We start from the raw sequence: 57,671 nt of genomic DNA, 5'->3' as shown, positions 1-57,671 counted from the left end.
AGAAATCACAGTTTGATTCCATACGCGCAGTCATGGGCATACATTCAGAGGGATTTGAGTGGTGGCTCACGCCTGGAGAGACGTTTACAGCGCCTGAGGTTGTGCTTACATACAGCCATGATGGACTTGGACAGATGACTAGAAATCTTCATGATTTTTACAGATGCCACATGATAAGGAGCAGATATCTTCACCAGAAGAGACCTGTCCTCATCAACAACTGGGAGGCTACATATTTTGACTTTGATACCGATAAGCTCCTTGCGATAGCAAAGAGTGCGGCAGAACATGGAATAGAGATGCTGGTCATGGATGATGGCTGGTTTGGACATAGAAATGATGATGCCACAAGTCTTGGAGACTGGTTTGTAAATGAAAACAAGATCAAGGGCGGTTTGAAACATCTTGTTGATGAGGTGAATAAGCTGGGGCTGAAATTTGGAATATGGATGGAGCCTGAAATGATTTCCCCTGATTCTGAACTTTACAGAAAGCATCCCGACTGGGCGTTTGCGGTTCCGGAGAGAACGGCTACATTATCGCGAAATCAGTACGTGCTTGATCTCTCGAGAAAAGAAGTTAGAGACTACGTGTATGAATGTGTGCATAACGTGATATCATCCGCAAATATTGAGTATGTTAAGTGGGATATGAACAGACAGCTCACGGATATCGGCAGCGTAGAATTCACCGGAGACAGGCAGGGAGAATTGACTCACAGGTATGTGCTTGGAGTATATGAGCTGCAAGAGCGCCTTGTTAACGATTTCCCAGATCTTTTGCTTGAGAACTGCTCGGGCGGTGGTGCAAGATTTGACCCTGGCATGCTTTACTACAGTCCGCAGATATGGTGCTCCGATGACACGGATGCCATAGAGAGACTTTCTATACAGGAGGGAACGGAACTGATATATCCGCTTTCGACCATGGGCGCCCATGTGTCGGATTGCCCTAATCACACAGTTGGAAGGAGTACACCTTTTATGACCAGGGCACATGTGGCTCTGGCGGGAACATTTGGCTATGAACTCGATATCACAAAAATAAGTGAAGAAGAACGTGCGATGATCCCTGAGCAGGTGTCTATGTATCATAAATATAATGATCTTGTAAGGGAGGGTGATTATTATAGGGTTGCATCGTACAGGGAAAATGGACTGTATGATTGCTGGATGGTTGTTGCAAAGGATAAGAGTGAGGCATTGGTGACTTACGTTCAGGTGCTTGGAAGACCTAACGTACACAGTAGAAAGATAAAACTTTTAGGGCTTGACGTGACTGCTGGTTACAGACTTGACGGAACGGAGAATGTGTATGGGGGAGATCTCCTCATGAATGCCGGAATGCTCATTGAAACTATGCGTGGAGATTATATGAGCAGACTGTATCACTTTGTACTTGACAATAGTTTAACTTAAAAATAAAATAAAAATTAAGTTATTTAACCACGTGAAAAAATAAAGTGAGAAGGACTAGTTATGGCAAAATCAGTAAAATTGGGAGACATAGCTGCCATTGTTGGCGTGAGTACCGTTACGGTCTCAAAGGCACTTTCAGATCAGAAGGGTGTCAGCGAGGAACTCAGAGCACAGATCAAACAGTTGGCAGATGAGATGGGATACCAGTCACCATCTGAGATCAGAAAGAAGACGGCAAAGAAAAAGTATAATATTGGTGTTCTCATTCAAGAGATATACCTTGGAAAGTATCCGTCGTTCTATTGGCAGTTATATCAGGTGCTTAACAAAAAGGCGGTGGCAAGAGGCTGCTTTACTATGCTGGAGTTTGTTTCCAGAGATAGTGTATTGAACGCTGAGATGCCTATGCTCTTGGAGGATGACAAGGTTGATGGAATAGTTGTTGTAGGTTCCATGGGTAAGGAATACCTGGAAAAGCTGGAGAAGACAGCCAAGGTTCCTATAGAGTATGTGGATTACTACGATAATTCGAGACCGATAGACACGGTTATAGCAAACAGTTTCTATGGAAGCTATATGCTGACTAATTATCTGTATGATATGGGACATAGAGATATTGCATATGTTGGCACGATAGGTTCAACGAACAGTATAACTGACAGATATTTGGGCTATATAAAGTCTTTGTTGGAGCATGATATTCCGTTCAGAGAAGACTGGGTTATTCCGGACAGAGATGTGAAGACGGGTCAGTTTGACGAGGAGAACTGTTTTAAACTTCCAAAGAATATGCCTACAGCGTTTGTGTGCAACTGCGATCTTGCGGCAGCTACGCTCATAAAGATACTCAATGCTGCGGGCTACAGAGTTCCTGAGGATGTGTCCGTTGTGGGGTTTGATAATTACATGTATCCTGGAAGCTGCGATATAGGCGTGACCACATACGAGATCAATATGCAGGAGATGGCAGAGAGAACCATGCATAAGATTATAAAAAAGATATCCAACGAAAAATATACTGATGGCATATTTGTCGTGGATGGACGAATCGTGGTAAAGGATAGCGTTGCCAGAATAGAACGATAATGGAACGATAATAAAACTACATATCAATTGTAATGCAAATCGGAAATAGACACCGGTGCAGCCTGCTTGAAAGACAGCGGAGTTGTACCGGTGTCTTTTTTGAACAGATTTATAAAATGGTTTGTGTTCTCGATTCCAACCTGGGATCCGACCTCGTGGACGGACAGATCTGTTGTGAGAAGGAGCCTTTTGGCAGCATCGATCCTGCGACTGTTGAGATAGCGCATAGGTGATTCACCGAAGTGAAATGAAAATTCTCTGCATATCCTGTATCTGCTGATCCTGTAAGTTGCCTCGAGGTCATCAAGCGACATCGGTTCGGCGTAGTTTGTATCCATCTGATTCTTTACCGATAAAAGATAAGAAGGCACACAATCCATCTTCTTGGATGAGTTTTCAATAAATACACATAATTCGGTCAGGATATCATTAAACCATTTGGAAATTCTGAAAATATCGGTGGCAGACAACTCCCCCTGGAGTCTGCTTATCAGTGAAAGATGGCTCCAGAGTACAGAGGCTCCGGCAGAGTCCTTTTTATAATATATGGATTCGGGGAGAAACTCGTGATACAGGCGAAGCGGAGCTCCGAGGATGAATGCCTCGTAGAAACGACACTTGCCGTTCGTGGCGTATGTTATTTCTGATCCTGCCTCAAAAAGCGCGGCTGTATTCTTGGAATATGATGATTTGCTGCTGCCCGATGTTACTGTAAGAGTTCCTTCATATATATAGAAGAAATGGTAGCACGGAATGAAAGAGAAGGTATAACTGCATGAATAAGCAAAAGAAATATCGCCGTTGGCCAGAAGATGAATCAGACCATCGTTAATCATTGATTCTTCATATGTAAAGAACGCACTGTGGAATCTTGCGTTCTCAATATCTTTCTGAATATTGTAACCTGACAGTACAGTGCAGGAAATTAATTCTTTAGCTAACATGCAAACCACCTCCTATCCATAATAATACAATTATTAAACAATCACCACAAGCTAAAAGCGATATAAATTAGTGGCTAATTAGCTAAAAAAACAATAAAATACTAATTAAAGATAAAAATATATAGATAAAATGTCTATATGATATTGAAAAAAAATAATGATAATGGTAAAATTAACGAAAAGTACAAAATACTGTGATTAAAAACAAAATTGAGTGATGACTAAAAAGTAAATTAATGTATACTTAATATAAAGTTAAAAACAAAGAAGGTTTTAAGGAGGACAAAACTATGAAATCAAAGCGTATTGCATGTATCGCAATGGCTGGTCTTATGGCAGCATCACTTGCAGGTTGTGGAGGCTCAGACAGCGATAACAAGGACACAACAGAGGCAACAAAGGCTGCCACAGAGGCAGCAGGAAGTGATTCAGCAGATGACACAACAGCTGATGCTGAGGGAATCAAGTCATATGCAGACATCCAGTTAGGAACAGACTTCACAGATCTTTCAGCGGAGATCAAGTTCTACAACAACAGAACTGATATGGACTCAGATGATTACGGCGGAAAGAACTGGAAGCAGTATCTTGAGGACTTCAACAAGGAGTATCCAAACATCAAGGTTGATGTTATCACAGATACAAACTATGCAGAAGATGCTCTTACACATCTTCAGTCAGGAAACTACGAGACAGTAATGTGTATCCCGGCAGTTGACATGGCAGACCTTTCAACATATTTCATGTCATTTGGCGATTATGATACAATGAGCAGTCTTGTAAATTACTCAAACAGATGGCTGTATCAGGGTCAGGTATATGGTGTACCTCTTACAGCTACAACACAGGGTATCGTATACAACAAGAAGGTATTTGCTGATGCAGGTGTAACAGATGTACCTAAGACACCAGAGGAGTTCATCGCAGCTCTCAAGGCAATCAAGGATAAGAATCCGGATTGTATTCCACTTTACACAAACTATGCAGCAGGCTGGACAATGGGAGCTTGGGATGATTATATCTCGATCACAGCAACAGGCGATGCTACATACAAGAACCAGAAGTTAGCCCATACAAAGGATCCATTCAAGAACTATGGCGACGATACACATGCTTATGCAGTATATAAGATCCTTTACGATGCAGTATCACAGGGACTTACAGAGGATGATTACTCAACAACAGATTGGGAGTCAAGTAAGGGAAAGCTCAACAACGGCGAGATCGGATGTATGGTACTTGGTTCATGGTCATACCCACAGATGGAAGCAGGTGGACCTAACGCAGACGATATAGGATACATTCCTTTCCCTATCTCAGTAAATGGTAAGCAGTACGCTTCATCAGGTGCAGATTACTGCTACGGTATCAACGTAAACGCTTCAGATGATGAGAAGCAGGCAGCTCTTGTATTTGTTAAGTGGATGACAGAGAAGTCAGGATATGCTTACAACGAGGATTCACTTGCACTTGTTCCTGGTTCAGAGTCAAAGATCTCATTCGATGGTGTTGACTTCGTTGCAGACGAGGCAGCTCTTGAGGGCGAGGAGGATTACCTCAACCAGCTCAACTCAGAGTCAGAGCTTAACGTAAGCAATGGTGGTAATGACAAGATCCAGGCCATCATCGAGCATGCTGCAAACGGCGACATGTCATTCGATGATATCATGGCTGAGTGGAACCAGAAGTGGTCAGATGCTCAGGAGTCATTAGGAATCGAAGTTACTGAGAAGTAATAAAGACTCTATTATAACAAGTAAGAATAAGCTACAGACCGGGGGGGGATTGCCCGCCCCGGTTTATTAAAAAAGGCGGTGGAATGAGTATGGCTAACAAAAAACAATCCGGCTTTGGTAAATGGGCATCAAGCAGGAAGGGGCAGCAGGTTATAATATGCGCAGCCTTCGCAATTATCCCATTGCTTTTGCTATTAGTATTTACATATATACCATTCGGAGAGATGGTTAAATTTAGTTTCTACAAGATGAAATATACGACGCCTGTAGAAAAGAGAGAATTCGTAGGATTAGCAAATTATATCGATGTGTTCACAAGAAAAGACTGTTTCGGTGCATTAAAGCTCAGTTTGTATTACATCGTAGGAGCACTTGTACAGTTAGTGCTTGCACTTTTCCTTGCAACTCTTCTGAGTTTCAGAGTAAAAGGTGGTAACCTTTTCAAGGGATTTATTTTCTTCCCTTACCTTATCAGCGGTATCGCTGTAGGTTTCATTTTCAAATTCTTCTTCACAAGAGGATTCGTGTTTGACTCAATCCTTCAGTTGTGTGGATTTAGCTTAGACAACCTTCCATACTGGCTCAAAGACCAGAGTGTCAACAACTGGACACTGGTTTCAACTTCGGTCTGGAGATACCTTGGACAGATGATGGTTCTCTTCATTGGAGCTATCATGTCGGTAGATGCAGAACTTTATGAGGCGGCAGAGCTTGATGGTGCAAATAAATTCCAGCAGTTTAGATATATCATACTGCCAAGTATCAAGACAATCGTTACATTAAATGTAATTTTAGCAATAACAGGATCACTCAGTGCTTTCGAGCAGCCTTTCGTTATCACAACAGGTGCAAACGGAACAGGTACTTACTTCATCATCATGAACAAGATAGCACATACAAGCCAGAAGGTCGGTCTTGCTTCAGCAATGGCCGTTGTACTTCTCCTTATCATACTTATATGTGCTGCGCTTCAGAAGCTGTTCTTTGAGTACATCTTCAAGGATTCAAGCTCAGATGATGAGAGTTATAAGGCAAAGAAGCTTCGCAAGAAACAGGAGAGGGATACCAAGAAATACATGAAGCAGATGGCTGCTTCTGCGAAGGGAGGCAAGTAACATGGCAAGAGGAAAGACAGATGTGCCAAGCATAGCACCAATAAAAGAAAAACGAACCGTTGGATATTATGTAAGAGGTTTCCTCAAGTACTTTGTACTCATATTCTTCTCATTGTGTGCTGTTGTACCTCTTATATCATGTGTTACAACAGCCTTCAAGACAGCAGATGAGTATAAGGCTACTTCAGTAATGAAACTTCCTGAAAGCTTTCTGAACTTCAGCAACTTTGTAAAGGCATTCACGACTGCCAACATGGGACGTGCGTTCATCAATTCAGTCATAGTTATGATATGTGTACTCCTTGTGTCAGTAGTAATAGGAACACAGCTTGCATATGTGCTTAACAGATTCAAGTTCCCGGGAAACGGCTTTATCAGAACACTTTTCCTTGTGGCATCATTGCTTCCTGCAGTTGCTATGCAGGTTACAGTCTACAACATCATGGGTGATCTGAGATTCATAGATCACTTATATGGTTACATCATCATGAGCTGTGGTACAGATGTTATCTCAATCTACATCTTTATACAGTTTATGGAGAACATATCAGTATCTCTTGACGAGTCAGCTATCGTGGATGGTGCATCATACTGGACTATCTACTGGAAGATCATACTTCCACTTCTTAAGCCAGCTATCGTTACAGCTTGTATATTGAAGGGCGTTGTAATCTACAACGAGTACTACGCTGCAAACCTTTACCTCATAAGCCCGGAGATCAAGACAATGGCTATCTCACTCTACAAGTTCGTAGGACCTATGGGAAGTCAGTACAACCTGATCTGTGCAGGTGTTATCATATCGATCATACCGGCACTTATAGTATTCATCTGCTGTCAGAAACAGATTTATAGTGGTATTACACAGGGTGCTGTAAAGGGTTAATAATTTATTAGAAGAAAAGAGTTCATGAATATGAGAAATGAAATTCAAAAAGAATTAATAGATGCTATCATCCCATTCTGGGAGGCCCTGAGGGATGATGAGTACGGCGGATTTTATGGGTATATGGATTACGACCTCAACCTTGATAAAAAGGCTGAGAAGGGTTGTATTCTTAACAGTAGAATTACCTGGTTCTTCGCAAGTGCGTATAAGGCACTCAAGGACCCAAAGCTTCTAGATGAGGCTGCTCATGGATATGAATTTCTGAAAGAATATTGTATAGACAGGGAATATGGCGGAATATATTGGTCCATGAATTACGATGGTTCACCCAAAGATACGACAAAACACACCTACAATCAGGCATTTAGTATATATGCCTTATCCGCCTATTACGAAGCTTCCGGTGATTCGGAAGCTTTGGACCTGGCCCTGCAGCTTTTCCATACAATAGAAGAGAAATGTACTGACGAAGGTGGCTATCTCGAGGCATTTACAAGAGAGTTCAAGCCGGAGTCAAATGATAAGCTTTCTGAGAATGGTGTTCTCGCAGAGAGAACAATGAACACACTGCTCCATGCACTTGAGGCTTACACAGAACTTTATAAGGTATCCAAGGATTCCAAGGTAAAGGAGCGCCTGAAATGGCTGCTCGATGTATTTGCTGATAAGGTATACAATCCGGAGCTTAAGAGACAGGAAGTGTTCTTTGATAAGGATTATAACTCTCTGATCGATCTGTACTCATACGGACATGACATTGAGACATCATGGCTCCTGGATAGGGCGACCGAGGTGCTTGGAGAGGCAGAGTACACAGAGAAGATTACAAAGATAACAGATATCCTTGCAGAGCAGATATATGAGCTTGCTTTCGATGGACATTCAGTTCTGACAGAATGTGAAAAGGGCGTGCCATACACGGTAAGAGTATGGTGGGTTCAGGCGGAATCAATAGTAGGATTTATAAATGCTTATCAAAAGTCGGGTGATAAGAAGTATTACGAGGCTGCCGAGAAGGTGTGGGAGTACATAAAGGAATATTTTATCGACAAGAGATCGGGATCAGAGTGGTTCTGGGATCTGAATGCAGATGGAACACCAAGAGTCGGACGTCCTATAGTTGAGCCATGGAAGTGCCCATACCACAACGGCAGAATGTGCCTTGAGATTATGAGCAGACTCGCTGACGGCAAGTAGATAGCGTTCAATTGCTTTCAAATTATAAGGAGAATGCCTAAATGATGAATGAGAAATATTATGTAGAGCTTGACAAACTGAACAAGCTTCTTGAGAGAAAGAATAAGAAGACAGATTTCTATAATGGAATCTATGACAGATATGAGTACCCTGTACTCACAAGAGAGATGATACCTCTCACATGGAGATATGACTTAAACCCTGAGACAAATCCATACTTCATTGAGCGTCTCGGAGTTAACGCTGTCATGAACTCAGGTGCAATCTACCTGAACGGCAAGTATTATCTTGTCGCAAGAATAGAGGGAAATGACAGAAAGTCATTCTTCGGAGTAGCTGAGAGTGACAACGGTATCGATGGATTCCGTTTCTGGGATTATCCAATCCTTCTGGATGATGTATGTCCTGAGGAAACAAATGTATATGATATGAGACTGACACAGCACGAGGATGGATGGATCTACGGTGTGTTCTGTTCAGAGAGCAAGGATACAACTGTAAATGACCTCTCAGCAGCAGTTGCAGCAGCAGGTATCGTGAGAACAAAGGATTTAAAGCACTGGGAGCGCCTTGACAACCTCAAGACTCTTCGTTCCCCACAGCAGAGAAATGTTGTACTTCACCCTGAATTTGTGGATGGCAAGTACGCATTCTATACACGTCCAATGGATGATTTCATCGAGACAGGAAGCGGCAGCGGAATAGGATTCGGTCTCTGTGATGATATAGAGCATGCGGTTATAGACGAGGAGAAGATGACAAGTCTTCGTAAGTACCACACTATAACAGAGGCAAAGAACGGTGCAGGTGCACCTCCAATAAAGACAGACAAGGGCTGGATCCACATCGCACATGGTGTGAGAAACACAGCTGCCGGTCTTAGATATGTACTCTACGCATTTGCAACAGACCTCAATGATCCTTCAAAGGTTATCGCTGAGCCATCAGGAATGCTTATCGGACCTCGCGGCGAGGAGAGAGTCGGCGATGTATCAAACGTTGTATTCACAAATGGCGCCATCGTAAACGAGAACAACGAGGTGTTCATCTACTACGCATCAAGCGATACAAGAATGCATGTTGCAACAACAACAGTTGACAGACTCATCGATTATGTATTCAACACACCTTCTGATCCGGGAAGAAGCGTTGAGTGTGTAGCACAGAGATGTGAGCTGATCAGGAAGAACCTTGAGTTCCTTAAGAATGCAGACAAGTAAGAAAGTATAATATATGGGCTGCCAGATGAAACAGCACGTTGGTTAGTATGCCCTTTGCCTGTGCAGATACCATATAACGTGATAATAAAATAAAAAATCCGGCTAAGATGCCGGAAGAAAGAGGTACTTATGTCAGAAGTAAAAATGTTCAGCGAGCCTGTGCCAAACGTGCCATGGCAGGACAGACCGGCAAATGACAATCATGACGCTCCAATTTGGAGATATACAGAGAATCCTATAATAGGAAGAAACCCGGCAAAGGGTGTTGCAAGAATATTCAACAGCGCGGTAGTTCCATTTGAGGGAAAATTTGTCGGAGTATTTAGAGGCGAGCAGGTAAATGGAATTCCATACATCTACCTCGGAGAGAGCGAGGATGCTATCCACTGGAATATCAGCGAGGAGAAGATCAAGTTTGTTGATGAGAACGGTGAAGAGTTCATGCCTATATACGCATATGATCCAAGACTTGTAAAGGTAGAGGATACATATTATGCAATCTGGTGCCAGGATTTCTACGGTGCAGCGATAGGCATCGCAAAGTCAAAGGATCTCAAGACATTTGTGAGAATCGAGAACCCATTCCTTCCATTTAACAGAAATGCAGTTCTCTTCCCAAGAAAGATCAACGGTAATTTCGTGATGCTGTCACGCCCAAGTGACAGTGGACACACACCATTTGGTGATATATTCGTAAGTGAGAGCCCAGACATGGTTTACTGGGGTAAGCACAGACATGTCATGGGCAAGAGCAGCGAGTGGTGGGAGTCACTCAAGATTGGCGGCGGTGCAGCCCCTATCGAGACTTCTGAGGGATGGCTGTTATTCTACCATGGAGTAGCGGGAACATGTAACGGTTATGTATACTCGATCGGTGGAGCAATCCTTGATATCGACAACCCATCGATCGTTAAGTATCGTTGTGAGAACTTCCTTCTCACACCGGAAGAGTGGTACGAGGAGCGAGGATTTGTTCCTAATGTATGCTTCCCATGTGCTACTATTCACGACAGCGAGTCTGGAAAGATCGCCATTTACTACGGTGCAGCTGACAGCTATGTTGGCCTTGCATTCACAAAGCTTGATGAGATCGTAGATTATATCAAGTCACACAGTGTGGTAACAACTTCTGATACCGAGATCGGTAGAAGATAGTTAGTTATAGATCGCTATGAGCCCCTACTCATACGCGGCAATTGTATTAATTTTTTCTCATTTCCCAAGGCGGTGCCCGCCGCCTTCGGGGCCCCTCTAAAAAGAAATGTAATGGCAGGGGATTGCCAAAACTTTTAGACTATGACAGCCTGGCAGTAAGCCGGGCTGAATTTGGTTCTGAGAGCTTTGGCAATCATATGACAGATTTTGGATCTAATAAGCCGGGAAAAGGACTCTGATGTATAGAAAAAAGGCAACAGATGCAATAAAATAGCAGTTACATACATTATCATGGAAATGACGAGTGAAGAAGTCATGGTCAGTGTAAAAATGCGATTTCTTCACCGTCTTATATAGAACAGGCAATTGGGGAATGGTGTAATCAGTAACAGGTGTACACCGTACGGATATGCACACAATTGCCGTACGTCAAAAGGAGGAGAATGACAATGAACAAGGAAATACTTTTTTTAAATCCCGTGTTTACGCACAATATCTGGGGCGGTACAAAGCTCAGAGAAGAATACGGATATGATGTTGAGGGTGATGATATAGGCGAGTGCTGGGGAGTTGCGGCACATGAGAATGGCAACTGTACAGTGAAAAATGGCGAGTTTGCAGGTCATACGCTTGCCGACTTATGGGACAGCCACAGAGAGTTGTTTGGCGGCATAGATGGTGTCAGATTCCCACTGCTTATAAAGATAATCGATGCAAAAGATGATCTGAGTATTCAGGTGCATCCGGACGATGCATACGCAGCAGAACATGAGAATGGTTCATTTGGTAAGATGGAGTGCTGGTATATTCTTGACTGCAAGGAAGATTCAACACTTGTAATCGGTCATAATGCAAGGACAAAGGAAGAATTATGTGATATGATCGAAGGTAAGAAATGGAAGGAATTTATCAGAGAAATCCCTGTTAAGAAGGGTGATTTCATTCAGATAGATCCCGGTACAGTACACGCGATCAAAGGCGGAATCACACTTCTTGAGACACAGCAGAACAGTGACATCACATACAGAGTTTATGATTATGACAGACTGAGCAATGGGAAGCCTAGAGATCTGCACGTAAAGCAGAGCATAGACGTTATAACAGTTCCTGCAAAACCGGTTGAGGACAGCATTATAAGTGTAAGGGCAGATAAGGCAAATGAACTCTGTGAGCTTATAAGATGTAAGTATTACACAGTATACAAGCTGGATGTTGAGGGAAAGGCAGAGCTGAATGTGGGCGACAAGCCATTCCTTATCATGTCTGTAACCTCTGGAAGTGGAACAGTGGATGGAAACGCTATAAAGAAGGGTGATCACTTTATCCTGCCAAACGGATACAGCAATCCAGTATTTGAGGGCAATATGGAGATCGTGGCATCCACAGTCAGCAAGTAAGATCCCGCCTTTGGAAGAGAATGTCAAGGGGGATAGTTATGAAGAGAAAGACGATAGGTGTTCTGGTAGGCGGAATCACGGATGATTTTACGAGGCTGCTCTGTCATGGGGTTATAGAGAGAGCAAAGACACTTGATGTCAATATAGTTGTTATTCCGGGTAAGTTCCTTGACCGGGAATACTCAGAAACGTCAGATATATATTATGAATATCAGTACCAGACACTGTTCTCCTATGTTACAAGGGAGAATCTGGACGGCGTTATTGTTGCATCGAGTTGTATTGGCTGCTTTGCAACCAAGGAGCGTATCAGAGAATTTATGAAAAGATATCTGCAGATGCCGTGTGTGATAGTGGCTGCAGATGAGCCGGATCAGATTTGTGTCAGATATGACAATGGAGCAGGCATAAGAGAAGGACTCAATTACATGATTGAGGAACTTGGTTATACAAGAATAGGTATGATAGGCGGTCCGGACTCCAATTATGATGCAAAGGAGAGAAGGAGAACCTACATTGAGGCGCTTGAGGCTCATGGAATAGAGTTTGATCCGGGACTTTATGTGGAGGGCAATCTTACATCGGAATCAAAAGAGGTTTTCAGAGATATTCTGGACAGAAATCCGGACATGCAGGGAGTGTTCTGTGTGAATGATTCCTGTGCATCTGGTTTTTATGAAGAACTTAAGGCGAGGGATATTCTGCCGGGAAGAGATATATCAGTCATGGGTTACGATGATATTGAGTGGGCTACACAGATATATCCGACGCTCTCGACTGTGCGTGCAGACGCGGGAAAACTTGGCTCAGAGGCTGTAAATCTTATGGTCAGGCTCATTGATGGCAAGCAGGTTGAGAGTAAGATACTTCCTACTGAGTTTATCAGAAGAGATTCATTCTGTAAAAAAGGCGGATCAAGAAAACGTAGTAAGAATGTCATTGAGGGATATCTCTCAATGAACCATATGCTCTCAGAGCAGTGGGAAGAGCGGAATAAGACTCAGTTCAAGATGAAAACATTTATCCAGAAGGTTCTGAGTTTTGACAGAGGCAATGACAGGAGTTATGGAGAGATCCTTGGCACCATGGACTGGCTGGACATAGAGAATGCATTTATATTCTTATATAAAGAGCCAATAATACATCTGATCGGTGAGCCATTTGAACTGCCTGACCAGTTATATCTCAAGACTAAGGATCTTAAAGAGAAGGTCAGCAGTGTGATCACTGTGAACCAGAAGGTGTCATCATCAAATCTCTATGATTTTGAGAGCCTCGGTGTGGAAGGAGCTGGAATATATGTACTCTTGCCGCTGTATTCCAACGAAATACTCTATGGAGTTCTTCTGTGTGATCTCACGGAAGGAGTTCTGGTGAATGGGGAGTTTCTTGGAAACCAGGTCTCAGCTGCTGTCAAGATGATCAATCTGCTCAAGACGAACGAGGAGATCATGAAGCGCCTTGAGGAGAGTATGGCGATCCTGCAGAAAAACAACATTATGCTTGACAATCTGTCAAAACAGGATCCCCTTACAGGAATCATGAATAGACGAGGTTTCTTTGACAGATCATTACAGCTGCTCAAGGAATGTGAGGAGCAGAAAAGGACGGCTACGGTATTCTACGCTGATATGAACAGTCTCAAGATTATCAATGACAGATATGGACATGATGAGGGTGATTTCTCTCTTAAGACTATAGGAGATATTCTGATTGAATCTGTAGGCGATAATGGAATCGTAGGCAGAATAGGCGGCGACGAGTATTGCTGTCTTGTACTCGGCCTTAAGGACTCTGACGCTGCAGATGCATTTGCTGAGGAAGTATACAGTTCATTTGAGAAGTTTAATGAGCATTGTGATAAGCCTTATAAAGTGAGTGTATCGCTTGGAAACTGTCAGATCGTAGAATATAACAAGAAAGGCCTTCAGAATGCCATGACTATGGCAGATGAGAAGCTGTATGAGGTGAAGAAGTACAGGAAGAAGGATGTTGTTAAGGTTAAGAATTGATAATTTATATATTAAATAAAAGGTATGATCAGGTTGCGTTGAGTGAAACTTGATCATACCTTTTTTTGTAAAATCTATGCTCCCAGAAAAAATGTCTAAAATGTATAAATACAGAAAAAATATCTAATAATACTTGTGTGATGCATATTGCGCATGGAGGTGTTGTTGAGATGAAAAGAAATGATCATGGATGGAAACTGGTTTCAGATTCCGGCTGCAGTCTGCTCGTGCCGGATGGACCGGATGGACTGGCTGGAATAGATATAGATATAGATCATGCTGAGGTTCCGTTTACAATATCTGTTGATAACACAGATTATATAGACGAACCGGGTATAGATATAGAGAAGATGCTTGAACATATTGCAAATTGCCGGTCAGGCGGAAGAACTAGCTGCCCTTCGCCGCATGCGTGGCTTGAGGCGTGGGGGGATGCGGAAAATGTTATAGCATTTACGTTGTCAGCTGCATTATCGGGAAGTTACAACAGTGCCATAGCTGCAAGACACATGGCGCTTGAGAAGAATCCCGGCAGGAATATTGCGGTGATAAACACATGTGGTGCCGGGGGGCTCCCGGAACAGCTGACAAATATAATATATGAAGGTATTCATGAAGGTGATTCATTTGATGCCATAGTAAGTGCTGCCGACAAAGCAGTGAGGGAGACGCAGGTAATGTTTGCCTTGGGGAGTCTGGACAACCTGATAAAGGCGGGCAGATTAAATAAGCTTGTGGGTTATGCGGCTCATAGATTCAATATATCCGCAATAGGTGTAGCATCACCTGGTGGACGAATTGAACTCAGACACAAATTCAGAGGTATGAAGAAGATATATGGCAAGTTGATAGACACTCTCCGTGAGACGGGATTTGCAGGGGGAGAGCTGGTCATAAGCCACTGTATGAATGAGGATGGAGCAGAGAAACTGGGGCATCTTATCAAGGCTGAATGGCTTGACACGGATGTGAGCGTCGTACCTGCAAGCGGACTGTGCAGCTATTATATGGGAAAAGGCGGGATGATAATAACATATCGTGAGTAGACTGATGTGTAGATAAATCATATAAAATACTTGAAATAGACAAAATAATGGAAAATAATGGAAGGCTGCCGCACCTTCTATTATTTTTTGTGTATTAACCTATTGACATAGTAGGTAAATGGGAATATCCTATTTTTGCGAGTCAGATATTGACTTATTACGCCCAAAAATGGCGGATGAGGGTGATGACTGGAATGACCGTGTATTTGCGGCTGGAATGTGGTCACACTCATATGTAAGGAGGATTTACAGATATGGTGATTTCTTCAAAGGGAGAATATGCCCTGAGGGTCATGGCAGACCTTGCCATAAACCACGACGGCAGATTCATTCCGTTAAAAGAAATAGTTCAGAAAGAGGAACTGTCCCAGAAGTATCTGGAGAGTATAATGCGCATGCTGTCCAAGGCAAATCTGATAGAGGCAGCCAGTGGACATGGTGGCGGCTACAGACTCAAAAAAGCCCCTGAGGAATATACACTGTGGGAGATACTTGAACTCACGGAAGGTGGACTTGCTCCGGTGGCATGCATGAAGAACAGCGCAATGACCTGTGACAGATCCGGACAGTGCTACACTTTGCCGATATGGCAGGGACTGGCGGAGTTGATACAGGATTATTTCCAGGGTAAGACACTGGCGGATATAGCCAGAAATGTGGAATGAGCAGAGTAATTTGATACAAGCAAAAAGATAATTAAAGCGGGACAATTGAATCGCCGGATATAGAAGTGATAAAGCAATTTCCGGGCTTGGTATAAAAGGAGGCAGACTGATGTCAGATAAAAAATTATTGGAAGTTAAGAATTTACATGTTGATGTTGAGGATAAACAGATCCTTCACGGTGTGAACCTGGAGATCGGCAAGGGTGAGACACATGTACTTATGGGACCTAATGGAACCGGAAAGTCAACCCTTGGATATGCACTTATGGGCAATCCTAGATATACAGTCAGAGAGGGCGAGATATGGTTTGATGGTAAGAACATCACAGAAGAGGCTGTCAATGAGCGTGCAAAGGCAGGAATATTCCTCTCATTCCAGAATCCTCTAGAGGTGCCTGGTGTGACACTCAGCTCATTTATAAGAAATGCCCTTGAGCAGAAGACCGGCAAGAGAATCCGTCTCTGGGATTTCAAGAAGGAGCTTGAGAGAACCATGGAGATCCTTCAGATGGATCCATCTTATGCGGAGAGAGACCTGAATGTGGGATTTTCAGGTGGTGAGAAGAAGAAGGCAGAGATACTTCAGCTTCTGATGCTCAAGCCATCACTGGCAATCCTTGACGAGACGGATTCAGGACTTGACGTTGATGCAGTCCGTACAGTATCAGCAGGTATCGAGGAATACCAGAAGAACTGCAAGGGAAGTCTGCTTATCATCACACACAGCACCAAGATCCTTGAGTCACTCACTGTTGACTATACACATGTCATGGTTGAGGGTAAGATCATAGAGACTGGTGACGCATCACTTGTGGACAAAATCAACGAGTCTGGATTTGCAGAGTATGAAAGGATATAGAAGATGAAGGAAAAGACATATGTAGAGGACATAGACAGAAATATATATGACTTCAAGTATGACGACAAAGATGCCTATAAGCTTAAAGCTGGTCTCACACCTGAGATAGTTGAGCAGCTTTCAAAGGAGAAACATGATCCGGCATGGATGCAGAATTTCAGACTTGAGTCTTTACAGATATACAACAATATGCAGGTGCCTGACTGGGGCCCATCCATCGAGGGACTGGATATTGACAATATAGTTACTTACGTAAGACCAAATACCAAGATGAAGGGCAGCTGGGATGAAGTTCCTGAGGATATCAAGGATACATTTGAGAGACTTGGAATCCCTCAGGCTGAGAGAAAATCCCTTGCGGGAGTTGGTGCACAGTACGACTCAGAGCTCGTATATCACAATGTCCGTCAGGAGGTTGCGGACATGGGCGTTGTGTACACTGATATGGAGAGTGCACTCACAGGTGAGTATGCAGACATGGTGCAGAAGCATTTCATGAAGCTTGTCACCCCTCATGATCACAAATTTGCAGCACTTCACGGAGCTGTGTGGTCAGGCGGTTCATTTGTATATGTGCCACCTGGAGTAAAGGTTGAGATCCCACTTCAGTCATACTTCAGACTTAATGCAGCGGGCGCGGGTCAGTTTGAGCACACACTCATCATAGTAGATGAGGGAGCAGACCTCCATTTTATAGAGGGATGTTCGGCACCGAAGTACAATGTGGCGAACCTTCACGCAGGCTGTGTGGAGTTGTTTGTCGGCAAGAACGCAAAGCTCAGATATTCAACCATAGAGAACTGGTCCAAGAACATGTACAACCTGAACACCAAGAGAGCTCGAGTTGAAGAGGGTGGAACCATCGAGTGGGTATCGGGTTCATTTGGATCACATGTGTCATACCTTTACCCGATGAGCGTGCTCAAGGGCAAGGGCGCCAGGATGGAGTTCACCGGAGTTACATTTGCCGGTAAGGGACAGAACCTTGACACAGGAGCGAAGGTAGTTCATGCGGCACCTGACACAAGCTCATATATCAACACAAAGTCTATCTCCAAGGACGGGGGTATAAGCACATTCCGTTCATCAGTTGTAGTGACAAAGGAGGCTGAGGACTCCAAGGCAGCAGTTTCCTGCCAGTCACTTATGCTTGATTCGATATCACGTTCGGACACCATACCGGCCATGGATATCAGAACCAAGAAGGTAAATGTGGGACATGAGGCACAGATAGGAAGCATCAGTGACGAGGCTGTGTTCTACCTGATGTCCAGAGGAATGAGTGAAGAAGACGCGAGAGCATGTATCGTCAGTGGATTTGCAGACAATGTATCGAAGGAGCTGCCGCTTGAGTATGCTCTTGAGATGAACAACCTCATCCGTCTTGAGATGAAGGGCAGCATAGGTTAAGGAGGTGCGGTGACATGGAGAACAATAACGAGATGAAGATCAACAAGCTCCCGGCAAAGACATGGTACTGGCTTCGCATGAACGACACAGCACTTAACTGGAATCCGGACATGGCGGGATGCAGTGTGAAGATAGATGGCGGCAAGGAAGCTGATAAGCAGGCTTCTGATTTCGATGGAATAGAGACTGGTGCGGGAAGAGATGCGGACGTACTCTTCGCACAGCAGGCAGCAGGAAGTGTACTCGTTGCGGACGAGACCAATAAAGGTCAGACAGTGCACGTGCTGATAAATGGAACCGGGGCAAATGGCAGCAGCGGTTATGCTTACGTGCAGGCAGATGCAGGTTCAGACATGACAGTCATAGAGACATTTGGCGAGAATGCGGAGGGTGGCAGCCTGGCATTCCGTACGCGTTTTAATATAGAGAAGGACGCACACATACGTCTTGTACAGATATTTATGCAGGATGAGAACACGACCATACTCAACGACGTGGGAAGTGAGTGTGCGGAGAATGGGCAGCTAGATGTGCTTCAGATATTTATCGGCAAGGGCAATCTGTACAACGGCGTGAGAACTGAGCTCATTGGTAAGCGTGCTTCAACCAACATGGATATAGGTTACCTTGGCCAGAAGAAGCAGGTCATAGATATCAACCTTGTGGTTAACCATATAGGCAAGAAGACCAACTGCAACATACAGGTGGATGGAACACTTAAGGATGCTGCGGAGAAGATATTCAGAGGTTCGATAGATTTCAAGACAGGTTCATCGGATTCGAAGGGCGCTGAGACTGAGAATGTACTGCTGCTCGGCGATGATGTGGTGAACAAGACTATACCGCTTATCCTCTGTGCAGAGGAAAATGTGGAGGGATCACATGGAGCGACCATCGGTGAGCTTGACGAGGATACTTTATTCTACTTCGCGTCAAGGGGAATCGATATGGAGACAGCCGAGGACATGATGACCAAGGGCAAGATGGAGGTCCTCTACCGCAAGATCCAGGACGAGAACACAGAGAAGCTGGTGGAGAAGCAGCTTGCGGAGGTAATGGAATATGACAGACATGAATTATAGAGAGGATTTTCCTCTGTTGAGAAACAATGACACAGCTTATATAGACAATGCGGCCACAGCGCAGAAGCCACAGGTGGTCATAGACGCTGAGAGAGAGTTCTATGAGAAGAGCAATGCGAATCCACTCAGAGGATTCTATCCGCTCAGCCTTGAGGCGACAGAGAAGTATGAGAGTGCCAGAAAGGTAGTCAGGGACTTCATTCACGCTGACTCTGAGAAGGAGATAATCTTCACCAGGAATACCACAGAGAGCCTTAACCTTGTGGCATACAGCTACGCGCTGAATAACCTTAAGGCTGGTGACGAGATAGCAGTCACCATCATGGAGCACCACAGCAACATGCTTCCATGGCAGATGGCGGCCAGAGTCACAGGTGCAACTCTCAGATATCTCGACTGTGAGAAGGATGGAACGCTGACTGACGAGACCATCAATGCGGGAATCAACGAGCACACAAAGCTGCTTGCTGTAGGACATGTGTCAAATGTCCTCGGATGTGTGAATCCGGTAAGAAAGATGGCTGACAGAGCACACAGCTTTGGCGCGGTTGTCGTTGTCGATGGCGCACAGAGTACACCGCATATGGCTATAGATGTGCATGAGCTTGGCGCTGATTTCTTTGCATTCTCAGGCCACAAGCTGATGGGACCTATGGGAATAGGAGTGTTATACGGAAGACAGGAACTGCTTGACGCGATGCCTCCATTCATGTCAGGTGGAGAGATGATAGATTCGGTTTCAAGAGATGGTGCGGTATATGCGGAATTGCCTCACAAGTTTGAGGCCGGTACAGTCAATGCGGCAGGAGCTGCGGGACTTGCGGCTGCGATAGGATACATCAAAGAGGTTGGATTTGACTATATAGAAAAGAGAGAGCTGGAGCTTACGACCCGTGCGATGGAGGGACTTGCAAAGCTTCCTCATGTGCATGTGATCGGCTCAGATAAGCCTGAGAACCACACCGGAATAGTGGCATTCACCATAGACAATGTACACCCACACGATGTCAGCGAGATCATGGCTGCGGATGGAATAGACGTGAGAGCTGGACACCACTGCGCACAGCCGCTGCTCGTCCACCTTGGTGTGTACAATACGACAAGAGCGAGCTTTATGTTCTACAATACGGATGAAGAAGTTGATGCATTTGTGGATAGCGTTGCAAATGTGAGAAGGAGAATGGGATATGCAGAATAATATTCAAAACAGGAATTTTTATAATGAGATCCTTACAGAGCACAATATGAGACCTGAATTCAAATATGATCTTCCTGCAGCAAATGTTGTGCTGGAGGGTGTAAATCCCAACTGCGGTGATGACATCTGGCTTAAACTGAAGGTTGAGAACGGAGTCATCGAGGATGGATCATTCGTGGGAGACGGATGTGCTATATCCCAGGCGTCGGCAGATATAATGCTTGGAATGATCATAGGAAAGACCAAGGAGGAGGCCTTGAAGCTTGGACAGCTCTTTCTTAAGATGATACAGGGTGAGGCGACAGATGAGGAGATAGACCAGCTTGAGGAGGCGTCTGCGCTCAAGGATATCGCACACATGCCGGCAAGGGTAAAATGTGCTGTTCTCGGATGGCACACCCTTGAGGAAGCTTTGAAGAAGATATCATAAGGGGGGATTCCTTATGATATATTCTTTATCTGCATCTTAACTATAGGCATGATATACTTCACTTGAATGTGTGAAAGCGGGCGCCGCTGGTAAGATCTATGTCGTTTGTGACATGAGGTGTACTGGTGGCGCTTTCTTTAAAATAATCCAAAGGGATTGATACATATGAAAAAAATAAATATACAAAAAAGCATAAATAATACGGAGTGTAAATGTAAGGATGTTATAAAAAATGTGCTGTTGATGCTGGTTGTGATAGCCATAGGGGTTGGACTGTGTCTGATAATAAAGACAACATTTACTACAGACATATTGATACCGGCCGTTATGGTGTTTTCGGTATTTTTGATATCGGTGTTTACTGACGGGTATGTATATGGAATACTGGCATCTATAGTCAGTGTGATAATAGTGAATTTTGCATTTACATTTCCGTATTTCAAGATAGATTTCCTTATACCTGAAAATATCACATCGGCGATAATTATGATAGCCATAGCGTTTATCACCTGTGGATTTACAAGCAAGATAAAGTATCAGGAAATGCTCAAGAAAGAGAGTGAGATGGAGAAAATGAGAGCGAACCTGCTCAGGGCGGTATCCCACGATTTCAGGACTCCGCTCACAACTATATATGGTGCGAGCTCGGCCCTCATAGAGAACGGAAGGGAGTTCACGTATGAACAGAGGGAGAAGATGCTCAGGGGAATACAACAGGACTCCCAGTGGCTTTACCGTATGGTTGAGAATCTGTTGTCCATCACCAGACTGGATGGTGATATCAAACTTATAAAGACGCCCATAGCACTGGATGAACTTATAGATTCTGTGCTCATCAAATTTGCAAAGAGATATCCTGATCAGGAGGTGGAAGTCAATCTGCCCGATGAGCTGGTCATCATACCGATGGATGCCATTCTCATAGAACAGGTTATCATAAATATCCTCGAGAATGCAGTACAGCATGCGGAGGGAATGAAGAATCTGGCATTGAATGTGAAATGCGATGGCGACAGGGTTGTGTTTGAGATCCAGGATGATGGCGATGGAATACCGGAGGATAGGTTGAAACACCTGTTTGATGGCAGTCTTTTAGGAGACAGCTCCAATGAGGTGTCCGCGGACTGCAGGCAGAGAAAGAATGCCGGAATAGGTCTGTCGGTATGTGCGACCATCATAAAAGCACATGGCGGAGATATAAGCGCATACAATTCCGTGGAAGGCGGTGCAGTATTCAGATTTACATTGAAGATAGAGGAGGTTACGGATGAGCAATAACAAATATAAAGTCCTGATAATAGAAGATGAGCAGAATATCAATAATCTGCTGGATACTTTAATGCAGGCAAATGGCTATCAGACGATCATAGCCACATCCTGCGGAAGCGGTCTTATGATGTATGCGTCCCACAGACCTGACATAGTGATACTTGATCTGGGACTTCCAGATAAGGATGGAATAGCATTTCTCACGGAGATAAGAAAGACGGATTTCACGCCGGTCATAGTGCTCTCGGCGAGATCTGATGAGAAGGATAAGGTGGAGGCGCTCAACCTGGGGGCAAATGATTATGTGACCAAGCCGTTTGGCTCTGAGGAGCTGGTTGCCAGGGTCAGATCTGCACTCCGCACAGTGCTTTACCAAGCACATGACAGTGAACTGCCGACAGGGAAATTCCAGACTGGGGATTTGCTCATAGACTACGAAGCCAGACGAGTGTTCATAGGGGATGAGGAGATCAAGCTGACTCAGACTGAGTACAACATAGTCGATCTTCTGTCCAGACATCCGGGCAAGATGCTTACATACAGTTTCATCGTAAAAGAGGTATGGGGCTACAATGACATGGGAAGCACCAAGAGACTTCAGGTAAATATGGCGAATATAAGAAAGAAGTTCGGAGTGAAGCCGGGCAAGAAGAGCTTTATCATCAACGAGCTGGGAGTCGGGTACAGGATGTGCGATGACAGCGAAAAACTCATTGATAGTATTTGATTGTAGATTAATAAAATAAAGTCCGCTATACTGATTTTATGAAGTATAGCGGATTTTATTATTAAATCAGGAGGAGTGTTATGAAAGGGTACAGAAAAATCATGAAGGTTGTGGCGGTCATTCTTGCATTTGCACTGATATTTTCAGGTGTGAATGTTCCGGGAACTGCGCTGGCAGCTACAACGGCGGCTACGGCAAAAAACACGGTTGTAAAGAGCATCACTGTGAGCAATCTGCCAGCCGGCACACTTACGCTCAAGGCGGGAAAGTCATTTGCTCTTAAGACAAATGTGGCGGCGAAAGAGCTGAAATTCGTAACCAGCAACAGAAGGATAGCAACCGTGACAACTGCGGGAGTGATCAAAGCAGGAAATGTAAAAAATGGGACAGCTAAGATTACAATGTCGCTGAAGGCTGATCCTAAGGTAAAGAAGGTTATTACGGTAACTGCAGGACGGCCTGTCACGAGTGTAAAGCTTACTAAAAGCAAGCTGACGCTGGTAAAAGGAAAAAGTGCTGTGGTAAAGGCTTCTGTTGGAACAAGCAAGGCAAGCAATAAGAAGGTCGTATGGAAGAGCAGCAATATAAAGGTTGCTAAGGTTAATTCCAGAGGACGGATAACAGCAGCCGGAGGCGGTTCAGCAGTCATCACAGCAGTAGCTGCAGATGGTTCCGGCAAGAAGGCAAGTTGTAAGGTATCAGTCAAGGCGTATGTAACTTCTATAAAGTTCAAAAAGGGCAGCGGTAAGATGTATGTGGGAAAAACAGAACAGTTAAACCCAGTCATTGCACCGGCAGATGCAACAAACAAGAAGTGTACCTGGAAGTCTTCGAATGATAAGGTCGCTATGGTAAGTTCATCCGGACTCGTTGTGGCTGTTGGCGCTGGAACCACAGTGATTACAGCAACAACTACAGACGGAACAAAAAAGACAGTAAAATATAAGCTGACAGTTCTAAATGCTGTGAAGATTGCTTCGGCGCAGGTGGATAACAGGCAGACAATAAATGTTACATTGTCATCTGCACAGAAGCTGACAGCATCAAATTTTGCTGTTAAAGTAAAGACCACATTAAATGGCGGCATATACAACAAGAGCATTCCGATTGAAAATGTGTCTACAGGAGACAATAAAAAATACACGATCAGGTTAAACAAGGAGAACAGGCTTTCATCTTCGGACAGAATATGTGTGTACGTAAGTGGACTTATAGGAACAGGAACCGGTAAGGTGGAGACATATTATTCTGACGGAAAGTATAATAAGACATATTATGAAGCCAGAGCAATTGAGCAGAATGCGAATGTGAATACAGACGTTAATTTATCTGGCAGTGGCTACCTCAAGGTTTCTGTAAAGGACGTTCCGGCTGGAATGAGGTATACAATAGGTGGAATGCGTTCCAACTGTATTACTTTCACAGGGGAAATAACCAAGTCTGGCACATCAGTCACGACAATTACAGCAGTTGATGAGTATGGTAATACAATGACAACTATCGTAACATGGTGTGTATACAACAGCTCCGTGATATCAGCTTATTACAGCCCAAGGTATTATCGCACTCGTGGTGAAAGTGGAGCGGCTGTGCATGTAGCTGCTGATATAAATTCTGTAGCTGGTGGCTCAAGAAATTATATCTATGATATAGTTGGCAATACTTATGGTCTTGATATTTATAGTAATGGTAAATTGGAGGGTTACATCAATAAGGCTGGTACTTATAATATAAAAGTCAGGATAACGGATTCCGATAATGCCGGAGTCAGCACAACTGTAGACTGTGTGATAAATGTTGCACAGGGAATTACAGTATCGGGATATATCAGGGATGTGGCAGGAGAAGTATTGTCAAATGCATATATTATATTTACGAATAGGGACAAATCCACAGAGTATACATATTACTGTTATTCTGATGTAAAAAGAGATGGATCGTATTCTGTAGATATTGTTCCTGGGACATATGATATAGCGATATATTCGGGTTCGGACACAACATACATATATTCACAGCGGTTTACCGGAAACATTTCGGGAAGAAATTATTCGTCGGATGTAAAAAAGATATCCGTTAGATCAAAAAATAACGGATATAATATAGAGAATATCGGCACATGGTATGACGAGGATGGCAACAGCGTTGGAGCTGGTGCATACGTTTATCTGGCGCCTGGTACTTACAGACTTACAGGTCGCGGGGTTGCTTTAGCCGGAACTATAACCGCAACGATAGACCGCAAGACTTCATATGTTGTAGCAGATATTAAGACAGACTATGAGGAGATTGGTGATAGAACCTCTATAAATGCATCAGTGGGAACATACTATAGATTTGTTCCAAAGATGACGGCAGCATACTATATCTATTCAAGTTCTGGATCGGATAATAATCCATATGGACATCTTTATGATGCAGATGGAGAAGTGCTTACAATTAATGATGATGACAAGCAGGAGCATATCAGCACAGGAAATGACCACGATTTCTATATGTCATATAACTGTGAAGCAGGAAAAGTCTACTATATTAATGTTACACGAAACAGCAGTATGGTATATATAACCACAGAGTATCCTGGAAATTAAGAGGATACCCGTACGTCTTTTTATGTGGGTATGAATAATGCTCAATAGCATGTGCGAGATTGACAAGCATAATATATAATTTATAATATATGATATGGTGTATTAAAAGGTAATGTTACATAAAAAAGGAGGAAATTTATGAAAAAAGGGAACAGGTTTATGGCGGTCATTGCGGTGATCCTTGCATTTGCATTGACATTTACAGGTGTCAGCATTCCGGCAAATGCGGCGGTCACATCAACCGTCAAGAGTATCACGGTGAAGAATCTTCCAAGTAATACTCTTACACTCAAGGCGGGGAAAACATTTACACTGAAGACAAATACGACTTCAGGCAATCTGAAATTCTCAACAAGCAATAAAAAGATCGTGACAGTATCTTCTGCAGGCAAGATAAAAGCAGTGAAAAAGGGTAGTGCAAATATCACGATCTCTCTCAAGTCAAATGCGAAGATCAAGAAGGTGGTGAAGGTCACAGTCGGACAGCCGGCCACAAGAGTCAAGGTGAACAAATCTGCGTTGACGATCAAGAAGGGCAGGTCGGCAGTGATAAAGGCGACAGTAGGACCTAACACAACCAGCAATAAGAAGGTTATCTGGAAGAGTAGCAATTCCAAGATCGCAAAGGTAAGTGCTACAGGCAGGGTCACAGCGGTAAAAGGCGGAAAAGTGACTATCACAGCAGTGGCTGCTGACGGTTCAGGAAAGAAAGCAGTCTGCAAGGTAACAGTAAAGGCACCGATAACATCATTAAAATTCAGCAAAATAAGTGGAAGGCTGTATGTAGGCAAAACGATGCAGCTCAGCCCAGTTATAAAGCCGACAGATGCAACCAATAAGAAATGTGCATGGAGTTCTTCAAATGATAAGGTAGCCATGGTAAATTCTGAAGGAAAAGTATATGCGGTTGCTGCAGGAACAGCAGTGATAACAGCAAAGGCTACAGATGGCACAGGTAAGAAGGCGACATACAAAGTCACAGTTACGAAAGCGAACACCATAGCATCTGCAACTGTCAGTGACCCACAAACTGTGCAGGTTACATTATCGGGAAGTCAGAAACTTCCGGCTTCCAGTTTTGTTGTAAAGGCGAGCACGGTACTGAATGGAACATATAACTATACCATTCCATTGGACGGCGTGACGACAAAGGACAATAAAACCTACACCATAGCGCTGAGAAGAGGATGCTCATTAAGCGATTATGTGAGAGTCTGTGTCTATGTAGATGGACTGTATGGCACAGGTAAGTCAAGTATTGAGACATATTATTCCAAGGATCATTCAAACAGAAGGGTTTATATGACTTATGAACTTGAACAGAATGAGTCATTCAGCAGAGAATTTACAGTGGATCGCGCAAGAGGAATATGTAAAATTACTGTAGACAAGCTCCCTGATGGTGTGAAATATGCAATAAAAACGGATGGAAGTAACGCGATCAGTTTCAGTGGAACAGTGAGAAAGACAGGAACAACGAAAACAACAATTAAGTCTGTTGATGAGCTGGGGGATATAGTTACATACATAATCACATGGAATGTCAGCAGTTCGTCGGTGATCGCGGCGTATTATATACCTCAATACGGCATGATAGGCACGGATGATAAATATTATTCAGTAAGTGTGAAGCCTGCATCTGTCGCAGGCGGTTCAGGGAAATACACTTATAGCATAGACGGGGATGACTATGGCTTGAGTGTTGATATAACAGGAAGGGTCACAGGAAAAATTTATCAGGAGGGAACATATAACCTGAAGGTAAAGATAACGGATGACAACGATACGAAGATCAGCACCACAGTTAACTGTGAGATAAATGCTAAAAAGGCAATCAAGGTTGAGGGGTATGTCAAGGATATAAATGGAAATAACCTGAACGGGGTATCGATCAAGTTCTACAATCATGATAAAGCAACTCCTTATAAGCTTGCGTGGAATGGTGCTACATCAAGAAATGATGGCTCATATTCGATGGATCTGTTCCCTGGTACATACGAAGTGGTAATATCCATAAGAGATGACAGCACATATCTGTATAATCAGAAATTTGACAAGTCTGAGACTGGCAGAAACTTTGTATCAGATGTATTAAAACTTACTGTAAATCCTGACAATGCCAAGTATTCTGTTGATGATATCGGAGTATGGTATGATGAATATGACAGACAATGCGGTACAAATGGGTATGTTTATCTTGTCCCAGGAACATCATATACACTTAAGGCCAAAGGAATGGGTAAGCGGGGAGTGATAACTGCAAAGGTAGACAGAAAGGCAGTTTCAGTCACAGCAAAAATGTCTGAGGATGTGATCGAGATTGGCGATAAAACCTCATTTTATGCAGAAAAAGAAGAGTTATACAAATTTGTTCCAAAAACCACGGGCACATATTACTTCTATTCAATTTCGACAGGAGATCCGTATGGATATCTGTATGATGAGAACAGAAAAATTCTGGCAGCAGTGGATGATGTAAAGCACGACCTGTCAACTAATAAAAATGATTTTTGCATGAGTTATAAATGTGTTGCGGGCAAGACATATTATATATCCGTAATCAGATCCGCGTGTGATGTATATATATCGACTACAAATCCGAAATCGGGTAATTAACTATTGGGGGTAAGTTAAAATAGGGGGGACTGTATGAAAAGGTACAGAAAGATATGGCATTTGTTGCCATGTACACTGTATATATCTTCCGTTTCTCCGTGATCAGGTGAATAAGTTAATTTAAAAATATGGACAGGCTGTCGCCTGACTTATAGATTAAGTCGGGTGACAGCCTTTTTGTATACAAAAACACATAATCCCTATTGACATAGTAGGAAATAAGTTGTATACTCCAACATGTTGACAGACAATTACTACATATCAGATAGGATATATGTGGATTGACAATGAGATCCATTGGACAGAACGAGGTTCAATAGACGGGAGGTGGACAGATGCAACAGGTGTTGTGCTTTGGAGATTCCAATACATGGGGATACAATCCTGAGAATGGAGAGAGATTTCCCTGGGGGATCAGATGGACCAGTATATTGCAGCAGAAGCTGGCAAATAAAGATATAAGGATCATAGAGGAAGGTCTCTGTGGAAGAACAACAGTGTTCGAGGATCCACTGAGACAGGGAAGGAAGGGCGTGTCGCTGTTCCCCACTCTGCTGGAGACACACAAACCGGAGAATATAGTGATCATGCTTGGAACAAATGACTGTAAGACAGTGTTCTCTGCATCGCCGGATGTGATAGGCAAGGGAATACGGAGACTGCTTATTCAGGCAAAACAGTATTCAGCGGACAGCAGGATACTTCTCGTATCGCCGATATATTTGGGCGAGCAGGTGTGGAAGGATGAATTTGATCCTGAGTTCTCACCGGAATCCGTTGAGGTGTCAAGAAAACTCACAGATGTGTACAGGAAGATAGCAGATGAGTTTGGTGTGGAATTCCTGGCGGCATCATCCGTGGCGGACAGCAGCGAGGCAGATCAGGAACACATGAATCCTGAGGGCCATGCAGCACTGGCAGGAGCGATAGAGGAAAAGATTTATCAGATGGCCTGTTAAGAATTATATAGAAAATAATGTACAGTATATAAAGATAGTAAAGAATCAAGAAAGAACATAGAGACTTGAAAAAAGTAAAAAAAGAAAGGAAACAAAATCATGGCAAAGATAGCATCACAGTTAACAGAACTTATAGGAAATACTCCACTTCTGGAGCTTACAAATTACGAGAAGGAGCTTGGCCTCAAGGCACACATCGTTGCAAAGCTTGAGTATTTTAACCCACTTGGCTCAGTAAAGGATCGTGTGGCAGCAGCCATGATCGAGCAGGGAATAAAGGATGGCCTCATCAATCAGGATACAGTCATCATTGAGCCTACATCAGGCAATACAGGAATCGGACTTGCATTTGTATCAGCAGCAAAGGGCCTTCACCTGATACTCACCATGCCGGACACCATGAGCGTTGAGCGTAGAAAAATCGTGTCAGCTCTCGGTGCTGAGATTGTGTTAACACCGGGCAGAGAGGGAATGAAGGGAGCCATCGCCAAGGCAAATGAGCTCAAAGAGCAGTACGGCAATGCATTCATCCCACAGCAGTTTGAGAACAAGGCAAATCCTGCTATCCACAAGAAGACAACGGCGGAGGAGATCTGGAGAGATACAGACGGAAAGGTAGATGCATTTGTATCAGCAGTAGGAACAGGCGGAACAGCCACAGGAACAGGAAGCGGACTTAAGGAGCACAACCCGAATGTCAAGCTGATAGCAGTTGAGCCTGCTGATTCACCTGTTCTCTCAGGCGGTGCACCTGGCCCACACAAGATTCAGGGAATCGGAGCAGGATTCGTACCTGGCGTTATGGATCTGAGCATCGTGGATGAGATCATCAGGATCCAGAACGATGATGCATTTGACACATCAAGAAAAATAGCAAAGACAGATGGTGTTCTGGTTGGAATATCCGCAGGTGCGGCACTCTATGCGGCAACTGAGCTTGCAAAGAGACCTGAGTATGAGGGCAAGACCATCGTGGTTCTCTTCCCGGATACAGGAGAGAGATACCTCTCAACATCACTGTTTAACCTGTAATTAGGAGAAAAATATGAGACTTGGGAAAAGAGTATTGCTTCTGTCCATGGCGGCGGTGCTGGCGATAGGCGTGGCCGGCTGTGGCGGGAAGAAGGATGATGTTATCACAATTACAAATGTTTCGTATGACCCGACGAGGGAGCTGTATGAGCGATACAATGACATGTTCGAACAGTATTACAAAGAGCAGTACGGACAGGACATCAAGGTCATCCAGTCTCATGGAGGTTCCGGTTCACAGGCCAGATCGGTTGTGGAGGGCTGTAATGCAGATGTTGTCACACTGGCACTTGAGCATGACATTGACCTCATATCAGCAAATGGCCTGATAGATTCAGGCTGGATAGATGAATTTGACAAGGGCTCGGCGCCGTACACATCCACGATCGTCTTTCTGGTTAGAAAGGGAAATGACAAGAACATACAGGACTGGAACGATCTGGTGAAGGACGATGTGGAAGTCATAACACCTGATCCGAAGAGCAGCGGTGGTGCCTGTTGGAATTTCCTTGCGGCACTTGCGTATGCGAGGGAGACGTACAGTGATGAAAATGATATATGGCAGTTCATGAAGAAGCTTTATCAGAATGTGTCGGTCATGGATTCGGGAGCCAGAGGTTCGACGACCACATTTGTGGAGAATGGCAAGGGTGATGTGCTTATAGCCTGGGAGAATGAGGCGATAGCAACCCTGAAGGAATATCCGGAGGATTACGAGATAGTTAATCCGTCGGTGAGTATACTGGCTCAGCCGAGTGTGGCGGTTGTCGATGACAACGCAAAGCTGGGTGGAACAGAGGAGGTCAGCACAGAGTATCTGAAGTACCTGTACAGCGATGACGCTCAGAGGCTTGAGGCTGAGAGCGGCTATCGCCCGACAAATGAGAAGATACTTGCAGAGTATGCAGACGTATTTGATCTGGACATCAAGCAGTGGACCATAGATGATTTCGGAGGCTGGAACAAAGCCTATGAGGATTTCTTCGACGACGGAGCAAAGTTTGATGAAATTTACGATTATTAAAATGGATTGGAAGACGAGATGGCAGCAGAGGAAAATGGCAAGAAGGACAAACTGAATAATGCAAAGAAGACCAGAGTTATCCCGGGATATCATCTGACGCTTGGAATAGTCATTGCCATGCTGTCGCTGATAGTTCTGATCCCGTTGGCATCGGTGCTGGTGTCATCGCTGAAGCTTTCGCCGGGTGAATTCTGGCATCTGCTTCTGAAGAAGAACGTGCTGAATGCATTTAAGACCAGCATCGGCTGTTCGTTCATAGCGGCGATAGTCAACACGGTGTTTGGTCTGATAATAGCGTGGACACTGGTCAAATACGATTTTCCCGGCAAGAAGATACTGGACGGATTCATAGAGCTTCCGTTCTGTCTGCCAACGGCGGTTGCCGGTATCACACTGTCGAGACTTTACAGTGAGGATGGATTCCTTGGAAAGCCGCTTGCGGCTCTTGGAATAGATGTTGCATACACAAAGATCGGACTTACCATCGCCCTTGTATTTGTGGGGATACCATTTGTCATAAGGGCGGTGCAGCCGATACTTGAGAAGATGGACAACCAGTACGAGGAGGCGGCCTACATGCTGGGAGCCACACCGAGAAGAACATTCTTCATGGTCATACTTCCAGAGCTCAGACCGGCACTGCTGACCGGATTCGGATTAGCATTTGCCAGAGGAATCGGAGAGTATGGCAGTGTCATCTACATATCGGGCAACAGCGCAAAGGAGCAGACGCAGGTCATATCATACGTGATCATGCAGAAGCTCAGCTACATAGACTATGCCAGCGCAACAGCCATAGCACTGGTGATGCTGGTAATATCATTTGTACTGCTTTTTGCGATCAACATAGTACAGCTTAGACAGTCCAGAAGAACAAATTTATTATAACTTTTCATAAGGAGGGGCCCGCGTTAAGCGGGAGGAATCCTTGTGAAGCACGCAGACGCCGCGCGAAGCGCATTTTAATGCGTCTGCTCAATAAGGAGGAGACACGGAAAATGAGCGAGCAGGAAAAGCTGCAGCGCGGCAAGCGTAGGACAAAGATAATACTGATAACCGTGACGGTGCTTTTCATAGTGCTCATGCTTGTTGTTCCACTTATATCGGTGATAACAAGTGCGCTGAAGGAGGGCTTTAAGTTCTACCTGCAGTCCATCACGACAGAGTACGTGATAAGCGCGCTTGGAGTCACACTTATTGCCACAGTCATAGCTGTGGTGGTAAACACATTTTTCGGAATATGTGCGGCATGGCTGCTGACAAAGTTCTCCTTCAAAGGCAAGCAGGTGCTGGCAACATTGATAGACATTCCGTTTTCCATATCACCTGTCATCGTAGGTCTTGCCTACCTCATGACATTTGGAAGACTCGGATGGACGTATCCGGCGATCAGATGGATCAATGATATGCTGGGGACAAACATCAGGATAACATTTGCAGTTCCGGGCGTTGTGCTTGCTACCATATTCGTGACATTCCCATTTGTGTCAAGGGAGCTTATCCCGGTGCTGAACGCGCAGGGTAAGGACGAGGAGGAGGCTGCGGCGCTCATGGGAGCGAAAGGCTTCACGATATTCAGAAGGATAACACTTCCCCAGATGAAATGGGGACTCATATACGGAATAATTCTCTGTACCGCCAGAGCACTCGGCGAGTTCGGTGCGGTAAATGCACTGTCCAAGACAAGGGGCGGGACATTTACACTTCCACTTGAGATTGATGCGCTGTACATGTCGGGAACGGAGGAATCCATCACAGCAGCATTTGCTGTATCGTCCATACTGGTGATCATAGCGGTCATAATATTGTTCCTGAGAAATCTGCTTGAGTACAGAGCGAAGAGGAAACGCGCTTATGAACGAAGTTCATAACTCTCATGCGCGTGACGACCTGCCGCTGAGCGGAGGCGAGGGGGCGATACCCGAAAAAGGGCGATATCCGATAAGGGCGAAGTGAGATAGTCTGCATATGGGATGGCTTGCAGGAGTTTCGAAAGATAGATCAGGTGCGGAAGAATAAGAGAACAAAAAGGAGGCTGACGACATGTACGTCGAGATGAAAAATATATATAAGAAATATGGAGATTCCCTGGCGTCCAACAATGTCAGCTTTGGTGTGGAGAAGGGCAAGCTGGTGGCGCTTCTGGGACCGTCGGGAAGCGGAAAAACGACACTTCTCCGAATGATAGCCGGACTTGAAAATCCAAATTCCGGTGACATATACATAGACGGCAGGCGTGTAAATGATATACCAGCTGCGAAGAGAGGAATAGGATTTGTATTCCAGAATTATGCACTGTTCCGTTACATGACGGTATTTGACAATGTGGCATTTGGACTTGAACTCATGAAGGTTCCAAAGAAGGAGATCAAGAAGAGAGTTATGGAGCTTCTGGAGCTTACAGGGCTGTCAGGTATGGAGAAGAGATATCCGAATCAGCTCTCAGGCGGACAACGGCAGAGAGTGGCATTTGCCAGGGCGCTGGCACCGAATCCACAGGTGTTGCTGCTGGACGAGCCATTTGCCGCGATAGATGCAAAGGTCAGGACGGAGCTTAGAACCTGGCTCAAGGAGATGGTTGAAAAGCTTGGCATAACGAGCATATTTGTCACCCACGATCAGGATGAGGCTGTGGAGGTTGCGGATGAGATCATCATCACCAACCACGGACAGATAGAGCAGATGGGATCGCCGATGGAGATATACAAGACACCGTCCACACCGTTTGTGGCACAGTTCATCGGAAGGTCAACTGTTGTGGAGGACTACGAGAAGCTCAAGGGTTTTGACAGGGTGCCGGGAGCGGACAGGGCGGTCATCAGACCGGAGTTCGTCAAGATATCCAAGAGCGGCAGGCTGGATCAGTACCAGAGTGCGGCGGAGTCGGGGATAGTCAAGGATGTGCTGTTCCGCGGAAGCCATCTGGACGTCACGGTGGATGTCAACGGAGTGGAGATCGTCGCCGAGAGATCCATGGAGAAGGATGTCGTAAAGCCGGGGGAGCAGGTCCACGTTCTCATCTACAGGCTGTATGTATTTGATGAGAATCAGACATATCTGCTGGAGAACAAGGCAATGCAGGATAACGATGTATTCTACATCTAATTATAAAAGTGATTGGAGAGAAAATATGGGTATTGCAAACAGGAAAATACTTCATACGGACATTTTGATAATCGGTGGTGGTACGGCGGGCTGCTATGCAGCGCTGACTGTCAGAGAGCATTCTGATTATTCCATCATCATCGCCGAGAAGGCAAATATAAAGAGAAGTGGATGTCTGGCGGCGGGAGTGAACGCCATCAACGCATACATAGTGAAGGGCAGAAAGCCTGAGGACTATGTGGATTACTGCAGGACAGACGCTGACGGGATCGTCAGAGAAGATCTTTTGCTTTCTATGTCACAGGGGCTGAACCGTGTAACAGACAAGATGGAGAAGCTGGGGCTGGTTATCCTCAAGGATGAGAATGGAGAGTATGTTGCAAGGGGCAACAGAAATATCAAGATAAATGGCGAGAACATGAAGCCACTGCTGGCAAAGGCGGTGGAGGAGCTTGACAACTGTCAGATACTGAACAGAGTCAACATCACGGACTATATAGTTGAAAATAATCAGATCCTCGGGGCATTTGGATTCTCCATAGAGGATAAAACAGCCTACGAGATCAGAGCAAAGAAAGTGCTCTGTGCTACAGGCGGTGCGGCGGGACTTTACAGACCGAACAATCCGGGATTTTCGAGACATAAGATGTGGTATCCGCCGTTCAACACCGGAGCGGGATACGCAATGGGAATAAATGCCGGAGCGGAGATGACCACATTTGAGATGAGATTCATAGCACTCAGATGTAAGGACACCATAGCCCCAACTGGAACTATAGCCCAGGGTGTCGGCGCTAAGCAGGTCAACTCACTCGGTGAGGTATACGAGAACAAATACGGACTCACCACGTCTCAGAGAGTGTACGGAACGGTGAGGGAGAATATAGAGGGAAGAGGTCCATGTTACCTGAGAACAGAGGGCATCACCCCTGAGCAGGATGACTCATTGAAGAGGGCATACCTCAACATGGCTCCGAGCCAGACTCTCAAATGGCTTGAGTCCGGTAAGAATCCGAGTGAGCAGAATGTGGAGATAGAGGGCACAGAGCCTTATATAGTCGGCGGCCACACGGCGAGCGGTTACTGGGTGGACAACGACAGAGAGTCCACAATACGCGGACTGTTCGCAGCCGGAGATGTGGCGGGCGGATGTCCACAGAAGTATGTGACCGGAGCGATGGTTGAGGGAGAGATAGCAGCCATTGCCATGGTAAAGCAGCTTGACGAGGGATACCTTGATCCTGAGCTTGACGAGGAGACAGCATTTGACAGAAAGATAGAAGAGTATGACCATTTCCTCGATACCGACGAGAAGATGTTCACATACGAGGCGATAGAGGAGGCCATGCAGAAGGTCATGGACAACTACGCCGGAGGAATATCCACCCATTACCAGTTCAACGAGAAACAGCTTGAGCTGGCAAAGGAGAAGATAGAGCAGCTCCAGAAGCTTGTATGGCACATAAGTGCCCATGACATGCACGAGCTCATGTTTGTGTATGAGGTGAAGGAGAGACTCACAGTTGCACTCTCTGTAATCGCACACCTGAAGGACAGGAAGGAGACGAGATGGCACAGCTTTGCTGAGAATCTGGACTACCCGGAGAAGAGCAAAGACTGGGAGATATTTGTCAACTCAAAGATGGTGGACGGCGAGCTTAAGATGATACATCGTGAGCTAGGCAATATGTGCCAGATCCCCGAAGGAAATCTGGCATGCAGCGTCAGCCCCTCGCCGAAGGCGACTTCAAATGGGCTGATGTTCCAAGGAAAGGGGGATGTATATGAGCATAGTGATAAATAAAGAGCTTTGCAAAAACTGCGGCAAATGTGCAAATGTCTGCCCGGGTTCCCTCATAAAGAGAGATGAGGATGGACAGATATTCATGAAATACCCAAAGGATTGCTGGGGATGCTCATCCTGTATCAAGGAGTGTGCATTTGACGCCATCTCATTATATCTCGGAGCTGACATCGGCGGAATGGGAAGCCGGATGTCGGTGGAGAACAAGGGAGATCTGCTTCTGTGGAATATCCGAAAGATGGATGGCACCACAGACCAGATAGTGATAGACAAGAAGGAAGCTAATAAATATTAAAAGATAAAAGAAGAAAGGTTGGTATAGATATGGGTACATTATCACATCTTGACGAACTGGAGGCAGAGGCGATATACATCATCCGCGAAGTTGCTGCGGAGTGTGAGAAGCCTGTTATGCTTTACTCCATAGGAAAGGACAGCTTGGTAATGCTTCATCTGGCACTCAAGGCATTCTATCCTGAGAAGCCGCCATTTCCATTTTTACATGTAAATACAACATGGAAGTTCAAGGAAATGATCGAGTTCAGAGACAAGACAGCGAAGAAATATGGACTGGACATGATCGAGTACATCAACGAGGAGGGTGTCAAGAAGGGCATCAACCCATTTGACCACGGCTCAGCATACACAGATATCATGAAGACACAGGCGCTCAAGCAGGCTCTTGACAAATACGGTTTCACAGCAGCATTTGGCGGCGGACGTAGAGACGAGGAGAAGTCCCGTGCGAAGGAGAGAATCCTCTCATTCAGAAATGCTCAGCATGCCTGGGATCCAAAGAACCAGAGACCGGAGATGTGGAAGCTGTTCAACACCAAGATCCAGAAGGGCGAGGAGGTCAGAGTATTCCCACTTTCCAACTGGACAGAGGCTGATATATGGGAGTACATAGAGCGTGAGAACATAGAGATCCCATCACTGTACTTTGCAAAGGAGAGACCTGTTGTATATCGTGACGGAAATATCATCATGGTCGATGATGACAGAATGAAACTCAGACCTGGTGAGAAGATAGAGTACAAGAGTGTTCGTTTCAGAACTCTCGGATGCTATCCGCTGACAGGCGGCGTGGAGTCCACAGCGGACACACTCCCTGAGATTATCGAGGAGACGCTCAGTGCGGTATCCTCAGAGAGAACCACCAGAGTTATTGACAACGAGGCAGCAGGCAGCATGGAGCGTAGAAAGAGGGAGGGATACTTCTAAGATGAGTGGATTACTTAAATTTATAACATGCGGAAGTGTAGATGACGGAAAGTCAACACTTATAGGACATATATTATATGATTCAAAGCTTTTATATGCAGATCAGGAGAAGGCTCTGGAGCTTGATTCCAAGGTAGGAAGCCGTGGCGGTGCCATCGACTATTCACTTCTTCTGGACGGACTGATGGCAGAGCGTGAGCAGGGTATCACCATCGACGTTGCATACAGATATTTTACAACGGACAAGAGAAGCTTCATCGTGGCAGATACACCGGGCCATGAGGAGTACACAAGGAATATGGCGGTTGGAGCATCATTTGCCGACCTGGCAGTCATCCTCATAGATGCAAAGCAGGGCGTGCTGGTGCAGACCAGAAGACACGCAAGGATCTGCGCGCTGATGGGAATCAGATACTTTGTATTTGCGGTAAATAAGATGGACCTTGTCGGTTACGATGAGAAGCGTTTCAATGAGATCGTAGAGCAGATAAATGAGCTGTCATCAGAGCTCAGCCTGCCAAATATCACTATCATCCCAGTGTCAGCTACAGAGGGTGACAACGTGACAAAGAAGTCAGAGAACATACCTTGGTATGAGGGCCCAGCACTCCTTACATACCTTGAGGATATAGATATCGCAGAGGATAACACAGAGGCAGGATTCTATATGCCTGTTCAGAGAGTGTGCCGTCCTGACCACACATTCAGAGGTTTTCAGGGTCAGATCGAGGATGGTGAGATCCACGTCGGAGACGAGATCAACACACTCCCAAGCAACGAGACCGCAAAGGTCAAGAGCATCCATGTTGGATTTGACACAGTGGACTCAGCACAGAAGGGACAGCCTGTAACAATACAGCTTGACCGTGAGGTTGATGTGTCAAGAGGATGTGTGCTCACAGTTGATTCAGGTGCAAAGGTTGCATCTTCAATCACCGCAACACTTCTCTGGATGGATGACGATGAGCTGTACAATGGCAAGAACTTCTTCGTGAAGCTCGGAACCAAGATGATCCCTGGTACAGTTACACACATCGATTACACCATAGATGTAAATACAGGTGAGCAGAAATCAGCAGACACCCTTTCCAAGAATGGTATCGCAGTCTGCAGGATCGCATTTGCCGACAGGATCGTGGTTGACGAGTTCAAGAAACACAAGACTCTTGGAGAACTCATACTCATCGATCGTGTAACAGACATGACAAGTGCCTGCGGTGTTGTCGAGGAGGTTCACGCTGAGGAGACCGGACTTTACGAGGGACGCGTGGATAGAAATGTGCGTGCAGCAATCAAGGGACAGAAGGCTGTCATAGTTCCATTTGCTGCAGGCAATGTCACAAGAGATTTTGTTGAGTCGGTAGAGAAGAAGCTCAGCATCGACGGACGTCATACATATCTGTACGCTCCAGATATCCGCGAGGATGTAAATGCTGTATTAAAGCATCTTCACCACGCAGGAATCATCGTACTTCTCTTCGCAAGCGAGCAGCAGATCGCAGGAATCAAGGTAGAAGGCGCCGAGGTCTACAGCGGCGATTGGAATGCTGACGGCGAGCTCGACGCAGACGAGATTGCAGATGAGATCCGCAAGGAGTCTGTATACGATGCGGCTCAGGTTCACGATGGAAACTACATCTAAAAAAGATCGCGTAGTAATATAATAATAAAGCGAAGGACGGAGGTGTTTTATGCCTTCGTCCTTCGCTTTTGTATAGAAAGTAGTAATATGAAATATTTATTTGTCAGAACCTTTAAGTCTGGCTATTTCTGCCCTTAATTCGGCAAGCTCGTTGTCCTTGTCGGCGAGCTTCTTGTCTTTGTCGGCAATCTCCTTATCCATCTCAGCCATACGTTTTTCCATCCTGGCTTTCTCTTCCCGAAAAACATCCACAAATGTAATAATCGACTGTTCCACCATATCCGTAACCTCCTCGGTCTCTTCAAACTGGGAATATAGGCGAGTATAAAGCATCTGAGTAAATCTGTATAGTTGTGCTCCATCCTCAGCTGTTATATTCCCAAGTTCCACGTTCTTGTCTATGCTACCCATTATATCTGTTTTGATGAGGCTTTTCAATGAGGCTATATTCTCTGGTGTACGTGCTTTCTTATTCCTCAGCTTTTCGCGGAGTTTCAGAATGTAGAATGGAATCAGGATGATCATTTTCCTGTCGTTTATTTCCTTTACGGAGCAGGACGTGAGTTTTGTAACAGGGACGTTGTAGGTTATGTTCTGGGTATGCCCGAATCCCACCTGCAACGAATATGTATCAGGTACTGATTTTGGTACATTGCTCAGATATATCACACAGGGTTCAGGAAAATGAATTCGATATACCTGACAGCCCTCTTCGTCCTGCAGTATCTCCTTAGTCTGATCTGCATATCCCGCTCCATATGAAAATACACGGAATACAATAGAATCATCCTTTTTCATCTGCGCTTCCAAATGATATGCATCGGAATTGTTGATTACGAGTATGGTGTCGGCCAGAGTTGTGGTCATAGAATTCTGATTATCGTGAACATTTTCAGTCCAGTGATAAGATACTGTTGAGTTTTCCGGATCGTAAAACATGTTGAACAGGCCGTTAATCATGTTGATCACAGCTTTCGAGGACAGCGTGAGAATCTTCTTGAAGATGCTGTCATAAAGTTTTCTTGTTGTTGGCAAGAGTGTTCCTCCTTAGTATTTTATCCGGCCGGTAGGCACACTTTAGACCATTCAAATCGCTGTGTCAATAGGTTTTGGCAAATGCGTTTATAAAGCGCAGAGTGACGCTGTGAGTGGAAAAATAAGGGGGAAATGGGAGGTGATTTTACTATTTGTATAGTAGACGAGGGAATATGTTTTGCTCCTGTTTTGTTTGATTTTCTTTGATTGACATGGTGCTCTATGTTAGATTATAATAATATATGTCATAATAACTATTATAACATACCAAGAATAAAAAGGTTAATGTGACAAGGCTGCGCATTCGTGCGTATGCCGAACCTATCCCATTCATTCGTTATGAGTGAATGGGATTTTTTGCAATAATGACAGAGGGAGGAGAAAAGTATGCGAAAGAAAATTAGATATGTATTGGGGCTGGATATTGGAATTGCGTCTGTTGGATGGGCAGTTCTTTTACTGGATGGAGAAGACAATGTATGCGGGATTGTGCGTGCTGGAGTACACACGTTTGATGAGGTTACTGTAGGGAAAGAAAAAATAACGGCGACAGCAAATAGAAGAGGGTATAGATCTGGAAGAAGGCTTGTACGTAGAAAGGCACATAGAATACAGCGAGTGAAAAGCCTATTGCAGGAAATGAATATAGTCTCAAAAAAGGATATGGATGAGTATTACTCAGGAGCAGTTGAGGATGTGTATTTCCTCAGGTGGGCTGCAATTCAGGATGAACCAGTATATATACTGAATAATAGAGAACTGGCACAGCTTCTTATATATTTTGCCAAACATCGTGGGTATAAGAGTACTGCAGTGCATGAGCAGGAGGATGAAGACGACAAAAAAGTTTTATCAGCAATTTCTGAAAACAAAAAATATATGCATGAGCATGGATATCGTACAGCCGGGGAAATGATATATAAGGATGCTAAATTTAGACAAAAAAGGTGTGGAAGCAGTGAAGAAAATGAATTGCTAGTGGCACGAAATTCGGAGGGAAACTATAGTAATTCGATTAGCAGAGATTTGCTTGTTGAAGAGGTTCGGATAATATTTGAAAAGCAGAGGGAATTAGGTAATACTCTCGCGACAAAAGAATTAGAAGAACGATTTTTAAGCATTATGCAGAGTCAGAGGAATTATGATGAAGGACCAGGTGAAGGAAGTCCATATGGAGGTAATCTGATTGAAAAGATGGTTGGTGAATGTACATTCGAGAAGGGAGAGAAACGAGCATGTAAAGCCTCGTATACATCGGAGCGATTCGTACTGCTTGAAAAAATAAATCATCTGCGAATTTGTACTGCCGACGGGGATGAGAGACCACTTAATGAGGATGAAAAGAGTGCAGTAATAAAGCTTGCATATAAGACTAAGGTGGTAAAATATAATGCTATACGAAAAGAACTAAAGCTTGATTTGGAAGAACGATTTGGAGGCTTGACATATTCTAAGGTTAATAATGGTGACTTTAAGCAAAGGATATTGGATACAGAAAAAAAGAGCGACTTTATTTCGCTTAAATATTGGCATGAAGTAAAAGATATTTTGAATTTATCTTATAAGGATTTGACGGAAGAGCAAAAACAGTTGATGGATTCTGTGGGTAAGGTGTTGACATATTACAAATCGGAAGAAAAAAGACGAGAAGAATTATCAGATTTATCGGTAAATCAAGCGCAGATAGAAAAAATGTTAAAGCTGAATTATGCAAAATTTCATAACTTGTCGTTTAAGGCAATGAAGAAGCTGATGCCTGAATTGGAAGCTGGTTATTCATATATGGAATCATGTTTACGGGTGGGATATGACAGCTTAAGTACAGACGGCGTGAAGACAAAATATATTTCAAAAGAATTATTGAATGAGGCAGTGGACAAAATAATGAATCCCACGGTCAAACGTGCTGTTCGTAGAACTGTACGGATTCTAAATGAAATAGTTAAGCTATATGGTAGCCCGGTAGAAATTCACATTGAAATGGCAAGGGATTTGCCACATTCCGGGGAGGTAAAAAAGAAAATTGCCACTGCTCAAAAAAATAATAATAAAGAGAAGAAAGAGGCAATAAAGTTCATAAGTGAGAATTTTGGAAAGATTGAAAGTGATATACGTCGGAAAGATATACTGAGGTATCGTCTTTGGAAGAATCAGAGTCAGATGGATCTGTATTCGGAAAAATTAATACCAGTTGAGGATATACTGGATTATGAAAAATATGAGGTGGATCATATTATCCCATATAGCCGTTCGTTCAACGACAGCTTTAATAATAAGGTGCTCGTAAAAAAGAAGGATAATCAGGACAAGAAAAACCATACACCGCATGAATATATTGGACATGACGATGAGGCATGGAACAAATTCGTAAAAATGGTTAATAATTATGTGTTAAGTCCTGGAAAGAGAAAAAATGCGCTTACAAAGTCATCTGATTCTGATGAATGGCGATCTAGAAACTTAAATGATACGAGATATACAACTAAGGTAGTTGCAGATTTGATTCGCAGACATTTGGTATTTGAACCATATTTTAATGGGGCTAGAAATAAACATGTATATCCTCTAAACGGAGGTATAACAGCCAGACTTAGACATGAATGGGGGCTCGAAAAGGATAGAGAGAAAAGTGATAAACACCATGCTCAGGATGCAATTGTGATTGCGTGTTGCACGGAAAAAATGATCTGGAAAATGAGTAATATATATAAGCAAGAAGAGTTGGGTGGCGTTGTTCGAAAAGGGAATAAGCTTGTTGATAGGAGAACCGGCGAAATATTAGAAACAACAGCACTGCCGTGGAAATGGTTTCGAGAGGAAGTAGAGATGGTTATGGCAGATCATCCAGAAGATTATATCGAGAGGGCAAAAGATAGAGGCTACATGGGTGATATACCTAAGCCGATTTTTGTATCACGACTTCCAGTGAAGAAAAAGACAGGGGTAATAAGCGAGAATACTATTCGGGCTGTTGATGAGGCGAGTTCAAGAACTGTAGAAAAAACAAGCCTTGACAAGCTAAAGCTGATAGCGGTGAATGGCAAAAAGCAGATTAAAGATTATTATCGACCAGAAGACGACGTGCTACTATATAATAAATTACTTGATAGACTAATTCGATATGGAAATGCAAAAGATGCATTTGCAGAGCCATTTTATAAACCTAAGAAGGATGGATCTGATGGCCCGATTGTAAAAAAAGTTAAACTCTATGTAGGAGTAGCTGATGATCAGGTTAAGGTTAGAGGAAGAGGTGAAGATATAGATAGAGAAGGAGTCAAAGATAGAGGAGGGATGTACCGATGCGATATATTCAGGAAAGATGGCAAATATTATATGATTCCGGTATATTATAAAGATTTATATTTGCACAGGATGCCAACAAAGGCTGTAGTTGCCCATAAGGAGACTGCTGATTGGAAGAAAATGGATGATAAAGATTTCCTGTTTAGCTTATATCCGGATGACCTTATAAAAGTACAAAAGAAAAATAAAGAAATAGAAAATGGTTATTATAAAACCAGTGATCGCTATTCTGCAGGGATAAGCTATGTACAACATGATCTCGGCGCGAAGACTTATGTGAGGTTGTGTATACAAAATCTAGCAATTTTTGAAAAATTAAATGTTGATATACTTGGAAATATATATTCTTGTTCCAAAGAAGAAAGAGAGTGGTTATAGGTGGCATATCGTAATATCATTGTGACTAGAAATATAGGGATTTCTGTTCATAATTATCAATTGGCAATCGGAAATGAAGATATGTGTGTGCCGCTTGAGGATATAAACTGTCTTGTGCTTGAACATGCGGGAATTATGATTTCAAGTGGAGTCTTGCAGCGGTTAAGTGAGAATGGATGTCTGGTTTATATATGCGATGAAAAGCATCTACCATCTACAGTTGTTCTTCCTATGGCAAGACATAGCAGACATTTTAAGATGCTCACTGCGCAGCTTGCGATAACAAAACCAAGACAAAACAGGATATGGCAGCAAATTGTAAAACAAAAGATAGCTAATCAGGCGATGTGCTTAAAATTGTGCGGCAAAAAGAATGCCGATCAATTATACAATATGACAAAAAAGGTGCAGTCTGGAGATAAGACAAATGTAGAAGCGCAGGCAGCAGCATTGTACTTTAAAAGCTTATTTGGCAACGACTTTACTCGGAGAGATGACAACGGAATAAATGCGGCACTTAACTATGGATATAGTATATTGCGAGGTCATATATCTAGGTCAATAGTATGTTATGGGTTTGAGCCTTCTATTGGAATTAATCATCATAGCCAGCTGAACAATTTCAATCTTGCAGATGATTTTATTGAGCCGTATCGAGCAATTGTTGATTATTTTGTTTATACACAGCTGCATATGGAAGAAGGAAAAGAGCTAAGCAAAGAGATGCGGTATCAATTGGTGGATATTGTGAATTATGACATGGATATACATGGAGAAAAACATGTAATACATCATGCCATAGATAAAATGGTAGCGAGTTATAATTCTATTTTGATGGGTAATAAGGATGAACTTGAGATCCCAGAATTGATAGAGCTGGAAAGACATAATTATGAGTAAATTTATGAGATTGATTGTATTTTTTGATATTCCAACAAAGACGAAGAAGGATAGAAGATGCGCATACAGTTTCCGCAAATTTCTGTTGAATGATGGATATTGTATGTTGCAATATTCGGTATATGTTCGTGTGTGCAATGGGATGGATGCGGTAAGAAAACATGAAGGGCGTCTGAATGAAAATCTTCCAGAAACGGGTTCTGTAAGAATGTTGGTTCTCACGGATAAACAGTATTCTTCGATGAAAATACTGGTGGGAACAAGAAAAAAAGAAGAAAAAGGTAGCACAAATTTGCTGGATATCATATGATTTTTTAACGTGAAAAAGCTAGGATTTGTTGAAAATCCTAGCTTTTTTGCTATCCTATTATAACATACCAAGAATAAAAAGGGAAATATGACAGGGTAATCATATACTTGCGTGTATTCGTCATTATAACATACCAAGAATAAAAAGGGAAATATGACGAGCATCGGACAGGTGATTGATAAGATCAATTATAACATACCAAGAATAAAAAGGGAAATATGACAAAAGCTTGCAAATAATATAGTAGGAAGTATTATAACATACCAAGAATAAAAAGGGAAATATGACTGATTGGTTTAAATTCATCAAGTGCAAGAAGATTATAACATACCAAGAATAAAAAGGGAAATATGACATCGGTGATTCCACTCCAAGGAACATTAGAATTATAACATACCAAGAATAAAAAGGGAAATATGACTTCCACAATGTAGCATTCCATGAAATAATAACATTATAACATACCAAGAATAAAAAGGGAAATATGACTTTGACATGTACATGTATGCCAAGTGATTATTATAACATACCAAGAATAAAAAGGGAAATATGACTGAGGTCGTTTTGCCATCTTATGAGAATAATTATAACATACCAAGAATAAAAAGGGAAATATGACTATAAGTGGTACATTGTTCGATACATTTTCATTATAACATACCAAGAATAAAAAGGGAAATATGACTCACCACCCTGTTTAATAACTGCTTCTTGCATTATAACATACCAAGAATAAAAAGAGAAATATGACATCATTCACAATGCAATAGATACAAAGAAAGCCGGAACTTATGAAGTGACATATCAGGTAACAGATAGTCAGGGTGCTACTGCTACAAAGACGGTTAAAGTAACTGTTAAGGCTGTACCGGTTAATCCAGATACAGATAAACCGAATACCAATAAGCCAAGTAATGATAAAGGCAGTGTAGAAACAGGCGATAGAAATAATCTTCTATTGTGGGAAGTCATGTTGATTGGTTCAAGTATCCTTCTGTTATACAGTCTGTATCGTAAAAAACGAAAAACAAATCAATAACAACTTATGAGGGTAGTTGCCTAAATACAGGCACTGTTCATGGGTCCAGGCACCTACTAGGACTCCAGAAAACAGATAGTACAGCAAATGCCAGTGCTTCTAGTGGAAATGTCGGTGGTAGGCCTGTAAGGAATTCTGAAAGGGAAAAGCCTAAGTGGGAAGATACTATTACAAATCGAATGCTGCACTGGTCATATACACCGGAGCAGAAAGAGGAAGTGAAGAAAGCACTTGCTGCAGGAGTTCCCCAAGCAACAATTCTGACTTATTTCTATCTGGAGGTTACTGTGGAGAAGATGAGTTCTTATCGGCAAAAACAATAAAAAAGAAATCGCATAGATACAGGAGCTGTGGTATACTGTGTCTATGCGAATTTATAATAGTCTTAGGACAATGTATTGGAGGTAATGCAATGGAATTTGAGCTGCTTGCAGATAGTATTAAGCAAATAAATGATAAAGCAAGTTCAGCAGCAAAAAGTGCTGTAAATCAGCTCATGACATTGCGTAATTGGGCGATTGGTTACTATATAGTTGAATATGAACAAGATGGCAGTGACAGAGCAGAATATGGTTCTCATCTTTTGAAAAATTTGGAAAAACAGATTGATCAAAAAGGAATGAATTATACGCTTTTTAAGGCTTGTAGACAATTTTATAAAGTATATCCTCAAATTGGTTCGACAGTGTCGAGCGAATTTAAATTACCGGATTTTGGAAAAAGTTCGACAGTGTCGAACGAATTTGTCACAGATCCAGATGTTTTAGTTAATAACTTGTCTTTTTCACATATTCGAGAAATTATGGTTTTAAACGATGCGTTTGAACGATTTTTTTACGAAACAGAGTGTATGAAATGTAACTGGAATGTAAGAGAACTCCGCAGACAGATAAAAACTAACCTTTATGTAAGAGCTGGCATAAGTAAAAAACCAGAGCTTTTATTGAAAAAATCTGCTGATAGTGCAAATGGAACAATGCTATCAATAAAAGACCCATTTACATTTGAATTTTTGGGACTTGATGCAAGGGATGCTGTGTCAGAATCTGATTTAGAACAAGCTCTTATGGATCATTTGCAGGAGTTTATGTTAGAACTTGGAGAGGGATTCTGTTTTGAGGCAAGACAAAAGCGAATTATAATAGATGATAAATATTATTTTATTGATCTTGTTTTTTATAATCGGCTTTTACATTGCAATGTTATTATTGAACTTAAGAATGATGAGTTCAAACATGAAGATTTGGGACAGCTTAATGCTTATGTAGGATATTATAAGAAAAATGAGATGACAGAAGGAGATAATCCACCAGTAGGAATACTACTTTGTACAGATAAAGGCTCACAGATGGTAGAATATGCATTATCGGGTATGGATAATCAATTATTTGTATCAACTTATATGCTGCATTTGCCTGATAAGAAGAAATTAGAAGAATTTATGCTAAAAGAGATAGAAGAAATGGGAATGTAACGACGAGCACTTTAGCCAATAACAGGTTAAGGTGCTTTTTTCATGCCATAAAAGGAGGTGGTTAAGGCACAACGCATCGGGGAAAGTCCTGTCTTTTTTATGTGTAAATAAACGACATAGACATAAAAGTTGACATAATCAGGCAAAGTGTATAACCTTATGTACATAAAGAAAATGATATTATGTCGAAAGAGTCTGAGGAAAATTATGAGTTCTACAATAAAACAAAATAAATATGAAATTGATATGTGCAACGGGACGATCATGGATAAGCTGATCTCGTTTTCGTTGCCGCTTATGCTGTCGGGAATTTTACAGCTTATGTTCAATGCAGTAGATATCATCGTTGTCGGAAGATTCAGTGGAAGTCAGGCTCTGGCGGCGGTCGGTTCAACCACAGCACTTATAAATGTATTTACCAATTTGTTCATAGGGATATCCCTTGGGGCAAACGTGCTTGCGGCAAGATTTTACGCTGCGGGAAAAGATAAAGAAATGTCAGAAACAGTACATACCGCGATCACGTTAGCGCTGATCAGCGGTATTATTATGGCCTTTGTCGGACTGATATGTGCAAAACCGGCGTTAGCGCTTATGGATACACCGGATGATGTAATTGATCTTTCGTCTGTATACATGCGGATTTACTTTCTGGGAATGCCGTTTTTTATGCTGTACAATTACGGCGCGGCCATACTAAGAGCGGTGGGAGATACAAAGAGACCGCTCCTTTTCCTGGTTATTTCAGGAATTGCAAATACAGGTCTAAACCTATGCTTTGTGATTATTTTCAAGCTTGGAGTTGCCGGTGTGGCAATCGGAACTGTTATCTCACAGCTGATATCCTGCGTGCTTGTGCTCCGCTGTCTGTATATGTCGGAGACAAGCTATCAGCTTAGATTTTCAAAGCTTACCATCAAGGGGGCATATGTAAAGCAGATCTTTTCGGTCGGAGTTCCGGCGGGAATTCAGAGCACAGTCATCAACTTTTCAAATGTACTGCTGCAGTCGTCAGTCAACTCGTTTGGCTCGGTTGCCATGGCGGGCTACACGTCGGCAAATAATATATTTGGCTTTCTGTATGTGACGGTGAATGCTGTAACGCAGGCGTGCATGAGTTTTACGAGCCAGAACTACGGTGTCGGAAAATGGAAACGTATGGAGAGAGTACTGATCGACTGCCTGATATTGTCATTTGCGGCAATGATGGTTCTGGGCAATGGAGCGTATTTCTTTGGTCCACAGTTGCTGCACATATATACGAGCAGCGAAGCGGTTATAAAGTGCGGAATGGAAATTCTGCTATATACGACAGTCACATATTTCCTGTGTGGATTTATGGATCTGTTTCCTGGCGCGCTTCGAGGGATGGGACATTCCGGAGTTCCGATGCTCCTCTCGATCATAGGAACGGTGGGAACCAGAATCGTGTGGATATACTGGATTTTTCCGAGACACAGATCTCTGGCGGTTCTGTTCATCTCATATCCGGCATCCTGGATCATAACCCTCGCTATGCAGATAGTATGTTATTTCTATGTGAGGAAGATGCTGTATAAGAAAATTGCAAATAAGAAATGAGTGAAAACGTATGGGGAAGCTGCCAGAGAAATGGGGCTGATCCATACGTTTTTATTTGCTGTTGTTTAAGAAGATAGAAATGTCGTATAAGAATAGGCCCATCCGAATTAAAATAAGCCATGCTTCCCCTCGCCACTGACGTGGCTCGTGAGGAGGGGCTGCATGAACGAAGTTCATATTTAATCAGCCCCGACGACCTGCCGTCTGGCGAAGGCGAGGGGGCATTACCAGAGAATGGCATGTGCCGTGTATACCGTACGGAATTATAAAATAAGCAATGCCCTCCCCTTGCCACTAACGCGGCCCTGAGGATGGCATGCGCCGTATAGATAACAAAAAAACACCAGTTGATTGTGAGCAAGCTCCCGATGACTACCACTACAAAATAAGCAATGCCCCCCTCGCTGCTAACGCAGCTCGTGGAATGGCATGCGCCATATACATAACCTCAAAAGATGATCTGAATGTGAGTAAACTCCCATCAGATCATTTTTTTCGATTATGTGCATGGCTTATTTTATAATTCCTATTGACATAGTAGGGTATAAGGGATATAATCCTATCATGTTCGTAGGAATTATAGGAATAACGGGAGAGTCACCCGATTTGTCTGGTGACAATATTTATTTTAGTGAGGCATAGAAGATCATGAGATTTAACACAGCATTATTACACAGCGCAAAGCTTGGTGATGAGAATACAGGCGCCACACTTACACCGATCTATCAATCAAGTGCATTCTATCAGCCTTCGGCGGAGCAGCATGAGAAGCTTTTCCACAACAAGGCGACGGGGTATTCTTATACGAGGATCAATAACCCGACGATAGTTGCATTTGAGGAGCGGATGACGAATCTTGAAAAGGGAGTGGGTTCGGTAGCGTGTTCTTCTGGAATGGCGGCACTCACAAATGCACTCTTAAATATAGTAGGAGCTGGCGGAGAGATAGTCTCCAGCACAGGACTCTACGGGGGAACGATAGATCTGTTTCACGATCTGGAGGCATTTGGAATCAAGACGACATTTGTGGAGATATCGGATAAGGAAGCGGTTGAGGCAGCGATAAATGAGAACACCAGAGTGATATTTGCTGAGACGATCGGCAATCCGAAGCTTGATGTGGTGGATATAAAGGCGCTTTCGGAGCTGGCACATTCACACAGGCTTCCGCTCCTAATAGACAATACAGTGGCAACTGCATATCTGGTCACACCACTGACACTTGGAGCGGATATAGTCATCAATTCCACATCCAAGTACATCAATGGCAACAGCGATGCCATAAGCGGAGTCATCACCGACAGCGGCAATTTCAAATGGGACGCAGAGCGTTATCCGCTTCTGCAGCAGTACAAGATGTTCGGAAAGTTCGCCTATATAGCAAAGCTCAGAAACGGACTTTTTAGAAATACAGGAGCCTGCATAGCTCCGCAGACGGCATTTTACAATATGCTGGGCATGGAGACATTGGGGCTTCGAATGGAGCGATGCTCACACAATGCACTTGCCCTTGCTCAGTTCCTGGAAAGTCAGGAGGGTGTAAAGGTCAACTATCCGGGACTTGAATCCAGTCCTTGGTATGACATCGCAAATGAACAGCTCCACGGTGGTTATGGTGCCATAATCACCATCAGAGTCGGCAGCAAGGAGAAGGCATTTGCGGTGATGAACAAGCTCACAATACCGCAGATAGTGTCGAACATAGGAGACACAAAGACGCTCATCGTGCATCCTGAATCAACACTGAATGCGCACAGCACAGAGCAGGAGAAGCTTGACGCCAACGTATATGATGATATGATTCGTATTAGTGTCGGAATCGAGGACGTGGAGGATCTGATAGAAGATTTCCAGAAAGCCCTTGCCGACTAATACACAAATGATTTGGAGGAACTACATATGGCAGTAGATTACGCGGCTCTGAAAAAGGGCGGATTCATGAGACAGAAGCAGAAGAATAACTTTTCTCTGAGACTTCAGGTGGTGGGAGGAAATCTTACCGCAGAGAATCTCAAGAAGATAGCAGAGGTTGCCGAGAAATACGGAGATGGACATGTACATCTCACATCGAGACAGAGTGTTGAGATCCCATTTGTCAAGCTTGACGATGTGGAAGAGGTGAAGGAGGAACTGGCAAAGGGAGGCTGTAAGCCGGGTGTGTGTGGCCCAAGAGTAAGAACAGTCACAGCGTGCCAGGGAAATCAGATCTGTCCGAGCGGCAATATAGATACTTATGACATAGCAAAGAAACTCGATGCCAGATATTACGCAAGGGAGCTTCCTCACAAGTTCAAGTTCGGTGTCACAGGATGCCAGAACAACTGTCTGAAGGCAGAGGAGAACGACGTGGGAATCAAGGGCGCAATGGTAGTAGAGTGGGATGAGCCATCATGCATCATGTGTGGCGTGTGCGTCAAGGCGTGCCGTGAGGGCGCGATCACCATGGCGGACGGCAAGATCATCCTCGATACAGACAAATGTAACTATTGCGGTCGATGCGCAAAGGCATGTCCAACAGATGCATGGAAGGGCGAGACAGGATACCTTGTCTCATTCGGAGGATTATTTGGTAACACGATCCACCGCGGCGAGGAGTTACTTCCGGTTGTTACATCTGAGGAACAGCTTTTCCGTATTACAGATGCGGCAATACAGTTCTTTGCAGACAATGCAAAGCCAAGCGAGCGTTTCCAGTTCACCCTGGAGCGTGTGGGCTTAGACAAATTCAAAGAAGTATTAAAGGAGGCTTACAATGGCTGATTATGAAATCAATGACAGAGTAGATATAACTGATGTGGTGTGCCCGATGACATTTGTCAAGGCGAAGGTAGCCATGGAGGAGCTTGAGATAGGACAGGTGCTTGCGGTTACCATGAACGACGGCGAGCCTGTACAGAACGTACCAAGAAGCTTCAAGGAGGAAGGACAGCAGATCCTGAAGCTCATCGACAACGAGAACGGTACTTATGATCTTATAGTTAAAAAACTGGAGGATTGATCAGATAAGGTAAGCCGGATGTTTCACTGCAATAATTCATACTATGCTTACATGTTCTGTCTTAACATACCTATCATGGGTCGTTTCCACTTAACTCAGTCTGCAGCGGTACTATCGCTCGCAAGCTCGCTGAGTACCGGCGACTTCGTATTCCCATGATATGGTAATGTTAAGCAGAACATGTGATAAATATATAACTCAAGCAGTGAAAACATCCGGCAGGAAAGGAGAAAATGAATGGCAGTAAGAGTTAGTGCAGAGGATTTCGATGTGAAGGTTCTTCAGTCGGAGATCCCGGCCATCGTGGAATTCTATTCGGACAGCTGCATACCATGCAAGCAGCTTTCACCTATCCTTGGCGGCATCGAGGATGACTACGAGGACAAGGTAAATGTATACAAGGTAAATGTAAACTTCGACGCAGAGCTTGCTGAGAAGTACGCAGTCATGGCATCACCAACTATACTCTTCTTCAAGGGTGGTGAGGAGGTTTCCCGCATCCGCGGTCTTGTGAAGAGAAATGCGCTGGAGGAGGAAGTTGGCAAAATATTGTAGAAATTCGTTGATAAAGTGACACAATGGAGTATTTGACTGTAGTCAATTACTTCCGGTGTACAGAAGAATGAAACTATATAATTAAAATTATAAAGTATATAATCACATTTTATGTCAGTCTGGCAACGTCGGACAGGCAAATGAATCGTCAGGAGGAAAGAAAAATGACAGTCACAATAGCAGGAAAGAAGAAAGAGATAGCAGAGAAGACAACAATAGCTCAGATCATCGTATCAGAGAACGTTGAGAATCCGGACTATGTCACAGTAACAGTCAATGATGAGTTTGTTGACTCAGATGCATTTGCAACAACAGAGCTCAAGGACGGCGATACAGTAGAGTTCCTCTACTTCATGGGAGGTGGCAGCTTCTAATGGCATTCACAAACGAACAGATGGAACGTTACTCACGTCACATCATCCTTCAGGAAGTTGGCGTGAAGGGACAGAAGAAATTGTTAAATGGCAAGGTGCTGATCATCGGTGCAGGTGGACTGGGAGCGCCAGCCGCTATGTACCTGGCAGCAGCCGGAGTAGGTACAATCGGTATCGTTGATGCCGATGAGGTAGATCTGTCAAATCTTCAGAGGCAGATCATTCACGGAACAGCAGATGTGGGCAAGGCAAAGGTCAAATCCGCAAAGGAGACCATGAACGCCATGAACCCTGATGTAAATGTGATCACATACAGAGAGTTCGTGACATCAGAGAACATCATGGATCTCATCAAGGACTATGATTTCATCATCGATGGAACAGACAACTTCCCTGCGAAATTCCTTATCAACGATGCCTGTGTTATGGCTAAGAAGCCATTTTCACATGCAGGAATCATCAGATTCAAGGGTCAGCTTATGACATATGTTCCAGATGAGGGACCATGTTACAGATGTGTATTCAAGGATCCACCTCCAAAGGATGCGGTTCCTACATGTAAGCAGGCCGGAGTCATCGGAGCAATGGGCGGTGTCATCGGAAGTCTTCAGGCTATGGAGGCAATCAAGTATCTCATTGGAGTTGGCGATCTTCTGACAGGAAGACTCCTTACATTTGACGCACTTAAGATGGAATTCCACACAGTAAAGCTCCCTCACAAGAAGGGCTGTGGATGTGCTGTATGTGGACCGAATCCAACCATCACCAAGCTCATCGACTACGAGCAGATAGAGTGTGACGGTAAGTAGAAGATCAAGGCAGGTATCTGTGTTTGAGGAATGCCTGTACGGTTGTTATTATGCCGCCCCTGATGACATATACCATATCAGGGGAATACGCGGTCGCCGGTACTTAGGTGGTGCTTTAAGCAGCACCTTAGTACCGCTGCAGACCAAGTTAAGCGAGAGCGACCCCGGATATGGTATTGTCAGTCGGGGGCGGGCATACAACAAACAATGTATCCTCAAGCACAGATCCTGTTACAGTTGATAATAAGGAGGATATGAAGTAAGATGTTGTACATGACAAAGTCTGATTACGAGAAGATACTTGCACACTGCAAGGAAGGCCTTCCAAATGAGTCCTGTGGTCTGATCGGCGGTGTCAGAGAGGGAGACAAGAAGTACATCAGGAAGGTGTATCTCCTGACAAATATTGACGCCAGCAACGAGCATTTTTCCATGGACCCGAGAGAGCAGCTTGCGGCAGTTAAGGATATGCGTGCAAATGGATACGAGCTTCTTGGCAACTTTCATTCCCATCCAGAGTCTCCATCCAGACCTTCGGAGGAGGATAAGAGACTTGCATATGATTCCAAGGTGAATTATCTGATTCTCTCCCTCATGGAGATAGACAATCCGGTACTCAAGGCCTTCAACATAGATGAGGAAAAGAATGTGACGATAGAGGAGCTTGTTATAGAATCATGATAGATAGCAGGCATTTGAAAGAACAGGGCGGGCTTTGATACCCGCCCTTGTTCTTTACGTGGGCTTGTCATAAATTTTCATTTGGAGTTACTGAAGATATGTTTTGCATAAGTATAAATCATAAGAATACACCGGCCGATGTCAGGGAGAGCTTTGCATTTTCGACAAAAGGACAGAGACAGTTCACCGAGCAGCTAAAGGCTGCGGTGGGTGGATGTGTCGTGTTGTCGACCTGCAATAGGATGGAAATATACTTTACGGATAAATGTGAGCCATGTGGGCCTTTTATAACAGGAAAAATGAGCAGCGGTGAAGCTTCCGGTGGGCGAGGTGGCCTGCTTGAACAGGTAGAAATGCTTCTGGCTAATGATAGGGATGTCCCTGTCAGCCTCATAAGAAGATATAGCATGAATTATGAGGGATTCCAGTGTATGTTACATCTGTGCAGAGTGGCGTGTGGTATGGATTCCATGGTGCTCGGCGAGGTGGAGATCATACATCAGGTGAAGAGCGCATATCTTGTGGCAAAGAAGCTTGGAGCCTGTGACGGCGAGCTGAATATAGCATTTCAGGGAGCACTTGCGGCGGCAAAGGCGGTGGCAACGGAGAGTGATGCCACGAGACTTCCGGTATCCGTCGGAACTTTGTCAGCACGGGAGGCAGTGAATTTTACAAGAAATGGCGGCATTGAAAATACGTGCAGAGATGTTCGAAGTGATGTGGTAAGCAGCAGTCAAGCTGAGAGTGTGGATGCTGAAAAGGCAAATACCGGGCATATCCTGGTCGTAGGAGCCACAGGCAAGATAGGCAGCATAGTTGTCAAGGATATTGCAGATCTTGCGCCAGATATAGAGATAACAGGCACAAGCAGAAGTCACCACAGTGCAGATAGCATATTTGACAGACATCAGCAGATCAGGATAGAGGACTACAGCAGAAGATATGAGCTGGCAGCCTGGGCGGATGTCATCATCAGTGCGACAGCAAGCCCACATTATACATTTGTCAGGGATGAGCTGGCGGAGGCTGTGAAAATGCAGCCGAAGCGGAGATTGCTCCTTGATTTGGCAATGCCAAAGGACATTGATCCTGCGGTCTCAGATGTGGACGGATGTGTGCTGCGTGACATAGACTATATCAGAACACTCTCCAGAGAGAACAATGAAAGCAGGGCAAAAACAATCACAGAGATGGAGCCGTGGCTCATATCACAGGTTGACGAGATCATGAAGAACATAGCATTTTCGAGGTTCAACAGGGAGCACGGAGACGTGATGGCGAAGCTTAAGACTATAGATGGCGCAAAGCTGGTATATAAACTCAAAGGGCAGCTTGAGTATGAGGCATTTGAGAAAATGCTGGACAGTATTGTGATTGCTGGATGTGATAACTGAATACTGCTTGTTTGCCTGAGGTTATGCAGTATCATCGGCTGACTAGGCTCTTGTCAGATGTCAGATAATTGGAACAACTTTGGGTGCTTTTTAATAGAGACTCAATAATAGAAATTAGAGGTAGTGATGTCGTATTTCCCATTTATGATAGAATTGAATAATGAGAGATGCCTGATCGCAGGAGGCGGAACTGTTGCATACAGAAAGGTGTGCAGCATGCTGGAATTTGGCGCGGTGGTCACAGTGGTGTCACCGGAGTTCTGCCCGGAGCTTTTAGAACTGGCGGAGCAGGTGAATACGCCAGACAAATACTGTGCAGCGACAAGCGATGATCGTGGTTCTGTAGAGAATTTTGCAGATTATTCTGGATGCCTAACACTTGTAAAAAGACGTGTGCAACCGCAGGATATTGACGGTGCATTTGTCGTCATAATGGCGACGGACGATGAGAAAGTCAACCACGACATGGCTGAGCTCTGCAGGAAGCAGCGCATACTGGTAAATGTGGTGGATGTGAAATCGGATTGTGGATTCTACTTTCCGGCGATCATAAAGGATAAAGAGGTCGTGATAAGCGTTTCCACCGGAGGACAGAGTCCGGTGCTTGCGGGAACGATCAAGAGAAATATAGAGAGCCATTTAGGCAGGAGTTATGGCGACATAGCGGAGCGGATGGGTGAGCTCCGGGAGCAGATCAAAGCACAGATAGACGGCGAGGAAGAGCGAAAGAAAGCATTTCAGCAAATGGTTAGGAGTCTGTTAGATGAGAGTTGAGAATGGACATGGTAAAAATAAACCGAATATTCGTAAATTTGCGGAGAATGACATGGCAGATGGATTCAATAGTGACGGTTTGGATTGCGAAAGCGGAGGACAGAAAAAAACAGTAAAAGTTGGAACCCGTGGCAGCATGCTTGCTCTTGCTCAGACTGAACTGGTGATAAAGGCGCTCAAGGAGAGATTTTCCCAGATTGATTTTCAGATGGTTACAATGAGTACCCGGGGGGATCGGGACACCAGCAGAGCGCTTCTGGAATTCGGAGGCAAAGCGGTATTTGTCGAGGAGTTCGAGGAAGCTATACTTAAAGGTGACATAGATATAGCGGTACACAGTGCCAAGGATATGCCGATGGAGATCATGGAAGGTCTTACGATATCGGGTACACTTCCGAGAGCATGTCCGCAGGACGTTCTCATATATAAGAGCGGCAGGTCATTTGACAGAAACGAGAGTTTCGTGGTGGGAACCAGCAGCCTGAGACGGCAGTACCAGATAAGAGACATGTATCCAAATGCGGTGTGCAAGAATCTGAGAGGAAATGTCGGCACCCGCATACAGAAGCTGGAAGATGGCGAATACGATGCCATCATTCTTGCAGCGGCAGGGCTTGAGCGCCTGGGAGTTATTGAAGACAAAGGCAATGACAGCACAGAATGCTTTGAAGTGCACAAGGACGAACTTACATTCAGATACATCAGCACAGAGTCCATGCTTCCGGCAGCATGTCAGGGAATCATAGCCATAGAGACACGAACCTTTGGCGAGGTATACGACATGGTGAGGGCGATAAATGATACCGAGGCATACACACAGCTCACATGCGAGCGCGCAGTCTTAAGTCGCCTGAACGCCGGCTGTCACGAACCGATAGGCGTGTACTCAGAACTTCATGGCGACCACATGAAGCTGAGTCTGATGAAGGCAGGCGCAGCGGCTTCGGACAAAGAGAAAGATGAAGAAATCCAGATACACAGAAAGACGGTAGAAGGAAACACCGCAGAATGGGAACAGCTGGTAGAGAATTTAATAAAGTAGAGTAAGTTGTTTTGCAACAGTATATTTAAAAGATAAATAAAAACATAAAATGTAGATTGTTTTGAAGTAGTATGTATTGAAGATAAAAGAAAAGTAAAGAAGTAAATTTTTTCGATGTGTAAGCCGTGTGAGTTGGATGGGTGTCTCTACGGCGGGTAGCACATAAGCG

At 43.9% G+C, this 57,671-nt stretch carries 49 protein-coding genes, 1 pseudogene and 1 CRISPR repeat array (1 of these 51 only partly in view); of the genes and pseudogenes, 48 read left to right on the top strand and 2 right to left on the bottom strand.

Going from position 1 to position 57,671, the window contains the following annotated elements; translation table 11 throughout:
* On the top strand, nucleotides 1-1,418 hold the 3' portion of the coding sequence (locus DXD11_RS12090; RefSeq protein ID WP_118758500.1) for an alpha-galactosidase. It extends 784 nt beyond the left edge of the window; 1,418 of the gene's 2,202 nt are visible here — the last part of the coding sequence; its start codon lies beyond the left edge, outside the window; its stop codon occupies nucleotides 1,416-1,418.
* Between the two features lie 60 nt (nucleotides 1,419-1,478).
* The gene (locus DXD11_RS12085) at nucleotides 1,479-2,504 is read left to right on the top strand and encodes a LacI family DNA-binding transcriptional regulator (RefSeq protein WP_117550321.1); all 1,026 of its coding nucleotides are present in this window, start codon (nucleotides 1,479-1,481) and stop codon (nucleotides 2,502-2,504) included.
* Nucleotides 2,505-2,527: 23 nt separating this feature from the next.
* On the opposite strand, the gene DXD11_RS12080 is transcribed toward DXD11_RS12085, so the two are convergent.
* Nucleotides 2,528-3,448, bottom strand: a complete 921-nt coding sequence (locus DXD11_RS12080) for a helix-turn-helix transcriptional regulator (protein ID WP_118758499.1) — start codon at nucleotides 3,446-3,448, stop codon at nucleotides 2,528-2,530.
* Nucleotides 3,449-3,738: 290 nt separating this feature from the next.
* On the opposite strand from DXD11_RS12080, the gene DXD11_RS12075 reads away from it, so the two are divergent.
* The 29 genes from DXD11_RS12075 to DXD11_RS11935 all read left to right on the top strand — a co-directional run bounded on the left by DXD11_RS12075 (nucleotide 3,739) and on the right by DXD11_RS11935 (nucleotide 38,852).
* Nucleotides 3,739-5,184, top strand: a complete 1,446-nt coding sequence (locus tag DXD11_RS12075; RefSeq protein ID WP_117550325.1) for an ABC transporter substrate-binding protein — start codon at nucleotides 3,739-3,741, stop codon at nucleotides 5,182-5,184.
* A gap of 83 nt (nucleotides 5,185-5,267) precedes the next feature.
* Nucleotides 5,268-6,299: a carbohydrate ABC transporter permease gene (locus tag DXD11_RS12070; RefSeq protein ID WP_117550327.1), complete on the top strand. Its 1,032-nt coding sequence runs from the start codon at nucleotides 5,268-5,270 to the stop codon at nucleotides 6,297-6,299.
* 1 nt (nucleotide 6,300) lies between these two features.
* Nucleotides 6,301-7,185, top strand: coding sequence for a carbohydrate ABC transporter permease (locus DXD11_RS12065; protein ID WP_243105864.1), 885 nt, complete (start codon nucleotides 6,301-6,303; stop codon nucleotides 7,183-7,185).
* Nucleotides 7,186-7,209: 24 nt separating this feature from the next.
* Nucleotides 7,210-8,385, top strand: coding sequence for an AGE family epimerase/isomerase (locus DXD11_RS12060; RefSeq protein WP_118758498.1), 1,176 nt, complete (start codon nucleotides 7,210-7,212; stop codon nucleotides 8,383-8,385).
* Nucleotides 8,386-8,426: 41 nt separating this feature from the next.
* The gene (locus tag DXD11_RS12055) at nucleotides 8,427-9,605 is read left to right on the top strand and encodes a glycoside hydrolase family 130 protein (protein WP_118758497.1); all 1,179 of its coding nucleotides are present in this window, start codon (nucleotides 8,427-8,429) and stop codon (nucleotides 9,603-9,605) included.
* Nucleotides 9,606-9,734: 129 nt separating this feature from the next.
* The gene (locus DXD11_RS12050) at nucleotides 9,735-10,760 is read left to right on the top strand and encodes a glycoside hydrolase family 130 protein (protein WP_055224512.1); all 1,026 of its coding nucleotides are present in this window, start codon (nucleotides 9,735-9,737) and stop codon (nucleotides 10,758-10,760) included.
* A gap of 449 nt (nucleotides 10,761-11,209) precedes the next feature.
* Nucleotides 11,210-12,157, top strand: coding sequence for a type I phosphomannose isomerase catalytic subunit (locus DXD11_RS12045; protein ID WP_243105863.1), 948 nt, complete (start codon nucleotides 11,210-11,212; stop codon nucleotides 12,155-12,157).
* Nucleotides 12,158-12,195: 38 nt separating this feature from the next.
* Complete coding sequence (locus DXD11_RS12040; protein WP_243105862.1) at nucleotides 12,196-14,169, top strand: GGDEF domain-containing protein; 1,974 nt, start codon at nucleotides 12,196-12,198, stop codon at nucleotides 14,167-14,169.
* A gap of 170 nt (nucleotides 14,170-14,339) precedes the next feature.
* Nucleotides 14,340-15,215 carry a DegV family protein gene (locus tag DXD11_RS12035; RefSeq protein WP_243105861.1) on the top strand — a complete coding sequence of 292 codons (876 nt, stop codon included), beginning with the start codon at nucleotides 14,340-14,342 and terminating at the stop codon, nucleotides 15,213-15,215.
* Nucleotides 15,216-15,469: 254 nt separating this feature from the next.
* The gene (locus tag DXD11_RS12030; protein ID WP_015534709.1) at nucleotides 15,470-15,880 is read left to right on the top strand and encodes an RrF2 family transcriptional regulator; all 411 of its coding nucleotides are present in this window, start codon (nucleotides 15,470-15,472) and stop codon (nucleotides 15,878-15,880) included.
* Between the two features lie 109 nt (nucleotides 15,881-15,989).
* Nucleotides 15,990-16,739: a Fe-S cluster assembly ATPase SufC gene (sufC, locus tag DXD11_RS12025; protein ID WP_004851768.1), complete on the top strand. Its 750-nt coding sequence runs from the start codon at nucleotides 15,990-15,992 to the stop codon at nucleotides 16,737-16,739.
* 3 nt (nucleotides 16,740-16,742) lie between these two features.
* Nucleotides 16,743-18,149, top strand: a complete 1,407-nt coding sequence (sufB, locus tag DXD11_RS12020; RefSeq protein ID WP_055224519.1) for a Fe-S cluster assembly protein SufB — start codon at nucleotides 16,743-16,745, stop codon at nucleotides 18,147-18,149.
* 14 nt (nucleotides 18,150-18,163) lie between these two features.
* On the top strand, nucleotides 18,164-19,231 hold the full coding sequence (locus tag DXD11_RS12015; protein WP_118758493.1) for a SufB/SufD family protein: 1,068 nt from the start codon (nucleotides 18,164-18,166) through the stop codon (nucleotides 19,229-19,231).
* Nucleotides 19,212-20,429 carry an aminotransferase class V-fold PLP-dependent enzyme gene (locus tag DXD11_RS12010; protein WP_118758492.1) on the top strand — a complete coding sequence of 406 codons (1,218 nt, stop codon included), beginning with the start codon at nucleotides 19,212-19,214 and terminating at the stop codon, nucleotides 20,427-20,429. The genes DXD11_RS12015 and DXD11_RS12010 overlap by 20 nt, the downstream gene beginning before the upstream one ends.
* The gene (gene sufU, locus DXD11_RS12005; RefSeq protein WP_118758491.1) at nucleotides 20,419-20,859 is read left to right on the top strand and encodes a Fe-S cluster assembly sulfur transfer protein SufU; all 441 of its coding nucleotides are present in this window, start codon (nucleotides 20,419-20,421) and stop codon (nucleotides 20,857-20,859) included. Before DXD11_RS12010 ends, sufU begins: the two co-directional genes overlap by 11 nt.
* Before the next feature lie 243 nt (nucleotides 20,860-21,102).
* Nucleotides 21,103-22,137 carry a sensor histidine kinase gene (locus DXD11_RS12000; RefSeq protein ID WP_118758509.1) on the top strand — a complete coding sequence of 345 codons (1,035 nt, stop codon included), beginning with the start codon at nucleotides 21,103-21,105 and terminating at the stop codon, nucleotides 22,135-22,137.
* Entirely contained in the window at nucleotides 22,127-22,855 is a 729-nt protein-coding gene (locus DXD11_RS11995; RefSeq protein ID WP_117550346.1) for a response regulator transcription factor, read from the top strand. The genes DXD11_RS12000 and DXD11_RS11995 overlap by 11 nt, the downstream gene beginning before the upstream one ends.
* Before the next feature lie 80 nt (nucleotides 22,856-22,935).
* The gene (locus DXD11_RS11990; protein WP_118758490.1) at nucleotides 22,936-25,446 is read left to right on the top strand and encodes an Ig-like domain-containing protein; all 2,511 of its coding nucleotides are present in this window, start codon (nucleotides 22,936-22,938) and stop codon (nucleotides 25,444-25,446) included.
* Between the two features lie 138 nt (nucleotides 25,447-25,584).
* Nucleotides 25,585-28,062, top strand: coding sequence for an Ig-like domain-containing protein (locus tag DXD11_RS11985; RefSeq protein ID WP_118758489.1), 2,478 nt, complete (start codon nucleotides 25,585-25,587; stop codon nucleotides 28,060-28,062).
* A gap of 335 nt (nucleotides 28,063-28,397) precedes the next feature.
* On the top strand, nucleotides 28,398-29,021 hold the full coding sequence (locus DXD11_RS11980; protein ID WP_118758488.1) for a GDSL-type esterase/lipase family protein: 624 nt from the start codon (nucleotides 28,398-28,400) through the stop codon (nucleotides 29,019-29,021).
* 99 nt (nucleotides 29,022-29,120) lie between these two features.
* Nucleotides 29,121-30,053 carry a cysteine synthase A gene (gene cysK, locus DXD11_RS11975; RefSeq protein WP_118758487.1) on the top strand — a complete coding sequence of 311 codons (933 nt, stop codon included), beginning with the start codon at nucleotides 29,121-29,123 and terminating at the stop codon, nucleotides 30,051-30,053.
* A gap of 13 nt (nucleotides 30,054-30,066) precedes the next feature.
* A complete protein-coding gene (locus DXD11_RS11970; protein WP_118758486.1) occupies nucleotides 30,067-31,077 on the top strand; it encodes a sulfate ABC transporter substrate-binding protein in 1,011 nt (336 codons plus the stop codon).
* Nucleotides 31,078-31,095: 18 nt separating this feature from the next.
* Complete coding sequence (cysT, locus tag DXD11_RS11965) at nucleotides 31,096-31,965, top strand: sulfate ABC transporter permease subunit CysT (RefSeq protein WP_118758485.1); 870 nt, start codon at nucleotides 31,096-31,098, stop codon at nucleotides 31,963-31,965.
* Nucleotides 31,966-32,075: 110 nt separating this feature from the next.
* Entirely contained in the window at nucleotides 32,076-32,948 is an 873-nt protein-coding gene (locus DXD11_RS11960; RefSeq protein ID WP_004851742.1) for a sulfate ABC transporter permease, read from the top strand.
* A gap of 172 nt (nucleotides 32,949-33,120) precedes the next feature.
* Entirely contained in the window at nucleotides 33,121-34,182 is a 1,062-nt protein-coding gene (locus DXD11_RS11955) for an ABC transporter ATP-binding protein (protein ID WP_118758484.1), read from the top strand.
* Nucleotides 34,183-34,207: 25 nt separating this feature from the next.
* Entirely contained in the window at nucleotides 34,208-35,986 is a 1,779-nt protein-coding gene (locus tag DXD11_RS11950; RefSeq protein WP_118758483.1) for an adenylyl-sulfate reductase subunit alpha, read from the top strand.
* Nucleotides 35,967-36,281: a 4Fe-4S dicluster domain-containing protein gene (locus DXD11_RS11945; protein WP_118650012.1), complete on the top strand. Its 315-nt coding sequence runs from the start codon at nucleotides 35,967-35,969 to the stop codon at nucleotides 36,279-36,281. The genes DXD11_RS11950 and DXD11_RS11945 overlap by 20 nt, the downstream gene beginning before the upstream one ends.
* Before the next feature lie 29 nt (nucleotides 36,282-36,310).
* On the top strand, nucleotides 36,311-37,210 hold the full coding sequence (gene cysD / locus DXD11_RS11940) for a sulfate adenylyltransferase subunit CysD (RefSeq protein ID WP_118758482.1): 900 nt from the start codon (nucleotides 36,311-36,313) through the stop codon (nucleotides 37,208-37,210).
* 1 nt (nucleotide 37,211) lies between these two features.
* Nucleotides 37,212-38,852, top strand: a complete 1,641-nt coding sequence (locus tag DXD11_RS11935; protein ID WP_118758481.1) for a sulfate adenylyltransferase subunit 1 — start codon at nucleotides 37,212-37,214, stop codon at nucleotides 38,850-38,852.
* A gap of 96 nt (nucleotides 38,853-38,948) precedes the next feature.
* Here DXD11_RS11935 and DXD11_RS11930 read toward each other — a convergent pair whose 3' ends face one another.
* Nucleotides 38,949-39,887, bottom strand: coding sequence for a hypothetical protein (locus tag DXD11_RS11930; protein WP_118758480.1), 939 nt, complete (start codon nucleotides 39,885-39,887; stop codon nucleotides 38,949-38,951).
* A gap of 387 nt (nucleotides 39,888-40,274) precedes the next feature.
* On the opposite strand from DXD11_RS11930, the gene cas9 reads away from it, so the two are divergent.
* The 17 genes and pseudogenes from cas9 (at nucleotide 40,275) to hemC (ending at nucleotide 57,502) form a co-directional block, all read left to right on the top strand.
* On the top strand, nucleotides 40,275-43,571 hold the full coding sequence (gene cas9, locus DXD11_RS11925; RefSeq protein WP_118758479.1) for a type II CRISPR RNA-guided endonuclease Cas9: 3,297 nt from the start codon (nucleotides 40,275-40,277) through the stop codon (nucleotides 43,569-43,571).
* Complete coding sequence (gene cas1 / locus DXD11_RS11920; protein ID WP_118758478.1) at nucleotides 43,572-44,471, top strand: type II CRISPR-associated endonuclease Cas1; 900 nt, start codon at nucleotides 43,572-43,574, stop codon at nucleotides 44,469-44,471.
* The gene (cas2, locus tag DXD11_RS11915; RefSeq protein WP_243105860.1) at nucleotides 44,464-44,781 is read left to right on the top strand and encodes a CRISPR-associated endonuclease Cas2; all 318 of its coding nucleotides are present in this window, start codon (nucleotides 44,464-44,466) and stop codon (nucleotides 44,779-44,781) included. The genes cas1 and cas2 overlap by 8 nt, the downstream gene beginning before the upstream one ends.
* Nucleotides 44,782-44,837: 56 nt before the next feature.
* Nucleotides 44,838-45,532: a CRISPR direct-repeat array (repeat unit 36 nt; unit sequence ATTATAACATACCAAGAATAAAAAGGGAAATATGAC).
* A complete protein-coding gene (locus DXD11_RS14970; RefSeq protein ID WP_118758476.1) occupies nucleotides 45,533-45,820 on the top strand; it encodes an immunoglobulin-like domain-containing protein in 288 nt (95 codons plus the stop codon).
* A 101-nt stretch (nucleotides 45,821-45,921) separates the two neighbouring features.
* A pseudogene (locus tag DXD11_RS14905) lies at nucleotides 45,922-46,143 on the top strand (VirD4-like conjugal transfer protein, CD1115 family); the annotation flags it as partial.
* An 89-nt stretch (nucleotides 46,144-46,232) separates the two neighbouring features.
* A complete protein-coding gene (locus tag DXD11_RS11900; RefSeq protein ID WP_158579440.1) occupies nucleotides 46,233-47,294 on the top strand; it encodes a PDDEXK nuclease domain-containing protein in 1,062 nt (353 codons plus the stop codon).
* A 207-nt stretch (nucleotides 47,295-47,501) separates the two neighbouring features.
* A complete protein-coding gene (locus DXD11_RS11895; protein ID WP_118758475.1) occupies nucleotides 47,502-48,875 on the top strand; it encodes an MATE family efflux transporter in 1,374 nt (457 codons plus the stop codon).
* A gap of 648 nt (nucleotides 48,876-49,523) precedes the next feature.
* Nucleotides 49,524-50,747: an O-acetylhomoserine aminocarboxypropyltransferase/cysteine synthase family protein gene (locus tag DXD11_RS11890; RefSeq protein ID WP_117550367.1), complete on the top strand. Its 1,224-nt coding sequence runs from the start codon at nucleotides 49,524-49,526 to the stop codon at nucleotides 50,745-50,747.
* Nucleotides 50,748-50,774: 27 nt separating this feature from the next.
* Entirely contained in the window at nucleotides 50,775-51,635 is an 861-nt protein-coding gene (locus DXD11_RS11885; RefSeq protein ID WP_004851725.1) for a 4Fe-4S binding protein, read from the top strand.
* Entirely contained in the window at nucleotides 51,628-51,873 is a 246-nt protein-coding gene (locus tag DXD11_RS11880; RefSeq protein WP_015534730.1) for a sulfurtransferase TusA family protein, read from the top strand. Before DXD11_RS11885 ends, DXD11_RS11880 begins: the two co-directional genes overlap by 8 nt.
* 237 nt (nucleotides 51,874-52,110) lie before the next feature.
* Nucleotides 52,111-52,428 carry a thioredoxin family protein gene (locus DXD11_RS11875; RefSeq protein WP_118758474.1) on the top strand — a complete coding sequence of 106 codons (318 nt, stop codon included), beginning with the start codon at nucleotides 52,111-52,113 and terminating at the stop codon, nucleotides 52,426-52,428.
* Nucleotides 52,429-52,592: 164 nt separating this feature from the next.
* A complete protein-coding gene (thiS, locus tag DXD11_RS11870) occupies nucleotides 52,593-52,802 on the top strand; it encodes a sulfur carrier protein ThiS (RefSeq protein ID WP_015534732.1) in 210 nt (69 codons plus the stop codon).
* A complete protein-coding gene (thiF, locus tag DXD11_RS11865) occupies nucleotides 52,802-53,611 on the top strand; it encodes a thiazole biosynthesis adenylyltransferase ThiF (protein ID WP_055145456.1) in 810 nt (269 codons plus the stop codon). Before thiS ends, thiF begins: the two co-directional genes overlap by 1 nt.
* Nucleotides 53,612-53,875: 264 nt before the next feature.
* On the top strand, nucleotides 53,876-54,292 hold the full coding sequence (locus DXD11_RS11860) for a M67 family metallopeptidase (protein WP_004851714.1): 417 nt from the start codon (nucleotides 53,876-53,878) through the stop codon (nucleotides 54,290-54,292).
* A 98-nt stretch (nucleotides 54,293-54,390) separates the two neighbouring features.
* Nucleotides 54,391-55,686, top strand: coding sequence for a hypothetical protein (locus DXD11_RS11855; RefSeq protein WP_118758473.1), 1,296 nt, complete (start codon nucleotides 54,391-54,393; stop codon nucleotides 55,684-55,686).
* Between the two features lie 126 nt (nucleotides 55,687-55,812).
* Nucleotides 55,813-56,460, top strand: a complete 648-nt coding sequence (locus tag DXD11_RS11850) for a precorrin-2 dehydrogenase/sirohydrochlorin ferrochelatase family protein (RefSeq protein WP_243105859.1) — start codon at nucleotides 55,813-55,815, stop codon at nucleotides 56,458-56,460.
* Nucleotides 56,450-57,502 carry a hydroxymethylbilane synthase gene (gene hemC / locus DXD11_RS11845; RefSeq protein WP_118758472.1) on the top strand — a complete coding sequence of 351 codons (1,053 nt, stop codon included), beginning with the start codon at nucleotides 56,450-56,452 and terminating at the stop codon, nucleotides 57,500-57,502. The genes DXD11_RS11850 and hemC overlap by 11 nt, the downstream gene beginning before the upstream one ends.
* Nucleotides 57,503-57,671: the final 169 nt, after the last annotated feature.

The organism is Coprococcus sp. TF11-13, from assembly GCF_003481085.1.
In the GTDB taxonomy this organism is placed as follows: domain Bacteria; phylum Bacillota; class Clostridia; order Lachnospirales; family Lachnospiraceae; genus Coprococcus; species Coprococcus aceti.
Note: the sequence above shows the minus strand (reverse complement) of the source record. Positions and strands in the feature narration are given on the sequence as shown.

Bases quoted from the DNA above. Each gene is read 5' to 3' on its own strand.
- DXD11_RS12035 (WP_243105861.1), top strand. From the start codon at position 14,340: ATGAAAAGAAATGATCATGGATGGAAACTGGTTTCAGATTCCGGCTGC.
- DXD11_RS11985 (WP_118758489.1), top strand. From the start codon at position 25,585: ATGAAAAAAGGGAACAGGTTTATGGCGGTCATTGCGGTGATCCTTGCA.
- DXD11_RS11880 (WP_015534730.1), top strand. From the start codon at position 51,628: ATGGCTGATTATGAAATCAATGACAGAGTAGATATAACTGATGTGGTG.
- sufU (WP_118758491.1), top strand. From the start codon at position 20,419: ATGCAGAATAATATTCAAAACAGGAATTTTTATAATGAGATCCTTACA.
- DXD11_RS11860 (WP_004851714.1), top strand. From the start codon at position 53,876: ATGTTGTACATGACAAAGTCTGATTACGAGAAGATACTTGCACACTGC.
- DXD11_RS12015 (WP_118758493.1), top strand. From the start codon at position 18,164: ATGGAGAACAATAACGAGATGAAGATCAACAAGCTCCCGGCAAAGACA.
- DXD11_RS12010 (WP_118758492.1), top strand. From the start codon at position 19,212: ATGACAGACATGAATTATAGAGAGGATTTTCCTCTGTTGAGAAACAAT.
- DXD11_RS12085 (WP_117550321.1), top strand. From the start codon at position 1,479: ATGGCAAAATCAGTAAAATTGGGAGACATAGCTGCCATTGTTGGCGTG.
- DXD11_RS11855 (WP_118758473.1), top strand. From the start codon at position 54,391: ATGTTTTGCATAAGTATAAATCATAAGAATACACCGGCCGATGTCAGG.
- DXD11_RS11900 (WP_158579440.1), top strand. From the start codon at position 46,233: ATGGAATTTGAGCTGCTTGCAGATAGTATTAAGCAAATAAATGATAAA.
- DXD11_RS12060 (WP_118758498.1), top strand. From the start codon at position 7,210: ATGAATATGAGAAATGAAATTCAAAAAGAATTAATAGATGCTATCATC.
- DXD11_RS11990 (WP_118758490.1), top strand. From the start codon at position 22,936: ATGAAAGGGTACAGAAAAATCATGAAGGTTGTGGCGGTCATTCTTGCA.
- hemC (WP_118758472.1), top strand. From the start codon at position 56,450: ATGAGAGTTGAGAATGGACATGGTAAAAATAAACCGAATATTCGTAAA.
- DXD11_RS12040 (WP_243105862.1), top strand. From the start codon at position 12,196: ATGAAGAGAAAGACGATAGGTGTTCTGGTAGGCGGAATCACGGATGAT.
- DXD11_RS12000 (WP_118758509.1), top strand. From the start codon at position 21,103: ATGCTGGTTGTGATAGCCATAGGGGTTGGACTGTGTCTGATAATAAAG.
- cysK (WP_118758487.1), top strand. From the start codon at position 29,121: ATGGCAAAGATAGCATCACAGTTAACAGAACTTATAGGAAATACTCCA.
- DXD11_RS11955 (WP_118758484.1), top strand. From the start codon at position 33,121: ATGTACGTCGAGATGAAAAATATATATAAGAAATATGGAGATTCCCTG.
- cysD (WP_118758482.1), top strand. From the start codon at position 36,311: ATGGGTACATTATCACATCTTGACGAACTGGAGGCAGAGGCGATATAC.
- cas9 (WP_118758479.1), top strand. From the start codon at position 40,275: ATGCGAAAGAAAATTAGATATGTATTGGGGCTGGATATTGGAATTGCG.
- cas2 (WP_243105860.1), top strand. From the start codon at position 44,464: ATGAGTAAATTTATGAGATTGATTGTATTTTTTGATATTCCAACAAAG.
- DXD11_RS11950 (WP_118758483.1), top strand. From the start codon at position 34,208: ATGGGTATTGCAAACAGGAAAATACTTCATACGGACATTTTGATAATC.
- DXD11_RS12030 (WP_015534709.1), top strand. From the start codon at position 15,470: ATGGTGATTTCTTCAAAGGGAGAATATGCCCTGAGGGTCATGGCAGAC.
- DXD11_RS11995 (WP_117550346.1), top strand. From the start codon at position 22,127: ATGAGCAATAACAAATATAAAGTCCTGATAATAGAAGATGAGCAGAAT.
- DXD11_RS11970 (WP_118758486.1), top strand. From the start codon at position 30,067: ATGAGACTTGGGAAAAGAGTATTGCTTCTGTCCATGGCGGCGGTGCTG.
- DXD11_RS11890 (WP_117550367.1), top strand. From the start codon at position 49,524: ATGAGATTTAACACAGCATTATTACACAGCGCAAAGCTTGGTGATGAG.
- cysT (WP_118758485.1), top strand. From the start codon at position 31,096: ATGGCAGCAGAGGAAAATGGCAAGAAGGACAAACTGAATAATGCAAAG.
- sufC (WP_004851768.1), top strand. From the start codon at position 15,990: ATGTCAGATAAAAAATTATTGGAAGTTAAGAATTTACATGTTGATGTT.
- DXD11_RS12080 (WP_118758499.1), bottom strand. From the start codon at position 3,448: ATGTTAGCTAAAGAATTAATTTCCTGCACTGTACTGTCAGGTTACAAT.
- DXD11_RS12070 (WP_117550327.1), top strand. From the start codon at position 5,268: ATGAGTATGGCTAACAAAAAACAATCCGGCTTTGGTAAATGGGCATCA.
- DXD11_RS11850 (WP_243105859.1), top strand. From the start codon at position 55,813: ATGTCGTATTTCCCATTTATGATAGAATTGAATAATGAGAGATGCCTG.
- DXD11_RS12075 (WP_117550325.1), top strand. From the start codon at position 3,739: ATGAAATCAAAGCGTATTGCATGTATCGCAATGGCTGGTCTTATGGCA.
- sufB (WP_055224519.1), top strand. From the start codon at position 16,743: ATGAAGGAAAAGACATATGTAGAGGACATAGACAGAAATATATATGAC.
- thiF (WP_055145456.1), top strand. From the start codon at position 52,802: ATGGCATTCACAAACGAACAGATGGAACGTTACTCACGTCACATCATC.
- DXD11_RS11960 (WP_004851742.1), top strand. From the start codon at position 32,076: ATGAGCGAGCAGGAAAAGCTGCAGCGCGGCAAGCGTAGGACAAAGATA.
- DXD11_RS12050 (WP_055224512.1), top strand. From the start codon at position 9,735: ATGTCAGAAGTAAAAATGTTCAGCGAGCCTGTGCCAAACGTGCCATGG.
- DXD11_RS12045 (WP_243105863.1), top strand. From the start codon at position 11,210: ATGAACAAGGAAATACTTTTTTTAAATCCCGTGTTTACGCACAATATC.
- DXD11_RS11895 (WP_118758475.1), top strand. From the start codon at position 47,502: ATGAGTTCTACAATAAAACAAAATAAATATGAAATTGATATGTGCAAC.
- DXD11_RS11885 (WP_004851725.1), top strand. From the start codon at position 50,775: ATGGCAGTAGATTACGCGGCTCTGAAAAAGGGCGGATTCATGAGACAG.
- DXD11_RS12065 (WP_243105864.1), top strand. From the start codon at position 6,301: ATGGCAAGAGGAAAGACAGATGTGCCAAGCATAGCACCAATAAAAGAA.
- DXD11_RS11980 (WP_118758488.1), top strand. From the start codon at position 28,398: ATGCAACAGGTGTTGTGCTTTGGAGATTCCAATACATGGGGATACAAT.
- DXD11_RS11935 (WP_118758481.1), top strand. From the start codon at position 37,212: ATGAGTGGATTACTTAAATTTATAACATGCGGAAGTGTAGATGACGGA.
- DXD11_RS12055 (WP_118758497.1), top strand. From the start codon at position 8,427: ATGATGAATGAGAAATATTATGTAGAGCTTGACAAACTGAACAAGCTT.
- DXD11_RS11875 (WP_118758474.1), top strand. From the start codon at position 52,111: ATGGCAGTAAGAGTTAGTGCAGAGGATTTCGATGTGAAGGTTCTTCAG.
- DXD11_RS11945 (WP_118650012.1), top strand. From the start codon at position 35,967: ATGAGCATAGTGATAAATAAAGAGCTTTGCAAAAACTGCGGCAAATGT.
- thiS (WP_015534732.1), top strand. From the start codon at position 52,593: ATGACAGTCACAATAGCAGGAAAGAAGAAAGAGATAGCAGAGAAGACA.